Below are 42035 nucleotides of genomic sequence, written 5' to 3'. Positions count from 1 at the left end.
AGCCTGTCAGCTTCCCAAGCTGAACGCGCGGGTTCGATTCCCGCTACCCGCTCCAGCCTGAACAGGATGCCTCCGCGCTAGCTCAGCAGGTCGTCGACCGCGTCGGCGACGCTTTCCTCCTTGGGCTTGTCGTAGCGGCTCCTGAAGCCGGGAGCCGCAGCACGGGCGCGGGCGGCGAGATCTTCGTTGCGATAGACCTCGACCAGCGATGCGGCGAAGGCGTCCGGCTCGATCTGCTTCATCGGCACCATGCCGCCCAGTCCCAGTTTCGTCAGCGCGCGGGCGTGGATCAGTTTCTCCAGGTCGAAGTGGCAGATCACCTGCGGCAGCCCGGCGAGCAGCGCCGAGCAGACGAAGCCGTGACCTCCGTGGGAAACGAGCAGGCGCGAGCGCTCCGCAATTTCGGCGAAAGGCCGTGGCTGGGTTTCGACCTCCAGTCCCTTCGCTGCCAGAGTTTGCCTCAGATCGGCCGATGCGTTGAGCGGGAAGACCCGCACGGGCAGGCCGGAACGCGCCAATCCTTCCCACAGCGGCGCCGCGACCGGGACCTGCTCGGGCGTATAGACGAAGACCTCTTCGCCGCCGCCCGGCGCAAGGTCCGGCAGGTCACCCCGCAGCATCGGCTGTACCAGGGGGTCGCGGCGCCATTCGGCGTACGGATCGAGCTCGCTGAAACTGCCGGCAATCTCACGGCGGCCCTCGAAGATCTGGGGAAGCCGCTCGATCGGCTCGAGCCCGGTCCGGCGGAGCGCCAGGTTGGTGGCCTCGATCACCATATCTTCGTCGAAGACCGGCGCCTCGCCGGTCAGGCTCGGGAAGCGGTTCATCACCGAGGGGGGCGTGCTGAACGCGGTTCCGGAGCCGATCGTGGGGAGATGGCCGCGCGCCGCAAGGAGGAGGAAAGGCCCGTAATCGGAGATGACGAGGTCGGGATTGATCGCAGCCAGCAATTGCCGCCATGCGCGCAGCATCGCTTCCGTCAGCGCGGGATCGTCGAAGCCGAGCCGTGCGACAATGTCGCCCATGCTCTGCGGATGCCCGCTCCTAGGCCGGCTGGTGTTGATGAGGAAGCGCGGGCTCACCGGCGCCGGCCAGACCGGCACGCCCTCCAGCTTGTCCGAGGGGATGGCATCGACACGCTGGAGCGCGAAGCTGACGCGGTGCCCGCGCTTCCTGAGCGCCCCGGCGAGGCTCAGCAGCGCCGTCGCATGGCCCTGATTACCGCCGAATTCCCAGCCGAGCAGGACATGCGCCATCGGAGCTTTTCAGATCCCGTCCTGCACGATCATGCGGCCGTCGTCCTCGAGCCGCCCGACGAGATCGGCCAGGCAGGCGTCGAGGCGCTTCTGGTCGGTGCTGCGGATGACGAAGTTCGCACCCACCTTGCCCTCGCGGAAGAAGGGATAGCTGCCGATCTGGCAGCCCTCATGCGCCCGTTCGGTCTCGCGGAGGGTGTCGGCGACCTCGCTCTCCGGCACCCAGCAGCCGATCGTGCGCGAGAGGAGAGGCCGCCCGCCCTCGATCGTGCCGGACAGCGCCTCCAGCATCAGGGTGGCGATGTGCGGCACGCCGGCAAGGATGAAGATGTTGCCGTGGCGGATGCCGGGCGCCCCCGACATGCGGTTCTCGATGAGGCTGGCACCGGCCGGCACCCGCGCCATCCTTAGCCGCGCCTCGGTGATGCCGCCGCGGGTCGCGTAATAGGCTTCCAGCACCGCCCGTGCCTTCGGGTGCACCTCGACGCCGACGCCCGTCGCCTCCGCGATCGCATCGACGGTAATGTCGTCATGGGTCGGCCCGATGCCGCCGGTGGTGAACAGATAGTCGTTGGCGGCGCGCAGCTCGTTCACCGCGGCGACGATCTTCGCCATGACGTCGGGCACCACCCGCACTTCGCTCAGCCGGATGCCCTGGAGGTTCAGCCAGGTCGCGATCGGCGCGACGTTGCGGTCCTGGATGCGGCCGGACAGGATCTCGTCGCCGATGATCAGCAGCCCCGCCGTCCAGATCCGTTCGCTCATGCTGTCCCGTCGCTCCTGAACGCCGGCCCTAGACCAGATCGGCGATCCCAAATAGCCTCCTGATCATGGTCCCTGCCGTCCTCGCAATGCTGCTTCAAGCCGCGGCCCAGGCGCCGCCCGCCGATGGGCTGGAACTCGTCGGCCACGAATATAGCTGCACTGCCAAGGTCGAAATCGGGTCCGAACCGCTGCAGGGCGCGCTCGTCGTCACCGAGGAGGGAAAGCCGGACCGCTTCTCCGCACAATATTACGGAGTGCGCGACGAAATCGGCGATCTCTTCTTCGCCGAGAACTGGCGGGAGCTGAAGCGGCGGAGCATCGATCATCATGTGCGGCTCTCCCTCGTCTGGGACATACGCGACCTGACGATTAAGCGCGGCGGCACGCTTCCGACCTTCACCGCCGGCCAGTTCCGGATGAACGTGTCGACGCGGGAGAGACTGCCCGAGCAGGTGTTTCTGCTGCTCGCGAAAGGGGAGCATGAGTCGACCGGATTGATGGATTATGCCTATCGATGGCAGGGGCGTCAGACGAGCGCCGAATTCTCGATCCCGCTCGAGGATCTGTTCGGCTTCAAGGGAAAGGTCTCCCGGCTGAAGTGGCGGCTGATGGAGCCGCCGCTGCCGGTCGACTGGTTCTATTCGTCGCGGCAGGTGCGGGCCCAGGGTTGGGTCGAGCCCGACAGCGTCCGCACCCTTCAGGCGCCGTTCGCGGAGCTGATGAGGCAGCTCAGGGCCAGGGGCGCCGACTACCGCAGGCAGTGCGAGCGCGTGCCCATCTACTATGATCCGCTCTCGGACATCTCGGTCACTCGATAATCTCGCCGCCATCGCCTATATGCGGCGCATGAACGACTATCAGGTCATCGACCGCTACGACGCTCCCGCCTCCGCCCGCAGCGGCGCGATCAAGCTGCACGGGCCCGAGGGCTTTGCCGGCATGCGCGCCGCCGGCCGCCTCGCCGCGGAAATCATGGACGCTCTCGTGCCGCACGTGGTCCCCGGCGTCACCACCCAGGAGCTCGACGATTTCGTCTTCAAGATGATGGCCGATGCCGGCGCGCATCCGGCGACGCTCGGCTATCGCGGCTACGACAAGAGCTGCTGCACCTCGATCAATCATGTCGTCTGCCACGGCATACCCGGCGACCGGCCGCTGAAGGACGGGGACATCGTCAATATCGACGTGACGCCGGTGCTGAACGGGTGGCACGGCGACACCAGCCGGATGTATCTGGTCGGCGACGTGCCGGTAAAGGCGCGGCGGCTGGTCGACATCACCTATGAATGCCTGATGCTGGGGCTGGAGCAGGCCAAGCCGGGCAACCGCCTCGGCGACATCAGCCACGCCATCCAGAGCCATGCCGAGCGCAATCGCTACAGCGTCGTGCGCGACTTTTGCGGCCACGGCCTCGGCCAGCTCTTCCACGACGCGCCGGAGGTGGTCCATGCCGGCAAGCCCGGCACCGGCCCGGAGCTGCGCCCGGGCATGTTCTTCACCGTCGAGCCGATGATCAACATCGGCAAGGCCGCCTGCAAGGTGCTGGAGGACGGCTGGACCGCCGTCACCCGCGACCGCTCGCTCTCCGCCCAGTTCGAGCATTCGATCGGCATCACCGAAACCGGCTGCGAGATCTTCACCAAGAGCCCGAAGGGCCTCGACAAGCCGCCTTACGCCTGACGCGCCGGACTAGCGCAGGGTCACCTTCACGACATTGCCGCGGTCGCTCATGATCGTGCGAGTCTGGCCCGGCTGGAGCGGAGTGACGTAGGGCCAGCATTCTCGGAAGCTGCCGGCCCAGACGAAGCAGAGCTGGCGGTTGCGAACCGACCAGCGGCCGGTCGCCTCGCGCTTGCCGAAGACCGAGCGGACGATGCCGTCGCGGCCGAAATGGAGCGTCGAGGCCTGGCCGCGGGCCGGATCGAGTTGAGCGCTGCGACCCACCAGCTCCGATCCGGCGCGTCCGCCGCCGCCGAAGACGGTGGCGCAGCCGCTCGTCATCAAGGCGCCGGTGACGGCCAGCGCGATCAGGGGCTTACGCATGCTGCTCTCCTTCTGGCCGCGAACGATACAGAAATGGCGTCATGAAGCCAAATTGCGCCTGCCTAGTCGGCGGCGCGGAGCGGCGGCAGGCTCTTCACCAGCGCCACGATCTCGGCCTGGCGGCCGCAGCCGAGCTTCTCCGCGACCGCCTTGGTCTGGTTGCGGATCGTGCCGATCGCGGTCCGCCGCTCCTCGGCGAGCTGGGCGAGCGATGCGCCTTCGGAGATCCGGATCGCCACTTCCGCCTCGCTCGCGCTGAGGGCGTAGAGGGTCCTGAGCCGCGCCGCGAGGCTGTCGTCCCTGCCGTCGGGATCGGTGACCGTAACCAGCAGCTGGCGTCCGGCGAAACCCGCATGCATCGACACGATCGAAAGTTCGTAGTGGCCGCCGCCGCTCCGCATGATCCTCAGCGCGCTCGCCTCCGGCTGCGTCGGCGCTGACGCCCGCTCATAAGCCTCCGCCAGCGCTTTCTGGTCCGCGAGCCCGCAGGCGTTCAGGCGGCCTGCCTTGATGATCAGTCCGTCACCTCGCTCGACAATGATCTCCGCGCCGCGATTGCAGTGGAGCACGCGCCCGTCGGTGCCGAGGGTGAAGAGGCCATAGCCGATCGAATCCAACGCGCCCGCCACGCTCGCCTGCGCCTGCTCGGCCGCGTTCACCCTGCTGCGGATCGTCATCATCCGCTGGAGGTGGCCGACGCATTGGGTGAGCTGCCCAATCTCCGCTTCCTCAAAGGCGGGCTGGCTGCGCGCGCGATGGAAGCCGATGTCGGCGACCAGCACATCCGTGCGGATGCCGGCCCCCAGGCAGCGGAACGAATCGTCCCCCATGGCGCGGATCCAGTCGTTGTAGATCCGGCTTCCTTCATAGGCGCGGGAGGAGACGAGCTGTTCGCTGCTCCAGACACGGTTGGCGGAGCCGTTCGCGGCGAACGCCTCCGCCCACAGGTCGCAATCGGCGAAGTGGCGGTCATATTCCGCCATCTGCTCTTCCGAGAAATAGCCGCTGATCGAGATGCCACCGGTATCGGTCTGGAGGTTGCGCCAGTGGACGACGCCGGAGCGCGCCCCAAGGCTCTCGGTCAGCGAAAGGGCAAGCCGCTCCAGGCACTCGTCGTCGGTCGCGGCGTCGTAGATTTCCTCGATCGGGATGAGAAGCGACATCAAGCCTTCCGGACTGCCCGGTTTGGAACAGCTGGAACTTATTGCAGGCCCGCGCTTAACGAATCAACCGCTTACGAGCCTCAGTGGACATGAAAGCGTCACTGCGAGCGGCTCATTGCGAGACAGGGCGCGCCTCAGCGGCTATCCTCGGCACGAGACAAATCCGGAGAGTCGCGGGTGAAGAAGATCGAGGCTGTGATCAAGCCGTTCAAACTGGACGAAGTGAAGGAGGCGCTGACCGATCTCGGCGTCAGCGGCATCACCGTCACCGAGGCGAAGGGCTTCGGTCGGCAGAAGGGCCATACCGAACTCTACCGCGGCGCCGAATATGTGGTCGACTTCCTGCCCAAGGTGAAGCTGGAGGTGGTGGTCGAGGACGGGCTGGCGGAGCGTGTGGTCGAGGCGATCGCGACCGCGGCGCGGACGGGGCGGATCGGCGACGGCAAGATCTTCGTCCTCAACGTCGAGGAAGCCTTGCGCATCCGCACCGGCGAACGGGGGAGCGACGCGATATAGGCGTCATCCCGGCGAAGGCCGGGATCTCGGCGAGGAAGAGGCGCCGGTGTCTTCTCGTCCCGAGATCCCGGCCTTCGCCGCAATGACGAGTTAGGCTAGGGCGCGCCTGTGGAAGACCCCCTGCTCGCCTCCATGTCTCCCGACGAGCTCCGCGCTGCCATGCGGACACTGGGCTACAGGACGCAGAACGACCTCGCCGCCGCGATCGGCGTCAGCCGCTCGGCGGTGAGCCTGTGGCTGGAGGGCAAGGTCGGGGTGCCGCGTCCGGTTGCGATGCTGCTGCGCATGCTGATCGCCGCCCAGCGCCGGCAGTTCTAGGCCCGTTTCTCCACGTGAATTATTCACACCACGCCGTCCGGCACTGGACGCTGGTCCGAACCAATGGCGATGGTCGCGGCAGATTCGTTTCGAACTGAAGGAACATCGGCATGGCCAACGACGCGGGCAAGATCCTCAGCATGATCAAGGAGCAGGAGATCGAATGGGTCGACCTGCGCTTCACCGATCCCAAGGGCAAGTGGCAGCATCTGTCGATGGTCTCTGGCCTGATCGACGAGGACCAGCTCACCGACGGCTTCATGTTCGACGGCTCATCCATCGCCGGCTGGAAGGCGATCAACGAGAGCGACATGATCCTGAAGCCGGATCTCGACGCCGTCTATATCGACCCGTTCAGCGCGACCAACATGCTGATCATGTTCTGCGACATCGTCGATCCCGGCAGCGGCGAGCTCTACGCCCGCGACCCGCGCTCCACCGCCAAGCGCGCCGAAGCCTACCTGAAGACCACCGGCATCGGCGACACCGTCTATGTCGGCCCCGAAGCCGAATTCTTCATGTTCGACGACGTCCGTTTCGAGGACACGTACAACGCCTCCTACTTCCGCATCGACGATATCGAGCTGCCGACCAACACCGGCCGCGAATATGATGTAGGCAATCTCGCCCACCGCCCGCGCGCCAAGGGCGGCTATTTCCCGGTCGCGCCGGTCGACAGCGCGATGGACATACGAGGCGAGATGGTCTCGACGATGATCGAGATGGGCCTGCCGATGGACAAGCACCATCACGAGGTGGCCGCCTCGCAGCATGAGCTCGGCATGACCTACGGCACCCTGGTCGAGACCGCCGACCGGATGCAGATCTACAAATATGTCGTGCACATGGTCGCCCACGCCTACGGCAAGACCGCAACCTTCATGCCGAAGCCGATCAAGGCCGATAACGGCTCGGGCATGCACACCCACATCTCGATCTGGAACGGCAGCAAGCCGCTCTTCGCGGGCAATGGCTATGCGGGATTGAGCGAAACTGCGCTGTTCTTCATCGGCGGCGTCATCAAGCACGCCAAGGCGCTCAACGCCTTCACCAACCCGACCACCAACAGCTACAAGCGACTGGTGCCGGGCTTCGAAGCGCCGGTGCTGCTCGCTTATTCGAGCCGCAACCGCTCCGCCTCCTGCCGCATCCCCTACGGCGCTGGCGAGAAGGCGAAGCGGGTCGAGTTCCGCTTCCCCGATGCGCTCGCCAACCCCTATCTCGCCTATGCGGCGATCGTGATGGCCGGCCTCGACGGCATCCAGAACCGCATCCATCCCGGCGAGCCGATGGACAAGAACCTCTACGACCTTCCGCCGCAGGAGCTGGTCAACGTGCCGACCGTGTCCGGATCGCTGCGCGAGGCGCTGATCGCGCTCCAGAACGACCGCGCCTTTTTGACCAAGGGCGACGTGTTCAGCGATGACCAGATCGACGCCTATATGGAATTGAAGTGGGAAGAGCAGCTCCGCTGGGAGACGACGCCGAGCCCGATCGAATACGACATGTATTATTCGAGCTGAGCGAGGCCGGGCGGCGGATCAGCCGCCCGTTTCGATGCGGTTACGTCCGTTCTGCTTGGCGCGGTACATGAGGTTGTCGGCGCGTTTCAGCAGGTCGGCCTGAGCCTCGCCCCTGGCCGCTGAGACGACGCCTGCCGAGAAGGTGATGCTGCCGATCGGCGCATCCGTGCCGCGGGCGCGAAAGCGTTTGCCGGCCAATTCCTGCCGCGCCTTGTCGACGATGGCGGCGGCAGGGTCCGCGGCGACCTCTTCGAACAGGATCACGAACTCCTCGCCGCCGAGCCGCGCGACCATGTGGCCGCTGCAGTGACGCTGCAGCGAGTGGGCGACGGCGGACAGCACCCGGTCGCCGACGCCGTGGCCGTGGGAATCGTTGATCAGCTTGAAATTGTCGACGTCGCAGATGGCGATGGTGACGGCGACGCCGGCTTCGCTCAGCTGGCGATAGCGGTCCTCGAACGCGCGCCGGTTCGGCAGACCGGTGAGCCAGTCGCTCAGCGCCTCTTCCTTGGCGCTGGCCAGCTTCATCCTCAGCGCCTGAGCCTCCCTCGTGGTCTCGGCAAGCTGAGCCTCCGCGATTCGCGTCCGCTCGATCATCGCCCCGGTGATCCGGATCAGCTCGGCGCCGTCGCCGGAGGGGAGATTGGTCAGCTGCGCCGCTGAGCCCTCGAGGTCGCGGCCGTAGGTCTGCGCCTCCTTGCGGGTATGGTCGACGAGCCGCGCGAATTCATCCATCTGGGCGCGGGCGGAATTCAGCACCTCATATTGCACCACCGACGGCACCTGGCCGCCTCCGGCCTCGCTCAGGATCCGATCGGCTTCCTCCTGCGTCAGGCGGACGCCATCGTTCGTGACGGCTTCGAGCGCATCGACCGCATCCGGGCTGCTGCGCGTGATCATCATATGGGCAAGCATATAATTGGCCGGAGTCGGCGCCAGCCTGTGCTCGAACAGGAATTCGCCGATCGCATTGAACAGGCGCCGCTGCGCCTTTTCCAGCGAGCCGTTGCCGACGAGCGCTTCGGCGTTGGCGCGCCCGGGGGCACCGCCCCACGCCGCAGCCTTGCTATGCGAAACACCCATTGGCGGCCCCTCCCCGGCCGGTCGAAATCCGCGGAACAGACGACCCTAGCGAGCATATCTTTATATTTTGCGTCCGCGCCTCTGGCCTCCAACTATAGACCGGACTGCGCGGCAGCGATCAGGCGGCGGGTGATCGGCGCAAGGTCGTGCGGCAGCTCGTCCAGATCGAACTCACGCACGGCCTTGATCTCCAGCGACCAGCGCGGGCGGTAGCGCACCTCCTCCACCACGAACAAGGACGAACGGTCGTTCCGGTAATCAGGGCGATGGCTGAACCTCGCCACCTTGCGGACGGCGCCGCAGGACATCATGCCGATTTCCTCGCGCAGCTCGCGGCGTATCGCCTCCTCCGCGCCCTCGCCGCTCTTGCGTCCGCCGCCCGGGAGCCGCCAGCCGGTGGCATAGCTCAAGGTGACGAGGACGATCCTGCGATCCGGCGTCAGCGCCACCGCGTGAACGCCGGTCGTGCTCGGCTTGGTGAAGAACCAGAGCGAGCGCCGCAGGCGGTGGAGGGCGTGGACGGCCCCGTGCAGCAGTCGCCCCAGAAGAGGTTCCCGCTGCCCCTTCAGATCATGCGAGTGGCCACCGCCACTCCGCCCGCGAGCGCGATCATGGCGAGCAGGAAGCGGTAATCGATCCGCTCGGCGCGCCGCTTCAGATGCACCTTGGTCGTATAGTCGAGCTTCATCGGCACTCGAAGCCCGCGTTTAGATCGTCTGCCCATGCGCGGTCCTTTTCCGTCCGGGATCGGTGCCGTCAAGACCGGGTGATCCGCAGCCTCCGACCACGCGTTCGACCGTCCGGCTAAGCATTTGCCGGTGCTGGCATTCGCGTTTAGCGTGCGCGAAACCGGTGGGGACCGTCAGACGTGCCGATGTTCAGCCTTTTCGTGGCCGCCGTAGCGCAGGCGGCGCCCGCCGCACCGGGTGTGTCGATCGAACGCCTCAACGACAGCACGTTCGCGATGAGCATCGCAGCCCCTGCGAACGTCAGGGTTGCGGAGCTTCAGCAGCGGCTGCTCCCCTCCGCCCGCCTCGCCTGCCAGGCCAGGCGGCCGGTCCTCGCCCGCTACAGGATTCACGAGGGCGCGCTTCAGCAGGAGCTCCTCTGCCTCGACGCAGAGGCCACCCCGACGCCGGCCGCCGCCACGCTCGATGCGGAATGGGCGCCGACCTCCGCCAACCAGCAAGGCCTGGTCGCGGCCACCTATGCCTATTTCGCGGCCAAGGACGCGGCGCGCTATGCCGACGCCTACGACTTCCTCTCCGATCGGATGCGGGCGGACACACCGCTCGCCGCCTGGGCGGAAGCCGCACGCGACTTCAACGAGGCCGCCGGCCCCGCTTTGGGGCGCCGGATCGTCGAGATCAGCTGGTACAATCACCCGAGCGACGCCCCGGAGCCCGGCATCTACGTCGCCGCGGACTACAGCGCCGAGTTCGAGAAGCTCGAATTCGTCTGCGGTTATGTAATGTGGCGGCTGATGCCGGACGGCAGCCTGCGCCTCGTTCGCGAGGAGCAAAATCTCGCCCGCAAGCGCGGCGCGAAGCCCATGGCCGCGATCGACCGGGACCCGCTACGCACGCGCCTGGGGTGCAAGGACTGAAGCCCTCTCCCTGCCAGGCAGAGCGAGCTAGGCAGCCCTCGCCAGGAAAGCCGTCTCGCGATCCGCCCAGTTGCTGAAGCTCGGACGGCTCAGCATGCGATCGACATAGGCGGCGAGCTTCGGACGATCGCCGATCCCGACGCCGAGATGCCGCAAGTTCACGAACGGACTCGCCACCGCGATGTCCGCGAGCGTCAGCCGGTCCTCGATCAGGTAGCCGCTCTCCGGCATGACCCGCTCCAGATAATCGAGCATCGGCGGCAGTTCCTGCCGCTCCGCCGCATCGGCGGCCGCCGCATCCCCTTCGCGCTTCAGGAAACGCGGCGCGACGATGCGGTTGAAGAACATCTTGCGGCCGCAGTCGAACAGGATGGTGTCCGCGAACTCGTCATACCAGATCGTCTGCGCCCGCGCCTTCGGCTCCGTCGGGATCAGATTGGGCTCGGGCTTCACCGCCTCGAGATAGGTGACGATCGCGCTGGAATCGCAAATCGCGAAATCGCCGTCGCGAAAGCCGGGCATCTTGCCGAACGGACTGGCCTCCAGGAAATCGGGATCGTCGCCGCCGAGCGCCGTCGGCCTCAGCTCCAGCTCCATCCCTTTCTCCGCGCCGAATGCCAGCACCTTGCGGACGAACGGCGACAGCGACGAACCATAGACGATCATCTTCCACTCCCCGGCTTTCGTTTCCGACTGCAACCTTTATAGCCGCCCGCGCTCCCGCTCAACCGGAAGGAATTGCATTGGGGCCGAACCGCCCCTTGCTCTAAGCCGCGCCATGCTTCGCCGCACCGCCTCTCTCACACTTTGGCGCGCCGAGGCGCGGGCGACGGCTTTGCTTGCTTATCCGATCGTCCTCACGAATCTCGCCCAGTCGCTGATCCATGCGACCGACGTGGTGCTGCTCGGGCGTGTCGGCCCGCGCACGCTCGCGGCGGCGGCGCTGGGCGTGAACCTCTACGTCGCCTGCCTGATCTTCGGCATGGGCCTGATGACCGCCGCCGCGCCGATGATCGCGCGCGAGCGCGGCCGACGCTTCAACAGCGTCCGCGACGTCCGGCGCACGGTGCGCCAGGCGATGTGGGCCGCGGTGCTGATCGTGCTGCCGATGTGGGTCCTGCTCTGGAACGCAAAGGCGGTGCTGATGCTGCTCGGCCAGGAGCCCGCGCTCGCCGCCGACGCGCAGAGCTTCGTCCGCTTCCTGATGTGGGGGCTGCTGCCCGCCTTCCTCTATTTCGTGCTGCGGAACTTCCTCGCCGCGCTCGAGCGCCCGCTCTGGTCGCTCGTCGTCGCCGTCTGCGCGGTAATCTTCAACGCGGCGGTGAACACCTGCCTGATCTTTGGCGTGCCTGCGATCGGGCTGCCGCCGATGGGGCTGGTCGGCGCCGGCATCGGCAGCGCCTGCACGATCCTGCTCGAGTTCATCGGCATTGCGCTGATCGTCACGCGGCACCGGCAATTCCGCCGCTACCATCTGTTCGGCAATTTCTGGCGACCGGACTGGCCGCGCTTCCGCGAGGTCTGGCGGGTCGGCCTGCCGATCGCGGTGACGCTGACGCTGGAGGTCGGCATCTTCAACGCGGCGGTGTTCCTGATGGGCATCATCGGCACCGCCTCGCTCGCCGCCCACCAGATCGCGATCCAGATCGCCGCTCTGTCGTTCATGGTGCCGATGGGGCTCGGCCAGGCGGTGACGGTACGGGTCGGCCATGCCTGGGGCCGCGGTGACCCGGAGGGGATCGCCCGCGCCGGCTGGACCGCTTTCGCGCTCGGCACCGGTTTCATGGCGTTGATGGCGCTGTTGATGTGGGCGGCGCCGCACGCGCTCGTGTCGATCTTCCTCGACGTGAACGACCCGGCGAACCGCGCCGTCATCCCGCTCGCCGTCTCCTTCCTCGCGCTCGCGGCCCTGTTCCAGATCTTCGACGGGGCGCAGGCGGTCGGGGCCGGCATGCTGCGCGGCCTGCACGACACGACCATACCGATGATCTACGCTTTGTTCGGCTATTGGATCGTCGGCATGGGTGTGGCCGTCTGGCTCGGCTTCGGCCTCGGCTGGGAGGGCGTCGGCATCTGGACCGGCCTCGCCTCTGGTCTCGCCGTCGTGGCGGTGCTGATGCTGTTCCGATGGACCCGGCGCGAGCGTCTCGGGTTGATGGCCGGGTGAGGATCGCCACCTTCAACGTCAACGGCGTCAACGGCCGGCTGCAGCGCCTGATCGAATGGCTGGAAGAGACGCAGCCCGACGTCGCCTGCCTGCAGGAGTTGAAGGCGCCGCAGGAGAAGTTCCCGGAAGCCGCCATCGAGAAAGCCGGCTACGGCGCGCTCTGGGCCGGCCAGAGCCGCTGGAACGGCGTCGCCATCCTCGCCCGCGGCTGCGAGCCGGTCGAGACCCGCCGCTGCCTCCCCGGCGATCCTGAGGACGCGCAGGCCCGCTATATCGAGGCGGCGATCAAGGGCGTGCTGATCGGCTGCCTCTATCTCCCGAACGGCAATCCGCAGCCCGGCCCCAAGTTCGACTACAAGCTGGCCTGGTTCCAGCGCCTGCATGATTATGCAGCCGAGCTCATGGCAGCCGACATTCCGGTGGTGCTCGCCGGCGACTACAATGTCGTGCCGACCGACTTCGACATCTACAATCCGCGCAGCTGGCTCAAGGACGCGCTGCTCCAGCCGGAGAGCCGCGAAGCCTATGCGCGGCTCCTCGCACAAGGCTGGACCGACGCGCTCCGCCACCTCCATCCGGACGAGCGTATCTACACCTTCTGGGACTATTTCCGAAATGCATGGGGCCGCAATGCGGGCCTCAGGATCGACCATCTCCTGCTCAGCTCGTCGGTCGCGCCGCGGCTGCGCGCCGCCGGTGTTGACCGCGAGGTGCGCGGGCGCGAAGGCGCGAGTGACCATGCTCCCACCTGGATAGAGCTCGAATGATCAAGGTCGGCATCCTCGAAACCGGCGTCCCACCCCCCGATCTCCTGCCCCGCTTCGGCCGCTACGATGCGATGTTCGCCAAGCTGCTCGGTTCAGGCTTCCAGACCACCACCTACGAGGTGCTGGACGGCCGCTACCCGCGCCTGCCGGAAGAGCAGGACGCCTATATCGTCACCGGCTCGCCCGCAGGCGTCTACGAGGACCATGCCTGGATCCCGCCGCTCAAGAAATTCCTGCGTGCCGCCAAAGGCAAGGCCAAGCTGGTCGGCATCTGCTTCGGCCACCAGATCATGGCGGAGGCGTTCGGCGGCCGGGTCGAGAAATCGCACCGCGGCTGGGGCATCGGCCTCCTTCACTATGACGTGCACGAGCACGCGCCCTGGATGGACCCGAACGTCGAGCGGTTCGGCATTCCCGTCTCCCACCAGGACCAGGTGGTCGAGGCACCGCCCTCCGCCCGCACTTTGGCCGGCAGCCCGTTCAACCCCTTCGGGCTGCTTCAATATCAGGACCAGCCCGCAATCTCCTTCCAGTGCCATCCGGAGTTCGAACCGGCCTATGCCAAGGCGTTGATCGAGACGCGGCGGGACCGGGTGCCGAGCCCCGACCTCGCCATCGCCTCGCTGGACGAGCCGAACGATCGCGATCGCGTCGCGGGCTGGATCCGCGCCTTCCTCCGGGAGCCGCTTCCGTGACCGCCTGGCGCGCGGTCACAGCCGACATCACGACCCTCGCCGTCGATGCGATCGTCAACGCCGCCAATTCGAGCCTGCTCGGCGGCGGCGGCGTCGACGGCGCCATCCACCGCGCCGCCGGGCCGGAGCTCCTCGATGAATGCCGCACGCTCGGCGGCTGCCCGCCCGGCGAGGCGCGCATCACAAGAGGCTACGGCCTGCCCGCTGCCCACGTCATCCACACGGTGGGTCCGGTTTGGCGCGGCGGTAAGGAAGGCGAGCCCGAGACCCTGGCCGCCTGTCACCGCAACAGCCTCGCTCTGGCGGCGGAGCATGGCCTCCGGACCATCGCCTTTCCGGGCATCTCGACCGGCGTCTACGGCTATCCTTCAGACCGCGCGGCCGACGTCGCCGCCGCCGCGGTCAGCCGCTTCCTCGGCTCCAGCGCCCACGTTTTCGACGAGATCCTGTTCGTCGGCTTCAGCGCCGACGCGACCCGGACCTACGCCGCCGCCATCGCCCGGCACACGCTCTGAAGGCGCGGTAACCCTGCATCTTAATAAACTGTTGCGACTGGGAAACAGTTTGGGATTTTCATTCCGCCGACGGAAACAAGCGACTCGTCCACCGTTCAGCGCCCAAGGCACCTACGGGGCAGAAGGAACGAGAATATGCTGAAGGCGATCTCCGGCGACACTGGCAAGATCTTCGCGCACGATCCGGCGGCGCGGGGCTACAACATCCTCTACCGGCAGGATCAGGTGAACCACTGCCCGTCCTGCGGCCGCACCCACTGGTATGTCGGCCGCGTCTCGGCCGAATGCGCCTTCTGCGCCACCGCCCTCCCGCTGGTGGAAGCGGTCACCGGCCACGGCAGCTACCGCACCCCCGCCCGCCCCTCGGTCTTCGCCGACGCGGCCTGAGCGAGACCTTTCCGCCGGAACTTCCGCGGCTTAGAAAGAGCATCCTCGTCTGGGATGCTCTTTTGAAAACGCTCGCTCTGCTTCTGTCGGCCGCAATCCTCCTCACATCCTGGGAGGCCGGAGCGACCCCGCTGCCTCGGCGCGACGAGGTAGCCCTTCCTGACGAGAAGCATCTCGTGCCGGAGCTGGAGGCCGCGCTGGAGCAGGCGAAGACTGACGCCCCCGCGACCCTCTCCTCGCTGGACGTCCTGCTCGCCAAGCTGCCGCGTCAGACGCCGATGCGGGGCCTGGTGCAGTTCTTTCGCGCCGAGATGATGGTTCGGACCGACAGCGGCGATGCCAGGGCGGCTATCGACGAGAGCATTCTCCTGCTTCCCCAATATACCGCCCCTCTGTTCGTCGCTGCGCGGATCGAGGCCTTTGACGACCGGCCGGGACAGGCCGTCGACCTCCTGCTCCGCGCCGCCCGGATCGACCGGCGTATCCTCCACAGCCTCGACGACTATGAGGCCGGCAATCTCCTCGGCCGCCTCAACGAAGTGAACGACCGCCTGCGCGTGATCGCGCTCAGCGAGCGGCTGCTGGAGGCAGGCTGGAGAAACGGAAGCCCGGCAACCCTTTCCTCGATGGCCTTTTCGGTCCTGCAGGCGCGGCTCGACAGCGGTGACATAAAAGGCGCCGAGGCCATGGTCCCGCGGCTCACCACGCCGAGCCTGCTCGCCAGGCTGCTGACGGAGAAGAAGTTCGCGCCGCTCCGCGCGAGCGCCGAAGCCCGAGCGGGGCCCTGGCTGGAGAAGATCTGGCCGATCCACCTCAATGAGACACGCCGGCGCTGGGAAGCCAAACGGGATCTCGAACCAGGCCGCAGCTATGCCTACGCACTCGCCCTGGCAGGACATGACCGCACTTTGGTCGACACGTTCGGACTGCGCCTCCGCGAACCCATTGCCAAACGTGACGAGCCGCTCATCTTCATCGCCACCAGCGTCGCGTCGGCGCTCGCCAATCTCGGTCGCCGGGAGGAGGCGATCGCCATCTTCGAACAGCCGCTGAAGACATGGCCGGCCGACGACCACGTGCTCGCCCTCAATCTCACCTCCAATCGCGGCCGGCTCAGGATGGCGAACGGCGACTTCGCCGGCGGCCTCGCGGACCTGGACGCTGCGATCGCCGCCGCGCCGAAATGGGGCGGACAGGTCAATCACGGCGCGATTGCCTCGATGCACCTTCAGCGGGCCTGCGCGCTCGCCGCTCTCGGCCGCAGCGCGGAGGATGCGCGTTCCGTCGAAATCGTGCGCGCGCGCGAGGCCGTCGATCCTACGGACACAGTTCGCCTGTTCCTGTGCAAGGATGATCTGCGGGCGGCGAGGGAGGCGGCGTTACGCGCGCTCGACAATGAGGAGACGCGGTCCGTGATGCTCGCCCTCCTGCGGCCATCGAAGGAGGAGCCTCATGCCAGCGACTATGAGCGGCTGATCGCCGAACGCTACAAGAGGTTTCGCGCCGACCCGGCCGTTCGTGCCCGGGCGTCCAGATACGCCTACATCCCCGGGGCGCCGCTGAACGCCAACGCACCGCCGGAAGTCGCTGCCGGCGGGCCTTAGCCCTTCCGGCCGGTGTAGAGAGTGTTGATCCGCGCCGGGTCCAGGCCGCCGAGATACAGTCCAAGGCACGCCAGGTTCCGTGCCGAACGCCTGAACCATCCGTCCCGCTCCCAGCGCTCGGCCGAAGTGATGGCGTTCGCTTCGAGAGTTCGAAGCCGCAGCCGGCCGAGGCGACGGACGATGTCGACGTCCTCCATCAGCGGGATCGCCTTGTAGCCGCCGATCGCGTCGTAGAGCGCCCGCGAAATCAGCAAGCCCTGATCGCCATAAGGGAGGCCGAACAGATTCACCCGCGCGGCAACGCCTCGCTCCAGGAGCCGTGCCTGCCAGGCTTGGGAGGCGAGACGGAAGCGAAAACAGGCCGCCTTTGCCGGTGCTTCAGCCATGTGTCGCTCGGCGGCGTCGCGCCAGCCGACAGCGAGGAGGGTGTCGGCGTGGAGGAGGAGCAGCCACTCGCCACGCGCTGCCTCAGCGCCGGTGCGGAGCTGGACGCCTCTTCCCTTCGGCGCAGCGATCAGCTTTGCGCCCCGCGCAACGGCGATTTCCTGCGTGCCATCGGTTGAGCCGCCGTCGACGACGATGATCTCCGAGGCGCCGTCCAGTCGCTCAAGGCAGGCCTCCAGCGTTCGTGCGGCGTTCAGCGCCGGGATGACGATCGAGAGGTTCAGCCCGAGCAGCTCGCGCCGCCCAGCACGCAGAATTTGGCGCAGTGCGGATGGTTCAACATCACCTTGCCGCCGGCCTCGGCCAGCGTCTCGCCCATGGCGAACTGGTCGTCATAGGGGAGCAGCGTGCAGGCGGCGACCACCGGTCGCGCGGCGCCCTTCCGCTTGATGACCATGCGGCTGGAGGCGCACATCATCGCGCCCGGCGACTGCCCGGTGATGCCCCAGCAGGCTTCGGTGATCTCCGGCACGTCGGCGCCCGCGTCCATTTCCGGGAAGAGCACGAGGCGTGACGGATTGGCAGCGTCGATCCTCACCCCGAGCTGCGCGAACAAGCGGGCATAGCCGGCGCGTGCGTCGGCCTCGCTCTCGCCCGCCAGGCGGCGCCCGGCGACGGCGAGGCGGAAGCCATGCTCCGACAGCCATTGCAGGCCGTCGATCGCCTTGTCCCAGGTGCCGGCGCCGCGCTCCGCCTCGTGCACCGCTTTCGTATAGTGATCGAGGCTGACGCGCATCGTCAAGCGGTCGCCATGCTCCAGCACGATCGCTTTCAGCGCTTCCTCGAAGCGCCGCATCGGCCGCATCGCGTTGGTCAGCACCAGCACCTCGAAGCCGCGGCCGAGCGCCGAGCGCATCATGGCGATCATGTCGCGGTTCATGAACGGCTCGCCGCCGGTGAAGCCGATCTCGCGGGTGCCGAGCGCTTCAGCCTCGTCCAGGTAGCGGTCCACCTCCGCCAGTGTCACGTAGACGAGCGCGTCGTTGGTCGGGGAGCTTTCGATATAGCAGGTCTTGCAGGCGAGATTGCAGAGCGTGCCGGTGTTGATCCAGAGCGTCTCAAGCCGCTGGAGCGCGACATGCGCCCGCGGCTCCCCCTTGGCGGTGACGAAGGGGTCGCGGAACTTGGCCGGATCGAGCCGCCGCGCATGCCGGTCGACGAACGGCGACAGGTCCGCCGCGGTGGCTATTTCGCGTCTCCCCAGACCGCTTTGATCCGCTGGTCCCGCCCGCAATTCCAGCGGTAGAATTTATAGCGGACCGGGTTCTTCTTGTAATAATCCTGGTGGTAATCCTCGGCCGGATAGAAGGTCGCCGCGGGCAGGATCAGGGTCGCGATCGGCTGCTTCAGCGCGGCCCCGGCCCGGGCCTTGGCCGCCTCGGCGGCGCGGCGCTCGGCCGGGTTCGCGACGAACAGCGCGGAGCGATACTGATAGCCGCGATCGCAGAACTGCCCGCCCGCATCGAGTGGGTCGGAGGTCCGGAAGGCGTGGTTGGCGAGCGTCGCATAGCTCACCCGGCGTGGATCGTAGACCACCCGCACCGCCTCGATATGGCCGGTATTTCCGGCGGAGACCTGCTCGTAGCTCGGATTGGCGATCCGGCCGCCGATATATCCGGACGTGGTCGAGATCACGCCCGGCACCTTGTCGAAATCGGCCTCGGTGCACCAGAAGCAGCCGGTCGCGAACACGGCCGCGGCGCGGTTGCTGCCGGGGGCGGGCTGCGGCGCCGCATCGGCACAGGAGGCGAGCAAGGCCGAAGCCGCGATCACGAGAGAAAAGCGCATGCTGCATATATAATCACGGCCGCGGATATGTCATCGCAGCCTCTGGCGATGCAGCGAGGACCTGACCGAAGACGATGAAGCGGGGCGTATTCGGCAAGCTGGGCCTCGCCGCCCTGATCCTCGCGGCCGTCGCCGCCTTCTTCCTGTTCGATCTCGGCTCCTGGCTGACCCTCGACAGTCTCAAGGCACGCCAGGCCGAGCTGGCCGACATCGTCGCGCAGCGGCCGGTGCTGGCGATCGGCGGCTTCTTCCTCATCTATGTCGCCGTGACGGCGCTGTCGCTGCCGGGCGCGGCGATCATGACGCTGGCGGCGGGCGCGATCTTCGGCCTGCTGCTCGGCACGATCGTCGTCTCCCTTGCCTCGGCGATCGGCGCCACCCTCTCCTTCCTCTCCTCCCGCTACGTGCTGCGCGACTGGGTGAAGGCGCGCTTCGCCCGGCGCGTGCAGGCGATCGATGAGGGGGTGGCAAAGGACGGCAGCTTCTATCTTCTCACGCTGCGGCTGATTCCGGTCTTTCCCTTCTTCCTGATCAACCTGGCCATGGGCCTGACGGCGATGCGGGTCGGCACCTATTTCCTCGTCAGCCAGGTGGGGATGCTGCCCGGCACGATCGTCTACGTGCTCGCGGGCACCCAGCTCGCGCGGATTGGGAGCATGAGCGACATCCTCTCCCCCGCACTGATCGGCTCGCTCGTCCTGCTCGGTCTGTTCCCGCTGATCGCCAGGGCGCTGCTCGGCTGGTGGAAGCGACGGCGCATCTATCGACGCTTCAAGCCGCCGCGGAGGTTCGACCGCAACCTGATCGTAATCGGCGCCGGCGCGGGCGGGCTGGTGACTGCCTATATCGCCGCGACGGTGCGGGCGAAGGTGACGCTGATCGAGGCCCACCGGATGGGCGGCGATTGCCTCAACACCGGCTGCGTCCCCTCCAAGGCCCTGATCCGCAGCGCGCGCGCCGCCCACGAGCTGCGCACCGCCGACACCTACGGTCTGGAACCGGTGGAGCCGCGCGTCCGCTTCCGCGCCGTCATGGAGCGGGTGGCCTCGATCATCCGCCACATCGAGCCGGCCGACAGCGTCGAGCGCTATACCGGCCTCGGCGTCGACGTACGGTTAGGCTACGCCCGCATCATCGATCCGTGGACGGTGGAAATCGATGGTGGCGAGCGGCTGACGGCCCGCTCGATAGTGATCGCGACGGGCGGCGAGCCGCTCGTCTGCGCCATTCCGGGCCTGGCGCAAGCGGGCTACCTCACCAGCGACACGATGTGGGACGCGCTGTCGGGACGCGAGGAGGTGCCGCGCCGGATCGTCATAGTCGGCGGCGGCCCGATCGGCACCGAGATGGCGCAGGCCTTCGTCCGCCTCGGGGCCGAGGTGACGCAGGTCGAGCACGGGCCTCGGATCCTGCCGCGCGAGGACGAGGAGGTATCCGATTTCGTCGCCACCACGCTGCGGAGCGAGGGCGTGCACATTCTGACCGCACATGAAGCGGTTCGCTGCGAAGGCAAGACCCTCATCGCCCGCAAAGCCCTCCCCCTCGATGGGGGAGGGTTGGGTGGGGGTGACGTCAATGAAGGGCGACGCGTCTCCGGAGTCCCCACCCCACCCCAACCCCTCCCCATCGAGGGGAGGGGCTCAGCGGAAGTGCAAATCCCGTTCGACGAAATCATCGTCGCGGTCGGGCGAAAGGCCCGGCTCACCGGCTATGGACTGGAGGAGCTCGGCATCGAGACGGACAAGACGATCGTCACCAATGACTATCTCGAGACGCTTTACCCGAACATCTTCGCCGCAGGCGATGTGGCCGGCCCCTACCAGTTCACTCACTTCGCCGCCCACCAGGCCTGGTATGCGGCCGTCAACGCCCTGTTCGGCACCTTCCACAAGTTCCGCACCGACTATTCGGTGCTCCCCTGGGTCACCTATACGGATCCGGAGGTGGCACATGTCGGTCTGACCGAAGAGATGGCGAAGGCGCAGGAGACGCCTTACGAGATCGTTCGCTACGAGCTCGGCCATCTCGACCGCGCAGTCGCGGAAAGCGCCAATAGCGGCTTCGTGAAATTGCTCGTCCAGCCGGGCAAGGACCGTATCCTCGGCGCCACCATCGTCGCCCACAATGCGGGCGAGACGATCGCGGAATATGTGCTGGCGATGAAGCACGGGCTCGGCCTCAACAAGGTGCTCGGCACGATCCACGCCTACCCGACTATGGCCGAGGCGAACAAATATGCCGCCGGCGAGTGGAAGAAGGCGCACAAGCCCGAGCGGGCGTTGCGCTGGCTCGAACGCTACCATGCCTGGCGGAGGTCATGAGGCGGACCCGGATCGTCATCTTTGCCAAGGCGCCGGTGCCGGGAAAGGCGAAGACGCGCCTCATCCCCGCGCTCGGCGAGATCGGCGCGGCGCGGCTCGCCCACAAGATGCTGCTCGCCACCATCGCCGAAGCCGAGGCCGCCCGTCTCGCGATCCCGGAGCTCTGCACGACCCCGCACCCCTATGATGCGGAGTGGCAGCCGTTCCTGCCGAAGGCGGAGATCCGCTACACCGACCAAGGCGAAGGGGATCTCGGCCAACGCCTCGCCGGAGCCGCCAAGCGCATTACCCTGCTAGGAGAGAATGTCCTGTTGATCGGCACCGACTGCCCCGCCCTCGACCGCCACCGCCTCCGCGCGGCGGCCGAGGCGCTGCTCAGCCATGATGCCGTCGTCCATCCGACGCTCGACGGCGGCTATGCCTTGCTCGGGCTCAGGCGCTTCGACCCGTCGCTGTTCGCCGGCATCGCATGGAGCGGGCCGACCGTCGCAGCCGACACGATCGCGAGGATCGAGGCGATCGGCTGGTCGCTCTCGATCGGCGAGACGCTGCGCGACATCGACGAGCCCGAGGATCTCGAAGCCGCCGGCGAGCTGTTGTGATCACCTCCACGGCCTGAACGTTGCGCCGCATCGGGCCAGAGGCTAGCCCGAGCCCCATGCACCCGCTCCCGCCTTATGCCGACCTGCTCGGCCTCAGCACCACGCGCGAAGGCGAGCGCCTGCTCTGGGTGATGCCGTTTCGCGAGGAGGTGGTCGGGAGGCCGGGCTTCCTCCACGGCGGCGCCATCGCCGGCCTGCTCGAATTCGCCGCCCTGGGCTCGGTCTACGAGGCGCTCGGCGAGCGCCATGGCGTGACGGTGAAGCCGATCAACGTCACCGTCGACTTCATGCGCGGCGGCGGCGTGCACGACACCTACGCCTCCGCCGACGTGACGCGCCTCGGCCGCCGTGTCGCCAACGTCATCGCCCGCGCCTGGCAGGACGACCCGAATAAGCCGATCGCCTCGGCCCAGATGAACGTGCTGATCAGGCGCGCGGAGGCCTAGCCGCCGCGCTTCATCGTCTCGCGGGCGATGACGAGTTGCTGGACTTGGCTGGTGCCCTCGTAGATCCGGAACAGGCGCACGTCGCGGTAGAGCCGCTCGATCCCGTAATCGGCAATGTAGCCGGCGCCGCCGAAGATCTGCACCGTGCGGTCGGCGACGCGGCCGACCGTCTCGCTGGCAAAATATTTGGCCGCGGCGGCCTCCAGCGTGATCGGCTGCCCGGCATCCTTCAGCGCCGCCGCCTCCAGCACCAGCGCCCTTGCCGCCATCGTCTCCGTCTTGGAATCCGCGATCATCGCCTGGACGAGCTGGAACTCGGCGATCGGCTTGCCGAACTGCCGGCGTTCCGCGGCATAGGCCACGGCATCTCCGATCAGCCGCTCGGATATCCCGACGCACACCGCCGCGATGTGCAGCCGCCCACGGTCGAGCACCCGCATCGCGATGCCGAAGCCCTCGCCCTCCTCGCCGAGCCGGTTCGCCGCCGGCACCGGCACCTCGTCGAAATTGACGTCGCAGACATGGGCGCCCTGCTGGCCCATCTTCCTTTCGGGCTTGCCGACGCTGAGGCCGGGCAGGTCCGCAGGCACCAGAAAGGCCGACACGCCCTTCGCGCCCGGCGCCCCCGTCCTCGCCATTACGGTGAAGAGCGACGCCTTGTCCGCATTGGTGATGAAGCGCTTGGAGCCGCTGAGGCGGTAGATGTCGCCGTCGCGAACGGCGCGGGTCTGCACCGAGGCGCTGTCCGATCCGGCGCCCGGCTCGGTGAGGGCAAAGCTGGTGATGATCTCGCCGGCGGCGATCCTAGGCAACCATTCCGCCTTCTGTGCTTCGTTGCCGGCCATGACGAGGCCCTGGCTGCCGATCCCGACATTGGTGCCGAACACCGAACGGAAGGCGGGTGTGGTGCGGCCGAGCTCCAGCGCGACCCGCACCTCCTCCGACATGGAGAGGCCGAGCCCGCCTTGCTCCTCCGGGATGGAGAGGCCGAACAGCCCCATCTCCCGCATCTCCCGAACCACTTCAGCCGGGATTTCGTCCTCGCGGTCGACCTTCTCCTCGAGCGGACGCAGGCGCTCGGCAACGAAGCGCCGGATCGTGTCGAGCAATGCCTCGAAGGTCTCGGCGTCGAGCGCCACCTCAATAGCCCTTGATGCGGGCCAGTTTGTCGGCGTGGTAGTTAGGATCGCCGAACAGCTCGTTCAGCACCCGGTCGCGCTTCATGTAGAGGCCGATGTCATATTCGTCGGTCATGCCGATGCCGCCATGCATCTGCACGCCCTCCTGCACCGCCAGCGTCGAGACGCGGCCGGCCTTGGCCTTGGCGACGGAGACCATCGCCTCCGCCTCGTCGCTGCCCTCATCGAGCAGTTGCTGCGCCTTCAAGGTCGCCGCACGGGCGATCTCGAGCTCGGAGTAGAGGTGGGCGGAGCGGTGCTGGAGCGCCTGGAACTCGCCGATCAGTCGCCCGAACTGCTTGCGCTGCTTGAGATAATCGACGGTCATCCCCATCGCCGCAGAGCCGATGCCGACCATCTCCGCCGCGGCGCCCGCACGGCCGGCGTTGAGCACGCGCTTCAGCACCTCCTCGCCTCCGACCAGTGCGTCCGCGTCCACTTCGACGCCGTTCAAGTCCAGCCGCGCGCCGATGCTGCTGTCGGCAAGGCGCACGCCTTCGACCTCGAGGCCGCTTGCCTCCTTCTCAACGAGGAAGAGCCCGAGCCCCTCGTCTGACTGCGCGGCCACGACGAAGACGTCGGCGGAGGCACCCTGCACGACGAACTGCTTGCGCCCGGTGAGGCGGAAGCCATTACCCGACCGCTCCGCCCGCATGGCGATGCCTTCGGGCCGGTGCTTGGCGCCCTCGTCGATCGCCAAGGCGCCGACGGTCTCACCGCTGAGAATGCCGGGAAACCAGCGCTCCCGCAGCGCCGACCCCTTCAGCGCCTCGACCACGGCCACGGCGGTGATCAGGAAGGGCGACGGCGTCAGATTGCGCCCGATCTCCTCCAGCACGATCCCTGCCTCGACATGGCCGAGACCCAGCCCGCCATCCGCCTCGTCGATGAGGATGCCGGTAAAGCCCATCTCGCCGAACTGCTTCCACAAGGCGTGCCCGAAGCCGTCCTTACAACTCTTGTCGCGATAATGGCGGAGCTGCTTCGAGATCGCGCCTTCCGACGCCATGAAGTCGCGCGCCGTGTCGCGCAGCATGGTCTGGTCTTCGGTGAGATAGAGCGGCATCAGGCCCCCGGCAGCTGCAGGATATGCTTGGCGACGATGCCGAGCTGGATTTCGGATGTGCCGCCCTCGATCGAATTGGCCTTGGTGCGCAGCCACTCGCGCGCTGCCTTGCCCTTCTTGGAGCGATCGCTCTCCCATTCGAGCGCGTTCGAGCCGCCCGCCGCCATCACCAGCTCGTGACGCTGCTTGTTCAATTCGGTGCCCGCATATTTCATCATCGAGGGCTGGGCCGGGTGCGCCTGCCCCGCCTTCAGCTCGTCGATGAAGCGCTCGCTCATCGCCCGGAACGCCATCGCGTCGACGTCGAACTGAGCAACCTGCGCCCGCAGCAGGGGATCGTCCGCGACGAGGTCCTTCATCGCCGCGCCGAGGCTTTCAGCGTTGCCGCCGAGGCCCATGCCGCTGATCATCTCGCGCTCGTGGCCGAGCAGATATTTGGCGACATCCCACCCCTTGTTCAACTCGCCGACGAGTTGGTCCTTCGGCACCTGCACGTCGTCGAAGAAGGTCTCGCAGAAGGGCGAATAGCCGGAGATGAGCAGGATCGGCTTGGTCGACACGCCCGGGCTTGCCATGTCGAACAGGAGGAAGCTGATGCCCTTATGCTTGGGCGCTGCGGGGTCGGTGCGCACCAGGCAGAAGATCCAGTCCGCCTTGTCGGCATAGCTGGTCCAGACCTTCTGCCCGTTGACTAGCCAGTGATTGCCCTTGTCCTCGCATTTCGTCTGGAGCGAGGCGAGGTCGGAGCCGGCGCCCGGCTCGGAGTAGCCTTGGCACCAGCGGATCTCCCCGCGGGCAATTTCCGTCAGGAACCGCTTCTTCTGCTCCTCGGTGCCGTATTTCAGCAGCGCCGGGCCGAGCATCGAGATTCCGAAGCTCATCAGCGGATTGCGCGCATTGATCCGCGCCATCTCCTGCTTCAGGATCTTGGTCTCGGCCGCCGACAGCCCGCCGCCGCCATATTCCTTCGGCCAGTCGGGCACGGTCCAGCCGCGCTCCGCCATGATCTCCATCCAGCGTTTCTGCGCGTCGTTCTTGAAGGTGGGATTGCGCCCGCCCCAGCAGGCGTCGCTCTCGTCGCGCATCGGTTCGCGCATTTCGGGGGGACAATTGGACTCGAGCCAAGTCCGAACTTCGGTGCGGAAGGTGTCGAGATCGGCCATCGCTCTTGTCTCCCGGGCGTCCGCGTTCTAGCGCGGAATGATAGGTTGACGGGCACGTAAAGCAAGCGAGGGGCGCGCCATGGATTTTTCCCTTACGGAACGCGAGGCGCATTATGCGACCCGCGTGCGCGAGTTCATCGAGACTCACGTCCGCCCCCGCACCGGCGACTATAAGAAGCAGATCGCGACCGGCGATCGCTGGCAGCCGGTCGAGGTCATCGAGGAGCTGAAGCCGAAAGCCAAGGCGGCGGACCTCTGGAATCTGTTCATGCCGCCCGGCCACGCGCTCCAGCATGTCGACGAGACGTTCGAGTTCGAAGGCACCCAGCTCACCAATCTCGAATATGCGCTCTGCGCCGAGGAGATGGGGCGTGTCCCCTGGGCGAGCGAGGTGTTCAACTGCTCCGCGCCCGACACCGGCAACATGGAGGTCTTCCACCGCTACGGCACGCGCGAGCAGAAGGAGCAGTGGCTGCGACCGCTGATGAACGGCGAGATCCGCTCGGCGTTTTTGATGACGGAGCCCGCGGTGGCCTCTTCGGACGCAACCAACATCCAGTGCGAGATAAGCCGCGATGGCGACGGATACGTCATCAACGGCCGCAAATGGTGGTCGTCGGGCGCGGGCGATCCGCGCTGCAAGGTCGCCATCCTGATGGGCAAGACCGACACCAGCGCCCTCAAGCACCAGCAGCAGTCGATGATCCTGATGCCGCTCGACGCGCCGGGCGTCACGGTCGAGCGCGCGCTCACCGTCTACGGCTATGACGACGCGCCGCACGGCCACATGGAGATCGAGCTGAGGGACGTGCGCGTGCCCGCCTCGAACCTGCTGCTGGGTGAAGGCCGCGGGTTCGAAATCGCACAAGGGCGCCTCGGGCCGGGCCGCATCCACCATTGCATGCGCACCATCGGTGCGGCCGAGGAGGCGCTCGCCGCCATGGTGAAGCGCCTGCAAAGCCGCGTCGCCTTCGGCAAGCGCCTGTCGGAGCACAGCATCTGGGAGCAGCGCGTCGCGCAGGCGCGGATCGACATCGAGATGTCGCGCCTGCTCTGCCTCAAGGCCGCCGACATGATGGACAAGGCCGGCAACAAGGCCGCCAAGCTGGAGATCGCGATGATCAAGGTGCAGGCGCCGCAAATGGCCCTGCGCATCATCGACGACGCCGTCCAGGCCCATGGCGGCGCCGGCGTCAGCCAGGACTTCAACCTCGCGTCGAGCTGGGCCGGCATCCGCACCTTGCGCCTCGCCGACGGTCCGGACGAGGTCCACAATCGCTCGATCGCAATGATGGAGTTCTCGAAGCACCCGCCGCTCAGCGAAGCGGGGCAGCCAACCGGCGCCGGCGTGGGAGCGGCGTCATGAGCCTGTTCGATCTCAGCGGCAAAGTCGCCATCATCACCGGCTCCTCGCGCGGCATCGGCCGGGCCATCGCCGAGGCCATGGCCGATCAGGGCGCGAGGGTGGTGATCTCCAGCCGCAAGGCGGAGGCCTGCGCCGAAGCCGCCGACGCGATCAACGCCAAGCATGGCGACGGCCACGCGATCGTCGTCCCGGCCAATATCTCCTCCAAGGAAGCGCTCCAGAACCTTGTGGACGAGACCCGCCGCCAGTTCGGCCGCATCGACATCCTCGTCTGCAACGCGGCGTCCAATCCCTATTACGGCCCGATGGCGGGGATCAGCGACGAGCAGTTTCGCAAGATCCTGGAAAACAACGTCATCGCCAACCACTGGATCATCCAGATGGTCGCGCCGGAGATGCTGGAGCGCAAGGAAGGCTCGATCATCATCGTCAGCTCGATCGGCGGGCTCACCGCATCCGAGGTGATCGGCGCCTACAACATCTCGAAGGCCGCCGACTTCCAGCTCGCCCGCAACCTCGCCTCCGAGTTCGGCCCGGCAGGCGTCCGGGTCAACTGCATCGCCCCCGGCCTGGTGCGCACCGACTTTGCGCGCGCCTTGTGGGAGAACCCCGACACGCTGAAGGCCGTCACGCGCGGGACCCCGATGCGCCGCATCGGCGAGCCGCACGAGATTGCCGGGGCCGCAGTCTTCCTCGCCTCCCCTGCCTCCACCTTCATGACCGGCCAGGCCGTGATCGTCGACGGCGGCTCGACGGTGGGCGTGGGCCTGTGAGGCTCAAGGACAAGGTCGCCATCGTCACCGGCGGCGCCTCCGGCATCGGCCGCGAGACGGCGCGGCTGTTCGCCTCCGAAGGCGCTCACGTTCTGGCCGCCGACATCGACGAGCCGGAAAGCGCGGAGAATATCGTCGGCGTGCGCTGCGACGCCGGCAATGAAGAGGACGTCCAGCACCTGATCCGCAGCGCCGCCGCACGCTTCGGCGGGCTCGACATCTTCTTCGCCAATGCCGGGGTCTCGGGCGGCATCGCAGGCATTTTCGAGCAGTCCGTCGAGGACTGGCAGCGCATCCTGCAGGTCAACCTGATTGGCCCCTTCCTCGCGATAAAGCATGCCGCGCCGGTCATCAAGGAGCGCGGCGGCGGCTCGATCATCTGCACCGCCTCCGTCGCCGGCATCCGCTCCGGCGCCGGCGGGCCCGCTTATTCCGCGTCCAAGGCCGGCGTGATCAGCCTCGTCCGCACCGCGGCGCAGCAGCTCGCCACCTCAAACGTGCGCGTGAATGCCATCTGCCCCGGCCTCATCGAGACCGGCATGACCCAGCCCGTTTACGAGCGCGCCCGCGAGCGCGGCGTCGAGCACAAGCTCGGCCAGTTGAACCCGCTCCGCCGCGGCGGCGAGCCGCGCGAGATTGCCAATGCGGCGCTCTTCCTCGCCTCGGACGAGTCCAGCTACGTCAACGGCCACGCCTTGGTCGTCGACGGCGGCCTCACCTCCTCGCTCCCCGTCAACCGCCAGGATTACGGCCGCACGGCCCATTGAACCGGAGAAGAACATGAGCCCGATTTCCACCCAGCGTCACGGCGACGTCCTGATCGTCACCTCCAACAATCCGCCGGTGAACGCGCTCGGCCATGCCGTGCGCGAAGGGCTGGTGAAGGCGATCGAGGAGGCCGACGGGGATGATGCGGTGAAGGCGGTCGTCATCATCTGCCAGGGCAACACCTTCTTCGCCGGCGCCGACATCAGCGAGTTCGGCACGCCCAAGTCGTTCGCCTATCCGGCGCTGCCGCAGGTCGTCGACATCATCGAGAATTGCACCAAGCCGGTGGTCGCCGCGATCCATGGCACTGCGTTTGGCGGCGGGCTCGAGGTCGCGCTCGCCAGCCACTACCGGGTCGCCGTGCCCGACGCGAAGCTCGGCGTTCCCGAGGTGAAGCTCGGTCTGCTCCCGGGCGCGGGTGGCACCCAGCGGCTGCCACGCGTGGCGGGCGTGCGCAAGGCGCTGGAAATGGCTGCCACCGGCAACCCGATCGGCGCCAGGGAAGCCTATGAGATCGGCCTCGTCGACAAGCTGATCGAAGGCGATCTCCTCCAGCACGCCGTCGCCTTCGCGCACGAGGCGAAGGACGACCGCCCGATCCCGCGCAGCAGCCAGGTCGAGGACAAGCTCCAGGAGGCGCGCGACAATCCCGGCCTGTTCGACGAGTTCCGCGAGGCGAATGCGAAGAAGATGCGCGGCTTCGATGCGCCCGAGTTCAACGTCCGCGCGATCGAGGCGGCGGTCGCCAAGCCTTATGCCGAGGGTGTGCAGACCGAGCGGCAGCTGTTCATGGAGCTGATGAGCGGCACCCAGGCGCGCGCCCAGCAATATTTCTTCTTTGCCGAGCGCAAGGCCTCGAAGATCGACGGCCTGCCCGAGGACACCAAGCCGCGCGACATCCGCAAGGTCGGCGTGATCGGCGCCGGCACCATGGGCGGCGGCATCTCGATGAATTTTCTGAGTGCCCGCATCCCGGTCACGATCGTCGAGATGGAGCAGGCGGCGCTCGACCGCGGCACCGGCGTGATGCGCAAGAATTACGAGGCGACCGCGTCTAAGGGCAAGATGACGGCCGAGCAGGTCGAAGGCGCGATGGGCCTGCTCAAGCCCACGCTCAGCCTCGAAGACCTCGCCGACTGCGACCTCATCATCGAGGCCGTGTTCGAGAATATGGACGTGAAGAAGGACATATTCGGCCGCCTCGACAAGATCGCCAAGCCGGGCGCGATCCTCGCCTCCAACACCTCCTACCTCAACGTTGACGAGATCGCGGCGTCCACCTCGCGCCCTGAGGACGTGCTCGGCCTCCACTTCTTCTCGCCCGCCAACGTCATGAAGCTGCTCGAGGTCGTCCGTGGCGCCAAGACCGCGCCGGACGTTCTGGTCACCGCCATGCAGCTCGCCAAACGCATCAAGAAAGTCGCGGTGGTCGCGGGCGTCTGCTACGGCTTCATCGGCAACCGCATGCTGATCCCGCGCCAGACGCAGGCGATGCGGCTGCTCCTCGAAGGCGCGACTCCGGAGCAGGTCGACCGCGTCCATGTCGAGTTCGGCATGCCGATGGGCCCCTTCCAGATGGCCGACCTCGCCGGCGTCGACATCGGCTGGCACCGCGACCCCAATCGTGTCGAGAATATCCGCGACGCCCTCTGCGCGATCGACCGCTGGGGCCAGAAGAAGGGCGCTGGCTTCTACGACTACGATGAAAAGCGCCGCCCCTCGCCGAGCCCTAAGGTGCAGGAGATCATCGAGCAGTTCCGCACGAAGGAAGGCGTCCAAGCCCGCGAGATCACGGACCAGGAGATCGTCGAACGCACCCTCTACACGATGGTCAACGAAGGCGCCCTAATCCTGGAGGGCGGCTACGCCCAGCGCGCCTCCGACATCGATGTCGTCTGGGTCTACGGCTATGGCTGGCCGGTCTACCGTGGCGGCCCGATGCACTGGGCCGACACCGAAGGCCTCAAGAAGATCGTCGAAGGCATAACCCGCCAGCAGGAGCGCCTCGGCGCCGACTTCAAGCTCTCCGACCTCCTCGTCCGCAAGGCCGAGGCAGGGGAGAAATTCACCCGCTAAGCAGCAGCGCCGCCTGACGAAATCTGTTCATGAGTCCGTCAGGATACTCATGATTAACCAATATTCAGGCGGCCTCCCGAGTCTTGTGGGGCGGCTCGCCCGCATCTCTCGCAGGAGCCAGTATCATGCTCAAGAAGATCACCCTCGGCCTGCTCGCCTTCGCGGCCGCCGCGACGACCATGCCCGAAGCCGCCGAAGCCCGTCACCGCTATCGCGGCTACGATTACGGCTATTATGACCGCGGTTATTATGACCGCAGCTATTATGGCGGCGACTATTATCGCGGCGGCTATGACCGGCGCTACGACAGGCGGCGCTACGACCGTCGGCGCTACGGCTATCGCCGCTGCGGCAGCGGCACGACCGGCGCCATCATCGGCGGTGCGGCGGGTGCTCTGCTCGGTCGCGAGATCGGGCGCGGAGACCGGCGCGGCTATCGATATCGGGGACGTGGAAACGGCACGACCGGCGCCATTCTCGGCGGCGCGGCGGGTGCGCTGCTCGGCCGCGAAATCGGCCGGCGCTGCTAGAACATTTCATCTGGTCCGTCCGGCGGCTCCCCGTCGGACGGATCAAATCAGGCGCTCTGCGCCTGCATCTGGTGCTCCTGCACCTTCTGGCGAAAGCCTTCGGCAAGCTGACGATGCCATTCCTGCGCCTGCGGCGTGATCGCCCTGGTCGCGGCCATCTGCTCCTCGTACGCCCGACGCGAATAATAGCGAAGGTTTGACTCCATCCTCGCTCTCCTCCCTACGCTGCTCGGGACCGGCGGCCGCCAATCCCCTCCCAAAGCTTTGCCCCTGCAATCGTTACCGTCCCGTTAAGGATGCTGCGGCTTGATTGCCGGGCCATGGCCATCTCCTCAGCCCTGACCCGCCCGGCCGCCGAATGCCCGGTTCCACAGCGCGCCGATGCTCCGCGCCTGCTTCTTTCGCTCCGCCGCGCTCAGGGTCGGCATCGCGCCGACGAAGGCTGCCGGCCTGGCGCGGGCCAGCTGTGTCAGATCGTATTTCTCATCGAAGCTGAGGCCGATCTGGCCGCTCTGGGACCAGCGCACCACGCTCGCGATCGTGCCGGCTTCGGCCAGGTTCAGCCGCACCTCGGAGCCGACCGGCAGGTCGCGCTCGCAATCGACCATGGCGCCTTCGGGCGAGATGTTGCGGACCCGCACGGTCAACGCCTCGAAAGTCCAGTAGAGCGTGCCGTTCCATACCAGCCCCTGCCGGGCGGCGCGCATTACAAGAGCCTGGTCTTTGCGGGGATCGCCGCTCGGCGCCGCGGCGGGGACCAGCGACAGATGCGGCCGTGCGATCTCCTCCTGGATGCGAGCGCCGGCGATGATCTCGGTCCGCTCCTCGAACTCGAGACCGATCTTGCCGTCCTTCACCCAGCGCACCGTGGCCTGGATGCGATTGCAGTCGGCGAAGCGGATATCGACAAATTCGCCGATGAAGGCTTCCTCGTCGCTGCGGATCATCGCGCCCTTGGACGAGACGTTGACCACCTCGACGTCGAGCTTGCGGCGACGGAGGGTCAGGGTGGCCGCGTCGACGAGGTTCGGCCGGCGGTCCTCGCTGCGGTGGTTGCTGGTCCGCGATTCCGAGCGCGGGATCGATATGCCGGTGAGGCTGCCGGCGAGGCTCTCCTCTCGGGACTTGCTCCCCTTGCGGGCAATCGGCGAATCCTTGCGCAGCCCTTCGCCGGCCACGAAAGATGAGCGGATGTCGTGCATGATGCCCCCGAAAGATTTCGATGCTTATGCGGGACGAAAGCTTACCGAATCCCTAGCGACAGCCGCGAAAGCCTTGGGAAACAGAGATTAAGGCCGTGAGCAGCCAGACCGATCTGTTCGGCTCCGGGCCCGCAATGCCGGAGGGCTTCCGCTATCGCAGCGAGTTCGTCACGGCGGAAGAAGAGCGGGAGCTCGTCTGCAATCTCGCCACCCTCCCCTTCAAGGCGTTTGAATTTCATGGCTTCCTCGGCAAGCGCCGGGTGGTCTCCTATGGCTGGCGCTACGTCTTCGACGGCAGCGGCCTGGAGCAGGCGGAGCCGATGCCCGCCTTCCTCCTGCCGCTCCGGGCGCAAGCGGCGGCGTTCGCCGGGATGGAGGCCGCCGCGCTCGAGCATGTGCTGCTGACCGAATATGAACCCGGCGCCACGATCGGCTGGCATCGCGACCGCTCCGTCTTCGAGGACGTGATCGGCCTCTCCCTCCTCTACCCCGCAAAGCTCCGCTTCCGCCGCAGGCAGGGGCCGAAATGGGAGCGCGCGGCGATCGAGGTCGCGCCGCGTTCCGCCTACCTCCTGACCGGTCCCGCACGCGCCGAATGGGAGCACAGCATCCCGGCCGTCGAGAGCCTTCGCTACTCGATCACGTTCCGGACGCTGCGGGAGCGGTGAACGCCAATACGCCCCCTAAAAACCTGTGGCGTTTGAGTTTTTCGCTATCTATCCATGCTGTTCCAACGAGGGGGGATTGCCAAGTGAAGAGATTGTTGAACGTTATTGCTTTGGGCGCGGCGTCCTGGGGCCTCGCCGGCTGCGCGACGGTGATGAACGGCACCAGCCAGCCAGTCGAATTCCAGTCGGATCCGACGGGCGCGGAGGCCGCGATCATGACGGGCCTGAAGTGCGACACGCCGTGCAAGGCCAGCCTGAAGCGGGGCAAGGATAATGCCGTCACCTTCACGAAGGACGGTTACAAGTCGGAGACGGTCTATATCCAGAGCCGGACGGGCGGCGCCGCGTTCGGGAACATCCTCGCCGGCGGCATCATCGGCGGCGTCGTCGACGGCTCGAACGGCGCGTCCAACCACCTCTATCCGGACCCCGTCTCGATCCGGCTGGTTCCGGTCGGCTCCAGCGAAGCCGCCGTGCTGCTGGACAAGAAGGGCGAGGTCATCAGCACCGTTGCTGAATACAACGCCAAGGTTGCCGACGACGTGAACAAGGGCTTTCAGGAGCAAGGCCTTCGGCCGATGGATTCCTCGGCCGGCGGTTCGAAGAAGTAACTTGTTTCTGCGGGGCCGGGCAGATCAGCTCGGCCCCTTCTTATCAGGGAGAGCGGGGCTAGCCGCTCGCGCCCTCGCCGTCCGCCGCACGGTCTCCGCCACCAGTCGGTGGAAAATCAGGCCCGACACCACTCCAACGACAATCTTGGTGAGCTCCAGGCTCCGATCGATATGCTCGTTGATGACGTAGATCGGCTCGCTGCCGTCGCGGCGGAAGCGCCAGTTGGCCGGTACGTCTCCGCGAGGCGCCGGGCGCCGTCCAAACAGCAGGTCCTGCCCCCAATTCACGGACGGCGGCCCTCCACCATCATATGGTTAACAGTGGGTTCGTTTCCGGGAAAGTCTGTTATTTTTGCTCGTGGCGTTGCCGGTGAACCATCGGGTTTCTTCGCCAGCCGCTAAGCGCCCGACCGCGCTTGACAATCGGCCGACAGGGCGGGCTTAGCAGCGCCGATCATTGGGTGGGCAGCGAAGCAAAAAATGAGCGTCAGCGGCGAACGAATAATCGTGATCGGGCTCGGCTATGTTGGGCTGCCGCTCGCTGTCGCGCTGGCGAAGAGCTTCGACGTCGTGGGGCTGGATATCGACCGGCGCCGCGTCGCTGAGCTCGAGAGCGGCCACGACCGCACGCATGAGGTCGACGAGGCGACGCTTTCCGCGTCGGGGCTGCGCTATACCAGCGAGGCTTCCGACTGCGTGGGAGCCGACATCTATATCGTCACCGTGCCCACGCCGGTGGACGGGGACAATCAGCCGGACCTGAAGCCGGTGATCGGCGCGACGGAGGCGGTGGCGGGGATGCTCGATGCGGCGAAGAAGCCGATCATCGTCTATGAGAGCACCGTCTATCCCGGCGTTACCGAGGACATTTGCGGTCCGCTGATCGAGCGCCTCTCCGGCCTGAAGCGCGGCACGGACTTCTTCCTCGGCTATTCGCCGGAACGCATCAATCCGGGTGATCGCGAGCATACCGTCGAGCGCATCGTGAAGGTCGTGGCGGGCGAGAATGAGGAGGTCACCAAGCGCCTCGCCGACATGTATGGCAAGGTCACCAGCGCCGGAGTCTTCGAAGCGCGCTCGATCAAGGCTGCCGAGGCGGCCAAGGTGATCGAGAATGCCCAGCGCGACATCAACATCGCCTTCATGAACGAGATCACCCAGATCTTCTCGAAGATGAGTATCTCGATCTGGGATGTGCTCGAGGCGGCCGGCACCAAGTGGAACTTCCTAAAGTTCCAGCCCGGCCTGGTCGGCGGCCACTGCATCGGCGTCGATCCTTATTATCTGAGCTATCGCGCCCAGCAGCTCGGCCAGGAGCCGCACGTCATCCTCGCCGGCCGCTCGATCAACGACGGCATGGGCGGCTGGGTCGCCGAGCAGCTCCACGCCCGCCGCGGCAAGCTCGGATCGGTGCTGGTCATGGGTCTTTCGTTCAAGGAGAATGTGCCGGACCTCAGGAACAGCCGCGTGATCGATGTCATCCGCCGGCTGCAGGCGCTGGGGCACCGGGTGACGGTTCACGACCCTCTCGCCGATGCGGCCGAGGCGATGCACGAATATGGCGTCGAGCTCGCCACCGACGGCCTCACCGGACGCTACGACATGGTGGTGGTGGCGGTCCCGCACGCCGCTTATGGCGCCTTGCCGGACGAGCAGATCGGCGGCTTGCTGGCGGAGGGTGGCCTCCTCGCCGACCTCAAAAACCTTTACGGGAGCCGGGCGCTGCCCCAGGGTACCGATCGCTGGACCCTGTAAGGATCAGATGAAGCAGGCATTCGCCTCAGGCGCGACGGCCGGAACCAGTTCCTTCAACAGCCGCTGGCCACCCCACCAGAGGTCGGTATCGTCGCCGCACAGGCCGGAAGCGACCTCCGCAGCGTGGACTTCGTTCGAAGCTTCATATTCCTTGATGCCGTAGACGACGCCGTCGCTCTCGCCGATCAGCCGCAGCTGGAAGGTCTTCATCCAGGGTCCCCCGACAACCAACCTGCCGATTGGTTAAGATACTGATTCGATCAGAATTTTATATTCTGGAAACCATCAGGTCGAGTCACGCTGGTTAATGCCCGCCCCGGCTGCCGCTTGGCGAGCGTGACGTAGCGGCAGGGAGTCCGCTCCTGCCGCCCGGTTGCCAAGCCGCGGGCCGCCAGCCATTAGCCGGCCATGCTTTCGCAGCGCACGCGCTATACGATCAGGGCCCTGCTCCACCTCGCCGACCGCTATGGTGAGGGGCCGGTCCAGCTGAGCGAAATCGCCGAGGCGCAGAACATCCCGGCCAAATTCCTGACCGTGATGCTGTCGCACATGCGCCGGAAGGGACTGGTCGAAACTATGCGCGGGCGCGAGGGCGGCTATTGGCTCGCCCGGCAGCCGGATCAGATCAGCTATGGCGAGATCGTGCGGCTCACGCGCGGCTCCCTCGGCCTGCTGCCTTGCGCCAGCCGCCTTGCCTACGAACCCTGCCGCAATTGCGTGAGCGAGGATGAGTGCCGGCTCCACCGGGTGATGCTGATGGTCCGCGACGAGACCGCGCGAATTCTCGACGGCCTTAGCCTCGCCGATCCGGTGCCGCTCGAAGCGAGGATGGAAGCACGGTCTTGAGCGCGCCGCACATCGCCGTCGTCGGCGGCGGCTATTCGGGCACTTTGCAGGCGATCGAGCTGCTGAGGCGCGGCGCGCGGGTGACCCTGATCGAGCGGGCGCCGCATTTCGCGCGCGGCGCCGCCTACGGCACCGAGCAGCCCGATCACCTGCTGAACGTCCGCGCCGCCGGGATGAGCGCCTTTGCCGACCAGCCGGACCATTTCGCATCCTGGTTCGCGCGCGAGGCGGATGGCCGCCCCGACGGCTTTGCCCAGCGGCGCGTCTACGGTCGCTATCTCGGCGACCTCCTTCACGACGCGCGTGCCGAGCATGGCGAGGGGCTCCAGACCCTGCACGCCGAAGTCGCTTCGATAGAGACCATAGGGGCGGGAGAGCGCCTCCAATTGCGCGACGGCGCCCGGGTCGAAACCGACGCAGCGATCCTCGCGATCGGAAACCTGCCGCCCGAGCCGACGCGCGGCATCCGGCCTGCGGAGCTGCCGGCGAACGTCTATGTCGAGAACCCCTGGGCTGGCGATTTGGCGCTCGGTCTCTCGGCCGATGACGTCGTGCTGATGGTCGGCACCGGTCTGACCGCCGTCGACGCGGCGTTGGTGCTGGAAAGCGCCGGCTTCGGCGGCCGCATCCTCGCCTTGTCGAGGCGTGGCCTGCTCCCGCGAGCCCATGCGGACATCCCGCTCTCGCCGCAGCCTCTCGCCGAGCGTCCGGAGCCCCGCTGCACGTCCCTGCTCGGCTTCGTGCGCGGCAGCAGCGACGACGACTGGCGATCGAAGGTGGACTCGCTGCGCCCGGTCACCCAGCAGCTCTGGCGCGATGCGAGCGTCGCCGAACGCCATCGTTTCCTTCGCCACCTTCGTCCCTGGTGGGACGTACACCGCCACCGTATTGCCCCGGCCATCGCCGCGCGCATCGAGCGGTTGCGGAGCGAAGGGAGGCTGGATGTGCAGGCCGGCAGGGTCGTCGAGGCGCAACCGGACGGCGAGGGAGCTCGGGTGCGCTGGCGCCCCCGCGGCGCGGAGGAAGAACGAAGCCTCCGAGTCCGCCGGATCGTCAACTGCACCGGCCCGCAGGCGGACATCGCACGGGCCGGCGAGCCGCTGCTGGACAGCCTTCTTGCTGCCGGGCGGGTCAGGCCGGACCCCTGCCGAATTGGGATCGACGTCGATGGAGCATACCGGACGCTCGGCAAGAGCGGGGAGCCGTCCGATACATTATTTGCTGTGGGACCGATGACGCGCGGTGCGTTCTGGGAAATCGTGGCGATACCCGACATTCGTCACCAGGTGCGCGCGCTCGCGGATGCTCTGACCGCTCCAGACGCTTAGATCGTCAGGAGGCTGCGTCATCTCGGGACAGGCGGGGGGCAGCGCTGCCTTTCCGAATTGTAAATTTTACAATAGGCGGTGAGCTCCTTAATAAACGCGACTCACAAGCCGGGGGGCTTGCTGGTTCCCGCACTTCTGACCGTCCCAAGGGGGTTTCATGCGTCGTCTATTGCTGGCTGCTGCCATCGTCTCCGTCGGCTATGCCGCGCCAGGAGCGGCCGCCGTGATCGTCAATCCGGACGGATCGGCGACCATCACCACCGATGCTGCCGACAGCTTCACCGTCATCACGACCGGGACCAAGGGCGATGCGGGCACCGATCTGGCCGGCCTAAAGGGTTCGATCCTGTTCGAGCTGATCGGCGGCTTCAACACCAACGTGCTGACCTTCCGCTATACGCTGGAGAACATCTCGTCGCTGAACAACCTCGGGTCGAGCATGGCCGTATTCGGCTTCGATGTTGCCCCGAACGCCACGCTCAAGGTCCTCAGTGGCCCCTTCGCACTCGGAAAGAAGGGCAATTTCAGCGGCCTCGGCAATCGCGAATTCTGCCTCTACGACGGCTCGAACTGCAATGGCGGGGGCAATGACGGTCTCTATGTGAACACGCCGACCAATGCCTCCGATCCGAACAAGCTGTTGCAGGCCTTCGGCACGTTCAAGCTCACTTACGGAAACCCTGCGCCGACCGCGATCACCTTCAGCAACTTCGCGACGCGCTGGCAGCGGGTCGGCATCAATCAGCAGCAGTCGGCGTCGGGCACCGGCGGCGCGTTCGTTACGGCTGTCCCGGAGCCGGCGCAGTGGGCGATGCTGATTACGGGCTTCGGACTGGTGGGCGGCGCCATGCGCGCCCGCCGCCGCCGGGAGCTCGCGCTCGCCTGAGCTAGGCCGTCCGGCTCATATCAGAATGCGGAACAACGCGCCGCCGGTGGGCGAGCGGTCGAGGCTGATCGCGCCGCGATGGGCGAGCACCACCTGACGGGCGAGGCTGAGACCGACGCCCGTCCCCTTCTGCTTGGTGGTGAAGAAAGGCAGGAAAATGTCCTGCTGGAGCGTCTCGGGGATGCCGGGCCCGTTGTCCGCCACTTCGATCTGGGTGCGTCCGCCGCGGGTGCGGGTGAAGCGCATCGACAGCCCCGGCTCGGAAGCATGCCCGGTCGCGGCCTCGGCGCCGTTCTTCAGCAGGTTGAGCAGGACCTGGCACATCAGGTCGGGATCGACCTCGGTCGTCAGCGTTTCAGGTGAGACCTCGAGATCGAACCGGACGGAGCTACCCGCCTCGGTCGCGCGAAACAGGGATTGCAGTTCCTGCGCCCAGGGAAGGACCTCGAACAGGCGGCGGCGCACCTCGGGTGTTCGGCTGATCTGGCGATAGCTTTCGACGAAGCCCATCACGCCGTCGGCGCGGCGGGCGAGCGTCTCGACCGCCGCCCGGGCGTCGGCCACGGCGGGATCGCCCTTGTCCGCCTCCGCCATCAGGTCGGCGGCGGTATGGGCTAGCGAAGTGACCGGCGTCATCGAATTCATGATCTCGTGGGTGAGCACCCGCACGATGTCGCTCTGGGCGGCGAGCTCGACGGCGTTCAGCTCGCCCTGGATGGGCTGCACCGCCACCACCCGCACAGTTCCACCCAGCCGGTGGACGGTCGCTGCGCTGACCATCGCGGTCTGCGGCACGGCATCCAGCGTCAGCGGCACGAGCTTGGGACTGCCGACGGTGACCTCGCTCAGCGACTTGGCGAAGGCGGTGCCATAGTCCCTGAAATCCTCGATCCGGACGCCGGTGTGACGCACCAGCATCCGCCGCGCCGCCTTGTTGGCGAGCTCGACCTTCCCCTCCCCGTCCACCGTCAGCAGCGCGATCGGCGCGTCGTCCAGCACCGCCTCGTAGAAGCGGTTGTCGTCGCTGAGGCGATGCCGTTCCTCGCGCAGCCGCCTTATGCCCTGCTCCAGCGCCTCGCCGAACTCGCCGAAGCCGCTCCCTTCGCTGCGATGGGAAAAGCCCTGCGACAGATCGCCGAAGCGCACGGCCTCGACGAAACGGGCCAGCTCCAGGTTGGTCCGCTGCACGTAGCGCCACAGGCCGACGATCGAGCCCAGGCAGATCAGGCCCGCCAGCACCCGCGCGGCGCCAAGCCCCTCAACGCCAAGCGAGTAGACAAACCCGAAGCTGGTCAGGAGCAGCAGCAGCACGCGCCCGACCAGACCGACAAGGAAGCTGCGGCGGAAGCTCATCGGTCCGGGCGCCGGAGGTCAGAGCCCATGCTTGTCCATCCGCCTGTAAAGCGACGCACGGGTGAGGCCGAGCTCGGCCGCGGCAAGCGAGATATTGTAGCTATGCTTCTTGAGCGCAGCCTCGACCATCTGCTTCTCGGCGCGGTCGAGGTTGAGGTCGGAACCCGGGGCCGGCGGCGGCGGGGTGGCGGTCCTCGGCGCCATCGTTCTTGAAAGAGAAAAATCCTCGACGGTGAACGCATCGTCCGCCGCCAGGATCACGGCCCGCTCGGCGGCATGGCGAAGCGCGCGGACATTGCCGGGCCACTCATAAGCCACCAGCGCCGCCACGACGTCCGCCGGCAGCCGCCGCGCGGGCTTGCCGTATTTCTTCGAATAGAGCCCGACATAATGATCGATGAGCAGGAGGATGTCCTCCCGCCGCTCGCGCAGGGGAGGCAGCTCGATCTCCACCGTGTTGAGCCGGAAGAGCAGGTCCTGCCGGAACAGGCCCTCGTCGGCGAGGCGCTCCGGCGGCAGGTTGGTGGCGGCGATCACGCGCACGTCGATCGGCACCGGCCGGTTGGCGCCGACCGGAATCACCTGGCGCTGCTCCAGGGCGGTCAGCAGCTTGGGCTGGAGGTGGAGCGGAAGGTTGCCGACCTCGTCGAGGAAGAGGGTGCCGCCGTCCGCGGCCTGTAGCCGCCCGATGCGATCGCCGCGGGCGTCGGTGAAGGCGCCCTTCACATGGCCGAACAGCTCGGACTCGAAGAGATTCTCCGCGACCGCACCGAGATCCACCGAGACCAGCACTTGATCGGCGCGGCGTGAGCGGCGGTGCAGCTCGCGCGCGACCAGCTCCTTGCCGGTGCCGTTCTCGCCGAGGATCAGCACATTCGCCTCGGTCGGCGCGGCCCGCTCCACCAGCGACATCACGCGTGCCATGGCGGGCGAGGAGCCGAGCATCACCGATTCCGCGCCGGCCGCGGGCGCGTTCACGGCGGCCGCGCGCTTGCGCTCCGTCACCGCCTCCTCGCGCGAGTTGCGCAAAGCTGCGGCCGTCCTCACCGTCGCCAGCAGCCGCTCGTTCGACCACGGCTTGGAGACGAAGTCGGTAGCACCCCGCTTCATCGCCTCGACTGCGATCTGGATGCCGCCATGGGCAGTGATCATCACCACCACCGCCTCGGAATCGCGCTTCAAAATCTCGCCGAGCCACTGGAAGCCCTCGGCCGCATTGGTCGCGCCGCGGCCGAAATTGGCGTCCAGCAGGATGACGTCAGTATGGCCGCGGTCCATCGCCGTCAGCGCTTCCTCGGGCGCCTGGAAGGTGGCGATCTCCTCGAACATGTCGCGGAGCAGCAGCCGCGCCGACAGCAGGATGTCAGGATCGTCGTCGACGACGATGCAGCGCTCGAATGCCTTCCCCCTCTTCACGGCCCTCTCCTAAAGCCTCTTATGGACGGCGACGAAACAATTTCCGTGCCAGCACCTGTCCGCTTTCGTCCGGATGCGCACATCCTGTTCGTTTCCGAACAGCAATGACTCTCCTCCAGCTTGCCACTCCAGCACAAGAAACGGCGGTTTTCCGCGGCTCAGCGCGCTTGGCACGGCTTATGCTGAGTATCCGGCAACAGGGGTTATCAACGATTTTCGGGAGGAGAACATCATGTCCAATTTGCAGTCGGTCTTGGGTGGAGCGGTCTGGATGGCAGTCGCGACGCTCCTGATGCTCGCCACCTTCGAGCCGGCGCCCTCGCCGATCGGGGAGACCGAGTTCGCTGCGGTGAAGATCGCCGCCGGTTTCGCCGACATCTGATTGTCCGCTGGCGGACGCTTCCTGTCCGGAATCGGACAGGCCCGCGCCGCCGGCAGGGATGAGCGGGATGACAGAGGATGCGCCGGCTGCTGGCACGATGCTTGAAGGAAGCGGACAGGCCAGCGCGGATGATGCCGGCGGAGGGGAGTCGATGAGCGTAGTGAGGATGCAAGCCAGCCCGTCCGAGGCCAAGCCCGCGAGTGGCGGCGGCATGGACCGCGTGATCGAGAAGAAGGGCCTGCCGCAGCGCGTGAAGATCGCGATCGGCGCGGGCCTGCTCGTGCTCGGCGCCGCCGGCTTCTATGCGATGGCGCCCGACGCCGCCAGCCAGACCGTCGCTGCCGACCGCGTCACCGTCTCGACGGTAACGCAGGGCCGCTTCGACGACTTCCTGCCCTTGCGCGGAGCGGTCACGCCGCTCGTCACCGTCTTTCTCGACGCGGTCGAGGGCGGACGGGTCGAGAAGGTGCTCGTCGAGGATGGAGCCATGGTCCAGCAGGGCCAGCTGCTCGCGGTGCTCTCCAACAGCGACCTCGCCCTCAACCTGCTCGCCCGCCAGGCCGACGTGTCGCGCGAGGTCAACTCGATGCGCAGCCAGGAGCTGGCGCTGTCGGTCACCTCGATGCAGGACGAGCGCGCCGTGATCGAGGCCGAGCTGC

The 42035-nt window shown here is 66.9% G+C and carries 48 protein-coding genes (1 of these 48 running past the window's edge); 28 read left to right on the top strand and 20 right to left on the bottom strand.

The annotated features are described in order from the left end of the window. Positions 1 to 77: 77 nt before the first annotated feature. A complete protein-coding gene (locus AC5JBD_RS02070; RefSeq protein ID WP_495720098.1) occupies positions 78 to 1256 on the bottom strand; it encodes a nucleotide disphospho-sugar-binding domain-containing protein in 1179 nt (392 codons plus the stop codon). 9 nt (positions 1257 to 1265) lie between these two features. Further along, complete coding sequence (locus AC5JBD_RS02065) at positions 1266 to 2021, bottom strand: competence/damage-inducible protein A (protein WP_495720097.1); 756 nt, start codon at positions 2019 to 2021, stop codon at positions 1266 to 1268. A gap of 65 nt (positions 2022 to 2086) precedes the next feature. Here AC5JBD_RS02065 and AC5JBD_RS02060 point away from each other — a divergent pair, with 65 nt between their 5' ends. Together AC5JBD_RS02060 and map are read left to right on the top strand one after the other, a co-directional pair. Further along, the gene (locus AC5JBD_RS02060; protein WP_495720096.1) at positions 2087 to 2839 is read left to right on the top strand and encodes a hypothetical protein; all 753 of its coding nucleotides are present in this window, start codon (positions 2087 to 2089) and stop codon (positions 2837 to 2839) included. Positions 2840 to 2867: 28 nt separating this feature from the next. Next, positions 2868 to 3701, top strand: a complete 834-nt coding sequence (map, locus tag AC5JBD_RS02055; RefSeq protein WP_495720095.1) for a type I methionyl aminopeptidase — start codon at positions 2868 to 2870, stop codon at positions 3699 to 3701. Between the two features lie 9 nt (positions 3702 to 3710). On the opposite strand, the gene AC5JBD_RS02050 is transcribed toward map, so the two are convergent. Together AC5JBD_RS02050 and AC5JBD_RS02045 are read right to left on the bottom strand one after the other, a co-directional pair. Next, a complete protein-coding gene (locus tag AC5JBD_RS02050; RefSeq protein WP_495720094.1) occupies positions 3711 to 4064 on the bottom strand; it encodes a hypothetical protein in 354 nt (117 codons plus the stop codon). 62 nt (positions 4065 to 4126) lie between these two features. Further along, positions 4127 to 5227 (bottom strand): helix-turn-helix transcriptional regulator, encoded by a 1101-nt coding sequence (locus AC5JBD_RS02045; protein WP_495720093.1) that lies wholly within the window; start codon positions 5225 to 5227, stop codon positions 4127 to 4129. Positions 5228 to 5404: 177 nt separating this feature from the next. Between AC5JBD_RS02045 and AC5JBD_RS02040 the strand changes: the two genes are divergently transcribed. From AC5JBD_RS02040 to glnA, 3 genes are all read left to right on the top strand, one after another. After that, the gene (locus AC5JBD_RS02040) at positions 5405 to 5743 is read left to right on the top strand and encodes a P-II family nitrogen regulator (protein WP_495720092.1); all 339 of its coding nucleotides are present in this window, start codon (positions 5405 to 5407) and stop codon (positions 5741 to 5743) included. Between the two features lie 108 nt (positions 5744 to 5851). Next, positions 5852 to 6061 (top strand): helix-turn-helix domain-containing protein, encoded by a 210-nt coding sequence (locus AC5JBD_RS02035; protein WP_495720091.1) that lies wholly within the window; start codon positions 5852 to 5854, stop codon positions 6059 to 6061. A gap of 110 nt (positions 6062 to 6171) precedes the next feature. Next, a complete protein-coding gene (gene glnA, locus AC5JBD_RS02030) occupies positions 6172 to 7584 on the top strand; it encodes a type I glutamate--ammonia ligase (protein WP_495720090.1) in 1413 nt (470 codons plus the stop codon). Positions 7585 to 7602: 18 nt separating this feature from the next. On the opposite strand, the gene AC5JBD_RS02025 is transcribed toward glnA, so the two are convergent. The 3 genes from AC5JBD_RS02025 to AC5JBD_RS02015 all read right to left on the bottom strand — a co-directional run bounded on the left by AC5JBD_RS02025 (position 7603) and on the right by AC5JBD_RS02015 (position 9391). After that, on the bottom strand, positions 7603 to 8667 hold the full coding sequence (locus AC5JBD_RS02025) for a GGDEF domain-containing protein (protein WP_495720089.1): 1065 nt from the start codon (positions 8665 to 8667) through the stop codon (positions 7603 to 7605). Positions 8668 to 8759: 92 nt separating this feature from the next. Continuing rightward, on the bottom strand, positions 8760 to 9170 hold the full coding sequence (locus AC5JBD_RS02020) for an NUDIX domain-containing protein (RefSeq protein WP_495720104.1): 411 nt from the start codon (positions 9168 to 9170) through the stop codon (positions 8760 to 8762). Positions 9171 to 9232: 62 nt separating this feature from the next. Then, positions 9233 to 9391 (bottom strand): hypothetical protein, encoded by a 159-nt coding sequence (locus tag AC5JBD_RS02015; RefSeq protein ID WP_495720088.1) that lies wholly within the window; start codon positions 9389 to 9391, stop codon positions 9233 to 9235. Positions 9392 to 9541: 150 nt separating this feature from the next. On the opposite strand from AC5JBD_RS02015, the gene AC5JBD_RS02010 reads away from it, so the two are divergent. Continuing rightward, the gene (locus tag AC5JBD_RS02010; protein WP_495720087.1) at positions 9542 to 10273 is read left to right on the top strand and encodes a DUF4019 domain-containing protein; all 732 of its coding nucleotides are present in this window, start codon (positions 9542 to 9544) and stop codon (positions 10271 to 10273) included. A 27-nt stretch (positions 10274 to 10300) separates the two neighbouring features. Here AC5JBD_RS02010 and AC5JBD_RS02005 read toward each other — a convergent pair whose 3' ends face one another. Further along, complete coding sequence (locus AC5JBD_RS02005) at positions 10301 to 10939, bottom strand: glutathione S-transferase family protein (RefSeq protein ID WP_495720086.1); 639 nt, start codon at positions 10937 to 10939, stop codon at positions 10301 to 10303. Between the two features lie 112 nt (positions 10940 to 11051). Here AC5JBD_RS02005 and AC5JBD_RS02000 point away from each other — a divergent pair, with 112 nt between their 5' ends. The 6 genes from AC5JBD_RS02000 (at position 11052) to AC5JBD_RS01975 (ending at position 16408) form a co-directional block, all read left to right on the top strand. Next, complete coding sequence (locus AC5JBD_RS02000) at positions 11052 to 12440, top strand: MATE family efflux transporter (RefSeq protein WP_495720085.1); 1389 nt, start codon at positions 11052 to 11054, stop codon at positions 12438 to 12440. Next, positions 12437 to 13207 carry an exodeoxyribonuclease III gene (gene xth / locus AC5JBD_RS01995; RefSeq protein WP_495720084.1) on the top strand — a complete coding sequence of 257 codons (771 nt, stop codon included), beginning with the start codon at positions 12437 to 12439 and terminating at the stop codon, positions 13205 to 13207. Before AC5JBD_RS02000 ends, xth begins: the two co-directional genes overlap by 4 nt. After that, positions 13204 to 13902 (top strand): glutamine amidotransferase-related protein, encoded by a 699-nt coding sequence (locus AC5JBD_RS01990; protein ID WP_495720083.1) that lies wholly within the window; start codon positions 13204 to 13206, stop codon positions 13900 to 13902. The genes xth and AC5JBD_RS01990 overlap by 4 nt, the downstream gene beginning before the upstream one ends. Next, a complete protein-coding gene (locus AC5JBD_RS01985) occupies positions 13899 to 14417 on the top strand; it encodes an O-acetyl-ADP-ribose deacetylase (RefSeq protein WP_495720082.1) in 519 nt (172 codons plus the stop codon). The genes AC5JBD_RS01990 and AC5JBD_RS01985 overlap by 4 nt, the downstream gene beginning before the upstream one ends. 135 nt (positions 14418 to 14552) lie before the next feature. Next, entirely contained in the window at positions 14553 to 14804 is a 252-nt protein-coding gene (locus tag AC5JBD_RS01980) for a hypothetical protein (protein ID WP_495720081.1), read from the top strand. Between the two features lie 62 nt (positions 14805 to 14866). Further along, positions 14867 to 16408: a hypothetical protein gene (locus AC5JBD_RS01975; RefSeq protein ID WP_495720080.1), complete on the top strand. Its 1542-nt coding sequence runs from the start codon at positions 14867 to 14869 to the stop codon at positions 16406 to 16408. Here the strand turns inward: AC5JBD_RS01975 and AC5JBD_RS01970 are convergent. From AC5JBD_RS01970 to msrA, 3 genes are read right to left on the bottom strand one after another with little or no spacing between them, the layout of a single operon-like run. Further along, a complete protein-coding gene (locus AC5JBD_RS01970) occupies positions 16405 to 17058 on the bottom strand; it encodes a TIGR04283 family arsenosugar biosynthesis glycosyltransferase (RefSeq protein WP_495720103.1) in 654 nt (217 codons plus the stop codon). The genes AC5JBD_RS01975 and AC5JBD_RS01970 overlap by 4 nt on opposite strands. Positions 17059 to 17072: 14 nt before the next feature. Continuing rightward, on the bottom strand, positions 17073 to 18086 hold the full coding sequence (locus tag AC5JBD_RS01965) for a radical SAM protein (protein WP_495720079.1): 1014 nt from the start codon (positions 18084 to 18086) through the stop codon (positions 17073 to 17075). Further along, a complete protein-coding gene (gene msrA / locus AC5JBD_RS01960) occupies positions 18038 to 18640 on the bottom strand; it encodes a peptide-methionine (S)-S-oxide reductase MsrA (protein ID WP_495720078.1) in 603 nt (200 codons plus the stop codon). Before msrA ends, AC5JBD_RS01965 begins: the two co-directional genes overlap by 49 nt. 74 nt (positions 18641 to 18714) lie before the next feature. Here msrA and AC5JBD_RS01955 point away from each other — a divergent pair, with 74 nt between their 5' ends. Genes AC5JBD_RS01955 through AC5JBD_RS01945 form a run of 3 tightly spaced genes read left to right on the top strand, consistent with a single transcriptional unit; the run spans position 18715 to position 22009 of the window. Further along, the gene (locus tag AC5JBD_RS01955; RefSeq protein WP_495720077.1) at positions 18715 to 20961 is read left to right on the top strand and encodes a dihydrolipoyl dehydrogenase family protein; all 2247 of its coding nucleotides are present in this window, start codon (positions 18715 to 18717) and stop codon (positions 20959 to 20961) included. Next, positions 20958 to 21563: a TIGR04282 family arsenosugar biosynthesis glycosyltransferase gene (locus AC5JBD_RS01950; RefSeq protein WP_495720076.1), complete on the top strand. Its 606-nt coding sequence runs from the start codon at positions 20958 to 20960 to the stop codon at positions 21561 to 21563. Before AC5JBD_RS01955 ends, AC5JBD_RS01950 begins: the two co-directional genes overlap by 4 nt. Before the next feature lie 56 nt (positions 21564 to 21619). Then, positions 21620 to 22009, top strand: coding sequence for a PaaI family thioesterase (locus AC5JBD_RS01945; protein WP_495720075.1), 390 nt, complete (start codon positions 21620 to 21622; stop codon positions 22007 to 22009). Here AC5JBD_RS01945 and AC5JBD_RS01940 read toward each other — a convergent pair. Genes AC5JBD_RS01940 through AC5JBD_RS01930 form a run of 3 tightly spaced genes read right to left on the bottom strand, consistent with a single transcriptional unit; the run spans position 22006 to position 25416 of the window. Further along, positions 22006 to 23148, bottom strand: a complete 1143-nt coding sequence (locus AC5JBD_RS01940; protein WP_495720074.1) for an acyl-CoA dehydrogenase family protein — start codon at positions 23146 to 23148, stop codon at positions 22006 to 22008. The two genes, AC5JBD_RS01945 and AC5JBD_RS01940, sit on opposite strands and share 4 nt — an antisense overlap. Position 23149: 1 nt before the next feature. Further along, complete coding sequence (locus tag AC5JBD_RS01935) at positions 23150 to 24253, bottom strand: acyl-CoA dehydrogenase family protein (RefSeq protein ID WP_495720073.1); 1104 nt, start codon at positions 24251 to 24253, stop codon at positions 23150 to 23152. Further along, positions 24253 to 25416 carry an acyl-CoA dehydrogenase family protein gene (locus tag AC5JBD_RS01930; RefSeq protein WP_495720072.1) on the bottom strand — a complete coding sequence of 388 codons (1164 nt, stop codon included), beginning with the start codon at positions 25414 to 25416 and terminating at the stop codon, positions 24253 to 24255. Before AC5JBD_RS01930 ends, AC5JBD_RS01935 begins: the two co-directional genes overlap by 1 nt. A gap of 79 nt (positions 25417 to 25495) precedes the next feature. On the opposite strand from AC5JBD_RS01930, the gene AC5JBD_RS01925 reads away from it, so the two are divergent. The 5 genes from AC5JBD_RS01925 (at position 25496) to AC5JBD_RS01905 (ending at position 30929) form a co-directional block, all read left to right on the top strand. After that, positions 25496 to 26782 (top strand): acyl-CoA dehydrogenase family protein, encoded by a 1287-nt coding sequence (locus AC5JBD_RS01925; protein WP_495720071.1) that lies wholly within the window; start codon positions 25496 to 25498, stop codon positions 26780 to 26782. Next, a complete protein-coding gene (locus AC5JBD_RS01920; RefSeq protein WP_495720070.1) occupies positions 26779 to 27555 on the top strand; it encodes an SDR family NAD(P)-dependent oxidoreductase in 777 nt (258 codons plus the stop codon). The genes AC5JBD_RS01925 and AC5JBD_RS01920 overlap by 4 nt, the downstream gene beginning before the upstream one ends. Next, the gene (locus AC5JBD_RS01915) at positions 27552 to 28322 is read left to right on the top strand and encodes an SDR family NAD(P)-dependent oxidoreductase (protein ID WP_495720069.1); all 771 of its coding nucleotides are present in this window, start codon (positions 27552 to 27554) and stop codon (positions 28320 to 28322) included. The genes AC5JBD_RS01920 and AC5JBD_RS01915 overlap by 4 nt, the downstream gene beginning before the upstream one ends. Before the next feature lie 13 nt (positions 28323 to 28335). Continuing rightward, complete coding sequence (locus AC5JBD_RS01910) at positions 28336 to 30399, top strand: 3-hydroxyacyl-CoA dehydrogenase NAD-binding domain-containing protein (protein WP_495720068.1); 2064 nt, start codon at positions 28336 to 28338, stop codon at positions 30397 to 30399. Between the two features lie 125 nt (positions 30400 to 30524). Next, positions 30525 to 30929: a hypothetical protein gene (locus AC5JBD_RS01905; RefSeq protein ID WP_495720067.1), complete on the top strand. Its 405-nt coding sequence runs from the start codon at positions 30525 to 30527 to the stop codon at positions 30927 to 30929. A 47-nt stretch (positions 30930 to 30976) separates the two neighbouring features. Here AC5JBD_RS01905 and AC5JBD_RS01900 read toward each other — a convergent pair whose 3' ends face one another. Together AC5JBD_RS01900 and AC5JBD_RS01895 are read right to left on the bottom strand one after the other, a co-directional pair. Next, positions 30977 to 31135 (bottom strand): hypothetical protein, encoded by a 159-nt coding sequence (locus AC5JBD_RS01900; protein ID WP_495720066.1) that lies wholly within the window; start codon positions 31133 to 31135, stop codon positions 30977 to 30979. Between the two features lie 126 nt (positions 31136 to 31261). Then, positions 31262 to 32131 (bottom strand): PilZ domain-containing protein, encoded by an 870-nt coding sequence (locus AC5JBD_RS01895; protein WP_495720065.1) that lies wholly within the window; start codon positions 32129 to 32131, stop codon positions 31262 to 31264. 95 nt (positions 32132 to 32226) lie between these two features. Between AC5JBD_RS01895 and AC5JBD_RS01890 the strand changes: the two genes are divergently transcribed. Together AC5JBD_RS01890 and AC5JBD_RS01885 are read left to right on the top strand one after the other, a co-directional pair. Then, positions 32227 to 32799 (top strand): alpha-ketoglutarate-dependent dioxygenase AlkB, encoded by a 573-nt coding sequence (locus tag AC5JBD_RS01890; protein WP_495720064.1) that lies wholly within the window; start codon positions 32227 to 32229, stop codon positions 32797 to 32799. Continuing rightward, positions 32796 to 33410 carry a hypothetical protein gene (locus tag AC5JBD_RS01885; protein WP_495720063.1) on the top strand — a complete coding sequence of 205 codons (615 nt, stop codon included), beginning with the start codon at positions 32796 to 32798 and terminating at the stop codon, positions 33408 to 33410. Before AC5JBD_RS01890 ends, AC5JBD_RS01885 begins: the two co-directional genes overlap by 4 nt. A 24-nt stretch (positions 33411 to 33434) precedes the next feature. Here AC5JBD_RS01885 and AC5JBD_RS01880 read toward each other — a convergent pair whose 3' ends face one another. Then, positions 33435 to 33698, bottom strand: coding sequence for a hypothetical protein (locus tag AC5JBD_RS01880; protein ID WP_495720062.1), 264 nt, complete (start codon positions 33696 to 33698; stop codon positions 33435 to 33437). Between the two features lie 192 nt (positions 33699 to 33890). On the opposite strand from AC5JBD_RS01880, the gene AC5JBD_RS01875 reads away from it, so the two are divergent. Then, positions 33891 to 35165, top strand: a complete 1275-nt coding sequence (locus AC5JBD_RS01875; protein WP_495720061.1) for a nucleotide sugar dehydrogenase — start codon at positions 33891 to 33893, stop codon at positions 35163 to 35165. A 3-nt stretch (positions 35166 to 35168) separates the two neighbouring features. Here AC5JBD_RS01875 and AC5JBD_RS01870 read toward each other — a convergent pair whose 3' ends face one another. Beyond that, entirely contained in the window at positions 35169 to 35375 is a 207-nt protein-coding gene (locus tag AC5JBD_RS01870; RefSeq protein WP_495720060.1) for a hypothetical protein, read from the bottom strand. Positions 35376 to 35573: 198 nt separating this feature from the next. Here AC5JBD_RS01870 and AC5JBD_RS01865 point away from each other — a divergent pair, with 198 nt between their 5' ends. The 3 genes from AC5JBD_RS01865 (at position 35574) to AC5JBD_RS01855 (ending at position 38225) form a co-directional block, all read left to right on the top strand. After that, positions 35574 to 36011 carry an RrF2 family transcriptional regulator gene (locus tag AC5JBD_RS01865; protein ID WP_495720059.1) on the top strand — a complete coding sequence of 146 codons (438 nt, stop codon included), beginning with the start codon at positions 35574 to 35576 and terminating at the stop codon, positions 36009 to 36011. Continuing rightward, a complete protein-coding gene (locus AC5JBD_RS01860; RefSeq protein WP_495720058.1) occupies positions 36008 to 37339 on the top strand; it encodes an FAD/NAD(P)-binding protein in 1332 nt (443 codons plus the stop codon). Before AC5JBD_RS01865 ends, AC5JBD_RS01860 begins: the two co-directional genes overlap by 4 nt. 157 nt (positions 37340 to 37496) lie before the next feature. Further along, entirely contained in the window at positions 37497 to 38225 is a 729-nt protein-coding gene (locus tag AC5JBD_RS01855; protein ID WP_495720057.1) for a cistern family PEP-CTERM protein, read from the top strand. Positions 38226 to 38240: 15 nt separating this feature from the next. Here AC5JBD_RS01855 and AC5JBD_RS01850 read toward each other — a convergent pair whose 3' ends face one another. Both AC5JBD_RS01850 and AC5JBD_RS01845 read right to left on the bottom strand, forming a co-directional pair. Continuing rightward, on the bottom strand, positions 38241 to 39578 hold the full coding sequence (locus AC5JBD_RS01850) for a sensor histidine kinase (protein WP_495720056.1): 1338 nt from the start codon (positions 39576 to 39578) through the stop codon (positions 38241 to 38243). Positions 39579 to 39596: 18 nt separating this feature from the next. Next, on the bottom strand, positions 39597 to 40994 hold the full coding sequence (locus AC5JBD_RS01845; protein ID WP_495720055.1) for a sigma-54-dependent transcriptional regulator: 1398 nt from the start codon (positions 40992 to 40994) through the stop codon (positions 39597 to 39599). Positions 40995 to 41226: 232 nt separating this feature from the next. On the opposite strand from AC5JBD_RS01845, the gene AC5JBD_RS01840 reads away from it, so the two are divergent. Then, positions 41227 to 41376, top strand: a complete 150-nt coding sequence (locus AC5JBD_RS01840; protein ID WP_495720054.1) for a hypothetical protein — start codon at positions 41227 to 41229, stop codon at positions 41374 to 41376. A gap of 151 nt (positions 41377 to 41527) precedes the next feature. Continuing rightward, on the top strand, positions 41528 to 42035 hold the 5' end (the start) of the coding sequence (locus tag AC5JBD_RS01835; protein WP_495720053.1) for an efflux RND transporter periplasmic adaptor subunit. It continues 806 nt past the right edge of the window; 508 of the gene's 1314 nt are visible here — the first part of the coding sequence; its start codon is at positions 41528 to 41530; the stop codon falls past the right edge of the window.

Source organism: Allosphingosinicella sp. (assembly GCF_059502505.1).
This window is presented reverse-complemented; position numbering and strand designations above follow the sequence as displayed.

What these genes read in the sequence shown, in the direction of transcription:
- AC5JBD_RS02070 (WP_495720098.1), bottom strand. Translation starts at nt 1,256, where the DNA reads ATGGCGCATGTCCTGCTCGGCTGGGAATTCGGCGGTAATCAGGGCCAT.
- AC5JBD_RS02065 (WP_495720097.1), bottom strand. Translation starts at nt 2,021, where the DNA reads ATGAGCGAACGGATCTGGACGGCGGGGCTGCTGATCATCGGCGACGAG.
- AC5JBD_RS02060 (WP_495720096.1), top strand. Translation starts at nt 2,087, where the DNA reads ATGGTCCCTGCCGTCCTCGCAATGCTGCTTCAAGCCGCGGCCCAGGCG.
- map (WP_495720095.1), top strand. Translation starts at nt 2,868, where the DNA reads ATGAACGACTATCAGGTCATCGACCGCTACGACGCTCCCGCCTCCGCC.
- AC5JBD_RS02050 (WP_495720094.1), bottom strand. Translation starts at nt 4,064, where the DNA reads ATGCGTAAGCCCCTGATCGCGCTGGCCGTCACCGGCGCCTTGATGACG.
- AC5JBD_RS02045 (WP_495720093.1), bottom strand. Translation starts at nt 5,227, where the DNA reads ATGTCGCTTCTCATCCCGATCGAGGAAATCTACGACGCCGCGACCGAC.
- glnA (WP_495720090.1), top strand. Translation starts at nt 6,172, where the DNA reads ATGGCCAACGACGCGGGCAAGATCCTCAGCATGATCAAGGAGCAGGAG.
- AC5JBD_RS02025 (WP_495720089.1), bottom strand. Translation starts at nt 8,667, where the DNA reads ATGGGTGTTTCGCATAGCAAGGCTGCGGCGTGGGGCGGTGCCCCCGGG.
- AC5JBD_RS02015 (WP_495720088.1), bottom strand. Translation starts at nt 9,391, where the DNA reads ATGGGCAGACGATCTAAACGCGGGCTTCGAGTGCCGATGAAGCTCGAC.
- AC5JBD_RS02010 (WP_495720087.1), top strand. Translation starts at nt 9,542, where the DNA reads ATGTTCAGCCTTTTCGTGGCCGCCGTAGCGCAGGCGGCGCCCGCCGCA.
- AC5JBD_RS02005 (WP_495720086.1), bottom strand. Translation starts at nt 10,939, where the DNA reads ATGATCGTCTATGGTTCGTCGCTGTCGCCGTTCGTCCGCAAGGTGCTG.
- AC5JBD_RS02000 (WP_495720085.1), top strand. Translation starts at nt 11,052, where the DNA reads ATGCTTCGCCGCACCGCCTCTCTCACACTTTGGCGCGCCGAGGCGCGG.
- AC5JBD_RS01990 (WP_495720083.1), top strand. Translation starts at nt 13,204, where the DNA reads ATGATCAAGGTCGGCATCCTCGAAACCGGCGTCCCACCCCCCGATCTC.
- AC5JBD_RS01980 (WP_495720081.1), top strand. Translation starts at nt 14,553, where the DNA reads ATGCTGAAGGCGATCTCCGGCGACACTGGCAAGATCTTCGCGCACGAT.
- msrA (WP_495720078.1), bottom strand. Translation starts at nt 18,640, where the DNA reads ATGCGCTTTTCTCTCGTGATCGCGGCTTCGGCCTTGCTCGCCTCCTGT.
- AC5JBD_RS01955 (WP_495720077.1), top strand. Translation starts at nt 18,715, where the DNA reads ATGAAGCGGGGCGTATTCGGCAAGCTGGGCCTCGCCGCCCTGATCCTC.
- AC5JBD_RS01950 (WP_495720076.1), top strand. Translation starts at nt 20,958, where the DNA reads ATGAGGCGGACCCGGATCGTCATCTTTGCCAAGGCGCCGGTGCCGGGA.
- AC5JBD_RS01945 (WP_495720075.1), top strand. Translation starts at nt 21,620, where the DNA reads ATGCACCCGCTCCCGCCTTATGCCGACCTGCTCGGCCTCAGCACCACG.
- AC5JBD_RS01935 (WP_495720073.1), bottom strand. Translation starts at nt 24,253, where the DNA reads ATGCCGCTCTATCTCACCGAAGACCAGACCATGCTGCGCGACACGGCG.
- AC5JBD_RS01930 (WP_495720072.1), bottom strand. Translation starts at nt 25,416, where the DNA reads ATGGCCGATCTCGACACCTTCCGCACCGAAGTTCGGACTTGGCTCGAG.
- AC5JBD_RS01925 (WP_495720071.1), top strand. Translation starts at nt 25,496, where the DNA reads ATGGATTTTTCCCTTACGGAACGCGAGGCGCATTATGCGACCCGCGTG.
- AC5JBD_RS01920 (WP_495720070.1), top strand. Translation starts at nt 26,779, where the DNA reads ATGAGCCTGTTCGATCTCAGCGGCAAAGTCGCCATCATCACCGGCTCC.
- AC5JBD_RS01910 (WP_495720068.1), top strand. Translation starts at nt 28,336, where the DNA reads ATGAGCCCGATTTCCACCCAGCGTCACGGCGACGTCCTGATCGTCACC.
- AC5JBD_RS01905 (WP_495720067.1), top strand. Translation starts at nt 30,525, where the DNA reads ATGCTCAAGAAGATCACCCTCGGCCTGCTCGCCTTCGCGGCCGCCGCG.
- AC5JBD_RS01900 (WP_495720066.1), bottom strand. Translation starts at nt 31,135, where the DNA reads ATGGAGTCAAACCTTCGCTATTATTCGCGTCGGGCGTACGAGGAGCAG.
- AC5JBD_RS01895 (WP_495720065.1), bottom strand. Translation starts at nt 32,131, where the DNA reads ATGCACGACATCCGCTCATCTTTCGTGGCCGGCGAAGGGCTGCGCAAG.
- AC5JBD_RS01875 (WP_495720061.1), top strand. Translation starts at nt 33,891, where the DNA reads ATGAGCGTCAGCGGCGAACGAATAATCGTGATCGGGCTCGGCTATGTT.
- AC5JBD_RS01870 (WP_495720060.1), bottom strand. Translation starts at nt 35,375, where the DNA reads ATGAAGACCTTCCAGCTGCGGCTGATCGGCGAGAGCGACGGCGTCGTC.
- AC5JBD_RS01865 (WP_495720059.1), top strand. Translation starts at nt 35,574, where the DNA reads ATGCTTTCGCAGCGCACGCGCTATACGATCAGGGCCCTGCTCCACCTC.
- AC5JBD_RS01855 (WP_495720057.1), top strand. Translation starts at nt 37,497, where the DNA reads ATGCGTCGTCTATTGCTGGCTGCTGCCATCGTCTCCGTCGGCTATGCC.
- AC5JBD_RS01850 (WP_495720056.1), bottom strand. Translation starts at nt 39,578, where the DNA reads ATGAGCTTCCGCCGCAGCTTCCTTGTCGGTCTGGTCGGGCGCGTGCTG.
- AC5JBD_RS01840 (WP_495720054.1), top strand. Translation starts at nt 41,227, where the DNA reads ATGTCCAATTTGCAGTCGGTCTTGGGTGGAGCGGTCTGGATGGCAGTC.